Raw genomic sequence first — 56,531 nt, forward strand, 5'->3', positions numbered from 1 at the left:
CAGCCCCCGAGATACTGCCGTTCTCCCGATCCAGTGCCTCGAAGAACCTCGCCTTCAGGACCCCAAAATCCATGATCCCCGCAACTCCCTGAAGATCAGGGTGTTGCGGGGATCGTTAGAACCCGCCGATCTGACGGGGCCTTCCACGCTCGTGGACCGATGCGCGGGTCGCCTCACGGCGAAACGCACAACACGGCTCCAGCCGAACGGTATTCCGTGAAGGCAATGGGTAGGCCCGGGGGACTCCGGACGCACCGGCCACGATCAGTGTAACAAGAGGGGCTCGGGAGTTGTTCCCGGTTCTCCGGGGATCTCAGAGGACCTGCCGTACCTCCATCGCGAACCACTTGGCGTCCGGCCAGCTCGCGGCGATCTCGGTGGCCCGTTCCAGGCTCGCGCAGTCGACGATGAGATATCCGGCGAACTGCTCCTTGGCCTCGATGAAGGGCCCGTCCGTGATCGCCGGCACGCCGTCGCGGACCCGTACGGTCCGGGTGGCCTCCGGGCCTTGGAGCGCGCGGGTGTCGACCATCTCACCGGACTCGGTCAGCTCTTTCATGATCCGGTCGACGTCGCCGAACAGCTCCGTACGCTCGGCCTCGGACAGTTCGTCCACGAACCCGGGACGGTTGTAGATCAGCACCATGTACTTCATCGTGGCTCCTCGTTCGCTCCGGCGGCGGCCCGCCTGTCATCGTTCAGTCGGAGCGGCGGACGGGTCCTCGACATCCTCTGGCCGGCGTTCCGTGCGCCCTAACGTACGGGCCGCGCCGCCCGGGGCCGCGCACGGTCGCCGGCGAGGATCCGCGCGATGTCGAGCGCAGCCCTGCTGCAACCGGGAGCGCCTGCGGGCGTGAGCGTGTGGCGGGGCTCCTCGCCCTCGTCGCCGAACTCGTCGATCTGTTCGGTGTCGTCGTTCTGGCAGCGCACGATCGTATGGAGCCGGGGATGGTGGTGCCCGGCCTTCACGTGCCTCTGCGCGACCGGCTTTGGCGCGACCGGCCTGGGCACCGGGGCGGCGACGGCCGCCCCGGCCGAGCCGGCGACGACCGCCGCGCTGAACCCCACGACCGTCACCAGCCGCGAGATGCCCGTTGTGTCACGCCTGCTCCGCATCGGTCCGCCCCCATTTCCAGGTGTTCCGTCCTGGAACCTGTAACCGGACCCGCCTAGCGCCGAGCCTGCCCCCCGCTAGATCTTCCTTTCCCGGCCGCGCTTCAGAGCGCCTCCGCGCGGATGGCCCCCTCGCGCAGAGCGCGCGATCTCGGCGACGTCGCCGTTGTAGCCGGACTGACGGCGCAGCTCCTTGCGCACGGCGTCGACCTCGACCTCGGACAGAAGGATCGCCGAGAGCGACGTGGGCGCCGTCGCGGCCTTGGCCTTCCACAGGTCGTCCAGCAGCCGCCGCTTCAGGGCCTCCTTGCTGAGATGGAAGAGCCGAGCGGCCTTCTGCCCGAGCGAGTCCTCGCTCAGGAGGTCGGCCTCCATGGCCAGGACCCGCGTCAGCGCCTCCACCCCCGCCTTGCCCGCCAGGTAGACGCCCAGGCCGGGCGTGCCGGTGAGCAGCGCGGTCGAGGACACGTTCACGATGCCTCCTCCCCCGCGCAGCCGCCGCGCGGCCTGCTGCATCCCGTACAGCGAGCCCAGCAGGTTGACCCCGATCAGTTCGGCGATCAAGGCGTCGCCCGAGTCCGCGACCGGCGCGACGCGGCTCGTTCCGGCGTTGTTGACGAGGGCGTCGACCGGGCCGAAGGCCTCCTCCGTACGGTCGAAGAGCGCGGCCACCTCCGTACGGCGGGACACGTCGGCCCGTACGGCGACCGCGCGGCCGCCCGCCGCCGAGATCTCGGTGACGACCTTCTCGGCCCGCTCGCGTCCGGAGCGGTAGCCGACCGCCACGTTCACACCGTCGTCTGCGAGGCGCCGCGCGACGGCACACCCGATTCCCGAGGATCCGCCGGTCACAATGGCTGTGGTTGTCATGACAACCACACTAGTCACGGAGAGGTTGTCGTGACAACTAAGATCTCCCCGTGGAACCGCTCAGCGCCGAAGAGCTCCGGGTCTGGGATGCCTGTAAGACCCTGGGCGACGCCGTGACCAGCCGGATCGGAACCGACCTGGCCGCCGCCGGGATCTCCGGATCGGAGTACGGCGTCCTGTCCCGCCTGAACGAGCTCGGCGACGGCCGGCTCGGACAGCAGGCGCTGGCCGACGAGATGCGCTGGGCCAAGAGCCGCATGTCCCACCAGCTCACCCGGATGGCCGCCCGCGGTCTGATCCGCCGCGACCAGGGCCCGACCGGCGTCCTGGTGGTGCTCACCCCTGCCGGCCGCGACCTGCTCACTCGCGCCCGCCCCGTCCACGCCGCCGCGGTACGCGAGCACGTGATCGACCGGCTGCCGGAACTCGAACGCACAATGCTCGTGCGAATCGCCGCGCGCCTCGCCGAGCCGTCTGCTTAACGACGCGCGGCTTTCCCATCAGGGAAAACAAGAAAACTGCGAGCGGCCGCCGGCATTCGGCTTTTCCTCAGATGATTACCCTCGCTAAGGTCACCACCGTGAAAATCCGTGGAACAGGTACTCGCGCTTTGGTCGGCATGGCCACCGTAAGCGTTCTCATGGGTACTCTCATCGCGCCGGCCCACGCGGCCGGGCACCCCAAGGGCTCTGCGATCGACGTCGCGCACGAGCTTCAGCAGACCATGGACCAACTGCACTTCGAGCAGGTCCTCGACCTCGCCCCACCGACGACGGCGCAGGCCCGCGCCATGGCGGCCCAGTCGGTGGACAAGGACGCGACGACGCCGGAGCAGCGCGCGAACCGGTTCGCCGCCCTCGCCGCGCCCCAGCCGATCGTCCAGCAGCCGCAGATCGACACGACGGTCATCGAACTCGACGCGCACGGCCGAGCCGTTTCGTCGGGCACCGTTTTGATGAGCCCGCAGTATCCGCACGGAGTCGTCGTCCCGGTGGATGGCAATTATCACACTGACGCCGTTCGCTGGCGGCAATGGGACGACGCGGGCTGGTACACCAATCACGCTCAGGGCACGATTGACATCGTTCCGGGCCGCGAGAACGCGCCGCTCGACTTCATGGAGCCCTACCCCGCGTCGGTGCTGAAGCTGATGGTCAACTTCGGCGTCCTCCGCCTCGTCGACCAGGGCGTGATCAGCCTGGACGACACGTACGACTACGCGCCGACCACGCTCAGCTCGCTCTGCGGCGGCGCCTCCAGCGACACGGTCCGCAACTACATCGACGCCTCGATCACCTGGTCCTCGAACGCCGCCTCCTGCGCGCTCGTCAAGCTGCTCTGGGACCACAACGCGGTCGACGGCCTCAACCAGACGTTCCAGGACCTCGGCCTGGAGACGATGCAGCTCAAGGAGACCAACCCGGTCAACGGCGGGCACTGGTCCAACCCGGTCACGATGACCTCGCTCGACACGGCCAAGCTGCTGATGCTGATCAACGGCGGCTCCGGCCGGCTGTGGACCGCGCCGAACGGCACGGCGGTGACCAGCGCGGTGCTGAGCCCGTCCTCCCGCCAGCTCTTCAAGAGCGAGCTCGGCCAGCAGGGCTTCAACGACGTGCTGTCCACCACGAGCTGGTGCGGCGCCGACTATCCGGCTCCCGGAATTCCGCAGGTCACCGCCTCGCGGTGGATCGCCGCCGATGGCACCACGACCGTCGACGGCGACGCGTACGGCCGTGACGTGCGTCCGTGCAACCAGAGCGCCCAGGTGACGTTCGCCCACAAGACCGGCCTCGTGGGCAACTCGGGCTCGGACGCCGGAATCGTACGGTCACTGCCCGGTCAGCGCGGCCGCAGCTACATCATCGCGATGTTCTCCAACCTCGGCGACCAGTACCAGGACCCGAACCGTCCGCCGACGGCCCCCGGCGCCCACCCGGTCGCCTACACCGAGAAGTTCGCCCAGATGGGTCTGATCCTGGACCAGTACGAGGCGGCGCACCACCACTGACAAGGAAGAAACGCGCGGTCCGGCCGGGTGGGGCCGGGCCGCGCGTTTCGGCTTTCAGGTGCCGCTGGCCCACAGAGTGGTGTCGCCCTGACGGATCGTCAGGTTGCCGTCGGACTGCAGGACCAGGACGGCCCCGTCGTGACCGTCGGTGCGCGAGCTCCAGAGCGTCGCGTCGTCACTGGAGTAGAGCACGAAGTTGCCGTCCGCCTGGAAGACCGCGTGGGTGCCCTGGGCGTGCGTCCCGCTCGACCAGACCGCCTTGCCGTCCTGGTCGCTGAGCACCAGGTCGCCGTCGCTCCGCAGGGACAGCCGGATCCGGTTGGTCCCCACGCTCTCGCCGGGATTCAGGACGTACGTTCCGTTGATGATCCGCGTCTGCGCCGGCGCGCGGCTCGCCTGCTCGCTCGCCTGCTCACTCGGCGACTTGCTGGGCGCCGAGTTCGGTGCCGCGAGCGTTTTCTCCACGGCGTTCGTCCGTACGGCCGCGTGATGTTCGGTTGCGTCGGTGTCCTTCTTCGGACTCACGACGAGCTTGCTGATCTCCGGCGCCCTCTCGGGAGCGGACTCCGGCCTCGTGCGGGCCGCGGGCCGGTGGGCGAGCGGCTTGGCCTTGTCCTCGTGCTCCGGCCGGGTGGCCGGCTTCTCGGCACCGCCCGGTTCCGCGGCGTCCTTGGAGGGCGAGAGCTTCACCCGAGGCGGACGGGCCGGCGCCTGCGGCGGGGAGTGCCGCGGCTGCCAGCTCGGTACGGGAGCCGGCACCGGCACGACCGGGTTCTTCCGGGTCTGCCGCCCGGCCTGCTTCTTGGCCTCCGTCTGCGGCCGCTGCGCGGCCGGTGATGACGAGGAGTCGCCGAGGATCTGTACGTGCGGGGACACCACGGCGAACGGCGCCGCCGCGAGTGCCACGACGCCGGTGGCGGTGGCGAGCGCGACGCCCGTACGACGGCGCCTGCGGTTCGTCACGGGGGATGTTCCGGACTCCTCCGCCTTCCGGCTCGCCTCGGCACGTACGCGAGGTCGGTGCCGTACGGGCGGCTCCGCCTCCTCGCCGGGTACGGCGTCCGGGGGGCCGCTCAGGACGGTGACCGGTGAGGCGTCGAGGGCCAAACGCGGAGTGTCCGGTTCAGCGGCCGGTGGGGCGGCCTCGGCACTCCCGGCCTCGACCTGCCCCTGCGGCGAACCGTCACCGGCCGCCGATACGTTGTTCATGCCCTCGCTCCTCCCGCCGCCGTCATTCCAGACGGCGCCCGCCTGCCCGTGGAAAAGTGCTGTACCGGTATCACGGCCCGCGAGGCCCGCCAGGATCAGTGCGAGACGAAACCGCTGGTCAGCGCGTTCGCCAGGTGCGTGGCCGGGGTACGGCCGCTCTGTCGCGGCGTTTCCCGCCGCCCCGGCCGTACGAAGAGGGTGAGGCCGATGGCCGCCACAACCACGCCGCGCTCCGTGTGGTCGGGGGTGCTGATCGGGATCGGCGTCGCGGCGTTCGTCGACGAGACGGTCTTCCATCAGCTCCTGCACTGGCACCACTTCTATGACCGCTCGACGCCGGCGGTCGGCCTGGTCTCCGATGGCCTGTTCCACGCGTTCGGCTGGTTCGCCGTGGTCATCGGCCTGGTGATGGTCGCCGACCTGGTGCGCCGTACGAGCCTGTCCAAGCGCGGGCTGACCGGTGGGATCCTGCTGGGCGCGGGCGGGTTCCAGCTCTACGACGGGACGATCCAGCACAAGATTCTGCGTCTGCACCAGATCAGGTACCACGTCGCCATCGCGCCGTATGACTGGGCGTGGAACATCGTCGCGCTGCTCATCCTGGCCGTGGCCGTCCTGCTGTTGCGGGGAGTCTTCCGGCGGCGGGCGCGGTGACGGCGCTCGCTCCTCTGTTGGCCGCGCTCTACCTGGCGGCGGTCGTACGGCTGCGGCGGCGCGGCGACGCCTGGCCGGGGTGGCGTCCGGCGTCCTTCGTGCTGGGGTGCGCGGCGGCCGTGGTCCCGGCGCCGGGCGGAACGTTCACAGCGCACATGGTCCAGCACGTGGCCCTGGGGATGATCGCACCGCTGCTGCTCGTGACCGCCCGGCCGGTGACGCTGCTCCTGCGCGCCCTGCCCGCCGGGGGTGCCCGCCGTACGTTCGTGACGATGACCCGGTGTGCCGCGGTCCTGGTGTTCCCGCCGGTCGCAGCGGTACTGGACGTCGGCGGCCTGTGGGTGCTCTACCGTACGGACCTGTTCGCCGCAGCCCACCATTCGTGGCTGATGAGCCTGCACGTGTTCACCGCGGGAGTGCTGTTCAGCTCCGCGGTGTGCGGGTTGGATCCCCTGCGGCACCGCGCGTCGTTCACGCTGCGGGCCACGACACTGATCGCCGCGGGCGCCGCGCACGCCGTACTGGCCAAGTCGCTGTGGGCCACCCCGCCGCCGGGCACCGCCTTCTCCCCCGCCGACCTGCACACCGGCGCCGAGGTGATGTACTACGGCGGCGATCTCGCGGAGATCGGCCTGGCGGTAGTGATCGCGACCGGGTGGTACGCCGCGAGCGGCCGCCGGCTCCGCCGCTCCGCCGCTCCGGCCTGAGCCCGGTGGAGCCGCACCCGGGAGTCGAACCCGGTTCCCCTGTTTGGAAGACAGGTGCCTCACCTGGTAGGCCTGTGCGACGTGTTCCCTTCTGGCTGGGAAGAACCGTCGGAACGGCAGGATTCGAACCTGCGATCTCCGCCTCCCGAAGGCGGCGCCGTAACCAAGCTGGGCCACGTTCCGTTTCTTTTGGGGGCCGGTGCCGAGGCAACCCCCGTTGTGCCTCGGTACCGACCTCCAGTGGACCAACCGGGATTCGAACCCAGGAACTCCTCGGTGCGAACGAGGCGTGATTCCGTTGTCACCATCGGCCCAAGTGAAATGAAAAAACCGCCGGGAATTGGTCCCCGGCGGCCTCTGTCTAGGATGGGTTTCTATCCAGAGGTCTCCGCGGACACGCCGGTCCCGTCAACGGGACACGGACCGCCGTACGCCTTGCTGACCAGTGTCTTTGCCACGGTGCGGTCCCCTCCCCCTGTCGCTGTCCGGTATCCAGAATAGAAACTTGCTCTGGAGAATCAACTCATTTATCTCCCCTTAGACGTGACACCGCAGCGCCACGTTCCTTGTTTGTGGAGTCAGATGAGACAATGCCCTGCGCCGAGCGGGCGACGGTGAGGCCCCAGGCGACCAGTGGCGCCTGGAGGGGTAGCCGGGCGTACGCGGCCACGCGGTACGGGAGCGGGCGGCGGCGCCAGTCGTAGGCCATCTTCACGTTGGCCGGGAACACGCCCACGAACAGGCCCGCGGCGGCCAGCGCACCGGCCCGTCGCGTACGGGGCAGCGCGATCGCCGTCGCGCAGGCGAGTTCGAGGACGCCGCTCGCGTACGTCCAGGTCCGTGGCCGGCCCGGCAGCCAGGACGGGATGATCGTGTCGTATGGGCGGGGGCGGGCGAAATGGGTCACACCGGCTCCGGCGAGAAACGCCGCGAGACCGAACGCCGAACGAGGGGACTTCATAGCCGCCCACCGTAATAGTCGCGTACGTGACACGGCCGTCCAGGATGCCGCTGCGATCCTGGACGGCCGTGACGGACGGGAATCAGCTCGGCAGCGTCCACTGCTGGGCGGCGCTCCCGTTGCAGGTGTAGATCTGCAACTGGGTGCCGTCCGTGGTGCTGCTGTTCGGATCGTCCAGGCACTTCCCGGACTGGGGGTTGGTCAGCGACTTGGCGGAGGCGCTGTAGGTCCACTGCTGCGCGCCGGTGCTGTTGCAGTCGTACAGCTGCACCTTCGTGCCGTCCGCCGTACCGCTGTTGGGCACGTCCAGGCACTTGCCGAACGCCGTCAGCGTCCCGTTGCCGGGTACCGTCCACTTCTGCGCGTTGGTGGAGTTACAGGTGTAGATCTGCACGGCCGTGCCGTTGGCCGTGCCGCTGTTCTTCACGTCCACGCACTTCCCGGCGATCCCGGAGGTGATCGGCCCGGAATGCGAGGTCGACCCGGATCCGGCGTACGACGGCGGTGCCGAGGACGCCGCGGTCGCCCAGGAGGTGTTGGCGGCGGTGCCCAGCGTGAAGTTGAGCGTCCCGCCGTTGCTCACCGCGGAGGGCGGCAGGTAGGCGTTGTTCCAGTTCGCGCCGTTCCAGGTCGCGCTCTGCACGTACGGCGCGTTGGTCGCGGCCTGCGGGGCGTTGATCGACAGCGTGTTCCCGGTGCTGAGCGTGATCGCGACCTGGGTGAACTGCGGGCTGCCCAGGGCCAGGTCGGCCGTGCCGGGCGTCTCGGGGAAGATCCCCATCGCCGACCAGACGTACCAGGCGCTCATCGTGCCGAGGTCGTCGTTGCCGACGCCCCAGCCCGTCGGGGAGTCCGGCCACAGCTGGTTCTGCACGTTGCGGATGACCGACTGCGTCTTCCACGGCTGGCCGACATAGTCGTACTCCCAGGGCAGTTCGACGCTCGGCTCGTTGCCGAGGTCGGCGTGGTCGCCGCCGCTTCCGTTGTAGGCCGCGAGCACGTGGTCGAGGTAGGACACCATGCTCGCGTTGCCGCCCTTGGCGTCGGCGAGGCCGCGCACGTTGAACGGCACCATGCCGGTGTACTGCCACGACGTGCCCTCGACCATGTTGTCGCCGCTCGTCGGGCTGAACCCTCCGGTCCACCCGCCGCTGGCCGTACGAGGCTGCATGTAACCGCTGGATGAGTTGAGCAGGTTCTTCCAGTCCTGGGCGCGGTTGACGAACTTCTGCTGGTTCGCCGTGTCGCCGAGCGCGCCCGCGAAGGCGCCCAGAGCGAAGTCGGCCGTGTTGTACTCCAGCGTCGTCGACACCGAGCCGTAGAAGTTGCAGCAGCCGTACGACCCGTCGCTCGGCAGGTAGCCGATGCTGTCGAGGTAGTTCAGGCCGGGGCGGTCGTTGTTGGCGACCGTCGCCTCGTGGATCATCGCGTTCTTGGCCGCGGCGGTGTCGAAGCCCTTGCCGCCGAACGCGTAGATGTCGGCGATGATCGGATCGGCCGGGTCGCCGACCATGACGTACGACTCGCCGTTCGCCTGTGCCCACTTGGGGAGCAGGCCGCTGTGCGTGTAGTCGTTGACCATCGACTGCGCGACGTCACTGGCCTGCGACGGCGCGATCATTCCGATCAGTTGTGCCTGGCTGCGATAGATGTCCCAACCCGAGTAGTTCGCGTACTGCGCGTGGCCCGAGGCGGCCGTGTGCACGGCGTTGTCGAAGCCCATGTACTGCCCGTTGGTGTCGCTGAACACATTCGGGTGCAGCAGCGCGTGGTAGAGCGCGGTGTAGAAGACGTGCTGCTGCGCGGTGGTGCCGCCGGAGGTCTGGATCTTCCCGAGAAGGCCGTTCCAGGCGTTGTGTGCGGCGGTGCGCTTGCCGTCGAAGTCGAAGTTCGGGACCTCGGCGTCACGGTTGGCCTTGGCGTTCGCGTCGGAGGTGAAGGAGATCCCGACACGGGCGTTCACCACGTGGTTCGTCGTCGTGTTGAAGGTCAGGTACGCGCCGTTCGGGTCGGCGAGCGGAGCGGCCTGGGCCTTCTGGGCACCGTGCAGGGTCGGCTTGCCGACCGCCTCGGCGGCGCTCTTGGAGGCCGCCTTGCGGGTGGTGGTCTCCGTGGACTTCGCCGAAGCCGTCTTGGCGCCGGCGGTGACGTTCGAGGCCAGCCAGGTGCCGGTCGTGAACGGCTGGTCGAAGGAGACGGAGAAGTGCAGCGTGTAGGTGTTGCTCGCGCCGCAGAAGTGGCCGCTCGTCACCGAGCCGACGACCTCGGTGTTGCTGACCGCCTGCCAGGAGTTGGCGTAGTCGCCGTTCTGGCTGCCGGTGAGCTTGAACAGCAGGTTCGCCTGAGTCGTGGCCGGAAACGTGAAACGCCCGATCCCGCCGCGCGTGGTGGTGGTCAGCTCGGTCTTCACGCCGTTCCCGAGCGTCACGCCGTAGTAGCCGGGCGAGGCGGACTCGTTGGTGTGCGTGTACGAGGAGCTGGCCGAGCTCGGACTGCTGATCGCGCCGGTGGTCGGCATGATCGGCACGTCGCCGTACGCCCCGCAGCCGGGGCCGGCGATGTGCGTGAGGCTGAATCCGGTGATCGTGGGGCTCGTGTAGGTGTAGCCGCCGCCCTGCGCGCGGGAGGCGGTGTCGGGGCTCCACTGGGTCATGCCGAACGGCACGTCGGCACCGGGGAAGTCGTTCGCCCCGTTCGTGGTGCCGAGGAGCGGGTTGACGAGGGAGGCGGGGTCGGCGACCGCGGCGTGCGACGCCTGGATGGGGACGATCATGGCGGCGAGCAGCGTGCCGGCGGACACGAGCAGGCGGAGGGGACGGGGCAATGCCATGCGATGCGCCCTTTCGCGGAGGGGAGACAGGGCTCATGACAACGTTGTCAGGTAACTCGTACGTCGCCGGAAGGGCGCCGTCAAGGGATCTGTCAGTACCCGGCCACGTGACCGTTTGATGCTGGTTCGGGGGCGCGTAGGCTGACTCGTGAGCCGACGGGACGGAGCACGCGATGGGCATGATGATGGCCGTCAGCTTCACGCGCTACGGGCGCCTCTACTACCTCGACCCTGGCCAGCACACCCCCAAGGTCGGCGACAAAGTACTCGTGCCCACCGATTCCGGGCCCGAGGTGGCCGAGTGCATCTGGGCCCCGCAGTACGTCTCCGAGGACGTCGAGGGCCTGCCCCTGTGCGCGGGCATCGCCGGCGACGAACACCTGGCCCGCGACGAGGCCAACCGCCGCCGACGTGCCGAATCCCGCTCCATCGCCAAGAAACTGATCCGCAAGCACGAGCTGCCGATGAAGGTCATCGGCGTCGACTACCTCGACGCCGACAACGTCTTCCGCGTCTACTTCTCCGCGCCGCACCGCGTCGACTTCCGGGCGCTGGTCCGCGACCTGGCCAGGTCGATGAAGGCCCGGGTCGAGCTGCGCCAGGTCGGCCCGCGCGACGAGGCGAGGCTGCAGGGCGGCATCGGCCCCTGCGGGCGCGACCTGTGCTGCGCGACGTTTCTCAAGGACTTCGAGCCGGTGTCCGTACGCATGGCCAAGGAGCAGGACCTGCCGGTCAACCCGCTGCGCATCGCCGGGGCCTGCGGGCGGCTCATGTGCTGCCTGAAGTACGAGCACCCGCTGTACGTCGAGGCGCACGACCGCATGCCCAAGCTGGGCGAACGCGTCGGTACCCCGGCCGGCAACGGGCAGGTCGTCGGCCGGAACGTCCCCTCGGACACGATCAACGTACGCCTGGACGGCGGCCGAAAGTGCGCCTGCCCGGTCGCGTCGGTCTGCTCGCCCCGCCGCCAGCACGACGAACACTACGCCGACAATCAGGATGACTCGCCGAACGCTGGGTAACGACGTGTTCGCAGGCAGCGAGCGTAGGCTTCCTGCGAATACATCGGCGACAAGAACGGTAACGGCGTGAAAAAGTTCCGTACGGTGACCGGGCTGGCCGTGGCCGCCTTCGTCGCAGCGGCCTGCACGGGCACCCCGAACTCCAAGGCGGCGCCATCGCCGACGGCCCAGGGGATCGCGCGCTACTACGCGCAGCGCGTCTCCTGGAAGGACTGCGGTGGCGGCTTCCAGTGCGGAACGCTCCACATGCCCCTCGACTACGCCCGCCCGGACGGCCCGCGCATCACGATGTCGGTGATCCGCCTGCCCGCCGAGGGCCAGCGCAAGGGCTCCCTGCTGATCAACCCGGGCGGCCCTGGGGGTTCGGGCGTCCAGTTCGTCCGCGACGCGGCCCGGCAGTACGGCGCCGACCTGCGCAAGAGCTTCGATCTCGTCGGCTTCGACCCGCGCGGCGTCAACCAGACCAAACCGGCCGTACGCTGCCTCACGAGCAAGGAGCTCGACCGGTTCTTCGCCACCGACACCTCACCTGACGATCCGGCCGAGGTCAACGACCTGGTCAAGGTCAGCAAGGGCTGGGCGGACGACTGCAGGACCCGCATCCCCTCGATCCTCCCGTACGTCGGCACGATCAGCGCCGCCAAGGACATGGACATCCTCCGCGCCGCCGTCGGCGATCCGGGCATGACCTACTACGGCGCGTCGTACGGCACCTACCTCGGCGCCTACTACGCCGACCTGTTCCCCCGCCGCGTACGCGCGATGGTCCTGGACGGCGCGGTCGACCCGAAGCTGTCCGGCGACGCGATCAACATCGAACAGGCCAAGGGCTTCGACACGGCCGTCCACAGCTTCGCCGCGGACTGCGTGAAGGCCGCCGACTGCCCACTGGGCAACGGCACGACGCACTCGGCGCTCGTACGGCTCCAGAAGCTGTTCGCCCAGACGGACAAGAAGCCGCTGAAGAACAACCTGGGCGACGGCCGCGTGGTCGACGAGTCCCTGGTGGAGCTGGGGGTGGCGTCGGCGTTGTACAACAAGCAGACGTGGCAGATCCTGCGCCTGGCCCTGAAGAGCGCCATCGCCCAGGGCGACGGCACGACCCTGCTGCGCTTGGGCGACCTGCTGGTCGAACGCAACAAAGACGGCTCGTACTCCAACCAGAGCGAGGCCAACATGGCCATCAACTGCGTGGACAAGCCGTACGCCCGCACCCTCGGCCCGTGGAAGGAAGAGGCGGCGAAGGCGAAGAAGGCCGCCCCGATCTTCGGCCAGTTCGTGGTGTGGGGCACCCTGCCGTGCGCGTACTGGCCGGCCCCGAGCCACGAACAACCCCGCGCCTTGCACGCCGACGGCGCAAAGCCGATCGTGGTCGTCGGCACCACCCGCGACCCGGCGACCCCGTACAAATGGGCCCAGAGCCTGGCATCGGAGCTTCACTCGGGCGTACTGCTGAGCCTGGACGGAGACGGTCACACGGCCTATCTCCAGGGCAACCCGTGCATCACGGGCGCCGTGGACCGCTACCTGCTGACGGGCGCGGCCCCGAAGAAGAACAGCCTGTGCCACTGACGGCCTGATGCACGAGGAGTGCGGAGAACCCGGTAGACTCAACGGGCGTCGCACCGCGGTGCGGCAGGCCGCCTTAGCTCAGTCGGCAGAGCGATTCACTCGTAATGAATAGGTCATCGGTTCGATTCCGATAGGCGGCTCCTACGTCGAAGGCCCCCTCCGATACATCGGAGGGGGCCTTCGACAGCTACAACCCGAGTCGACTTGATCATGTCGACAGCGGCCGCTCCGTGAGCGGGCCATGAAGGTCGAGCCCCTCACGAGGTCGAGGCTTTCGACGACAACGTAGACGAACGTTTGCTAGGAGAGCGCAGACCGACCCCTCCTCGACACTCCGCCCCACCTTTACATCGGGCCCACTGGAAATCACAGTGTCATCTCAAGGTAAGGATGTGCCATGAAATCCATGGAAACAACCGAGATCTCCTCCGAGCTCTTACTCTCCATCGAAGAGATCGCAAAGGCTCAAGAGCGGGTTACTCTTCTAGCATCATCAAGTGGAACCAGCTGACTTTGAGACGCCAGGATGTAACCGACGAGTCTCTAACGCTGGACTCTCTAGTAGATCCAATGTCCGGCGACCGGTTCCTCCGCGAATTCTACGGACAGAGGTATGTACATTTACCGGGGAATGAAGCCCGGTTCGCCGACCTCTTCCCGTGGCCTTCCATCAACTCGATCCTCAGATCGCACCGTCTTGAACATCCCAGATTACGAATGATACTTAACGGTACGGTGGTTCCGTTCGAGGATTACATCGAGTTATTTCAGAATCGACGCAAGACCACCATACCTAAGCTCCGGATGGCTTCCTTCAACTCCTTCCTCAGAAAAGGCGCCACACTCGTCCTCGACGATGTCCATGAGCTCCACCCGCCGATCTCTGACCTGGCCTACTCACTTGAGCGGGTCCTACGCGAGGAGGTCGCTGTCAACGCCTACGTCGGGCGAGGCGTGGCACGTGGCTTCGATGTGCACTGGGATCCACACGAGGTGTTCGCCGTCCAGGTGAGCGGTAGCAAGAAATGGCACGTCTATCCGACGTCCCGGCGCTGGCCGCTCTACAAGGACGTCGACCCGAACACGGAACCCCCTGATGTAGAGCCCACTGTGGTGAACCTGACCGCGGGAGACGTGCTCTATCTTCCACGCGGCTGGTGGCACGGCACGGTGCCGACAGGCGAGCCCAGCCTGCACCTCACATTCGGCGTTACCCCTGCGACCGGCATCGACCTCTTGGCCTGGCTCGTGGACGAGATGCGTCACCGCGAAGAGTTCCGCGAAGATCTGCCTCGTTTCCGCCCCGTAGAACTCGAGTCGCACGTCGCCAAGCTCCTAAGAGTCTTCGCGGACCAAACAGGCCGATCCACGGTTGAACGCTTCTTCACGCATCGCGACACGTTCGCGCTGGCGCGGGTACCCAGCGCGATGCCGGGGATCTACAACTCTCAGGCTCTGCCTGACGGCGAAGACTTTGACATTGACTTCTGCTACCCGCGGGCGGTCCTGCGCGTCGGTGCCGACGCGGTCGAGCTCTTCGCCGACGGGCGCCGATGGACCTTCGCACTCACCGCCGCGCCTCTGCTCGAGCAACTGACGGGGCATAGCCGGATCAGCATGAGGGAACTCATCACGCGGCATGCCGATCGGCTGCCGGCCAAGACCATTCGCGGGCTGGTGAGCCTGCTCACGGTAGAGGGACTGGTCACGATTCAGGTTCGACCGTGACGGCGGGCCACCGTATCGTTCTCGGATTACACCGCTCCGCACATCGGCGAGAGATCTTCGAGACCGCGCTGCGGCTTGGCATCAGAGATCTCGACACCAGCTACAGCTACTTCGACTTCGCGTCCCACGTGACCCTCGCCAAGACCATTCCCGACCTGCTCGGTGAGTTCTTCATCAGTACCAAGATCGGGTATTTCCCCGGCAGCGGTGAGCTTGAGCACTCGCTCGATCCGAAGAGGCTTTTTCGGGCGGCGGAGCGTACCGCAACCGACCTGGCCCGGCCACCTGCGCTGCTCATGCTGCACAACCCCGAGCGCGGGATCATATTGGGCGACTCGCGAGAGCACTACCGGGAGTCACTTTCTCTCGCGATCGACGCCATGGCGCGGGCCTCACGATCGGGGCTCTGCGGGGCGTGGGGGATCTCGACATGGCTGCACAGATCCTTTCTCGCGGCACTGGAGAGCACACCCATCGAACAGAAGCCGTCGGTGCTCATGGTTCGGTGTGGTCTAAAGGTCTCTGCCGCAGACCTCGACGCCGCTGACGACTTGTTCGCCTGTCTCGACCTTCCCCCTGAGGGACGCTGGGGTATGTCGCCCTTTGGGGGAGCCCCGCGCCATACCTTCTGGAAGTCAGTGATTTACAAGCCGCTATTGGCGCCCGACGAGGAGGTAACTGTCCACCAAGCGGCGTTCCGTCTCTCTTTCGAACTTCCACGAGTAGACAGGGTGGCCGTCGGTTGTGACTCTCCAGAACATCTCGCCGAGCTCATCCAAACTCGCACGCTGACCGTCCCGGAGGAAGCGATCCACGCGTACCGGAGCGTGCTCCGCGAACTACAAAACTGATCAAGGTCCCGGAGCCGGTGCGTTCACCTGACCGGACCTGATGTTCAGCACATAGTGATATCCGATCTTCGCGTTATCGGTCTCCCAGATGACGACATCGCCCGCTTGTCTGAACCTACGGCTCTGCTCAGTGCTGTCTCTCAGATCTATGACCTCCATCGCGGAAGTCGCGATGACGGTGTTGCTCCCAATGGTCGGGACGCGATGCACCCTCCTGCCCTCCGAGGTCACGGTCACCTTGAGGGAGTCGGTGGAGTACGGGACGTCGACGTAGACCTGGTCCACAGGGTTGGAGAACACGTTCGTCAGTCCGATCGTGATCCGGATCTTGCAGGAGTCACGGCCGCGCTGGAAGTCAACGGGAACACGCAGGAGCCCGTACTCGACGAAGTCCACTCCGCCCCACTGCGTCTTCGCCTCAGGACTGAGCAAGCTACGTCTCTCCTGGAGCGTCATGATGGTCGACGGATCGATGGGGACCTCGTTCACCTCCACAGCGAGTATGCGCGAGGTGGGCTGCGCGCCACTGGACGGCGCATTTGTGTAGTACATGGGGAATGACAGCTCCGAAACGCTGTCATCAGTAGAAACGACGTCTAGGATCCAGTTGACCTTGGTCTCCGTCGCTGACTCGATTGCGATGATGTGCTCATAGCTGCGGAACATCACGATGTCCGGGACAACTCGGGCGGCGACCACATAGGCCGCTAATCGATCCCTCGCCTCACGCACGTCCCTCAGGTAAGCATGAAGGTAGACAAATACGAGAAATCCCAGTGTAGCCGCCGTAAAGAAATATCCGAGGATAATCACATACTTACTATGAGCAGCCCCGGTGGATGCCGCGATCAAGACGCTGAGAAGGGTGACCAACACAGAGATAAGTGAAGCGACCAGCGACCGCGACAGTTCCGACTGATCCAGGTTATCTGTCATGTCTTTCCCGGCCCTTGATAGTCGGTCAGCAGATCGTTGAAATCATCTACTCTGGAGGGCGAAGGGTCCACAGCACATCCAGGGACATCGCACCGCCGCCTAGCACCACCTATAGATCCCACTGGTAAGGCCGACGCGTGAACGGATATCCCGCCCACCGCAGAAATAGCACATTTTCAGCCGCATCACGGACTATTTCCAGCACCTCCCCCCTCTCGCGACCGCTGATCACCCGGAGCAGATTCGTTTCGGTGCGTTCGAACCGTGCCGGCTCGCCAGGTGAGACCGCCTGCACAGCTCGCAGCGTGCCTTCGTTCCACGTGAAAACGAACTCCAGCCCTTCCGACCACCACCGGCCGAGCACACCGGCGAGCTCCGGCGGGCACGGCACTCGGACTCTCGGGGCCGGATCGAGCGAGGGCGACCTCTCGACTGCCGCCGCGACCAACTCGTCGGTCAGACCGATCACGTCGACTCCGGTGCCCGCGTTCAAAAGCGCGGCCGCGACGGTCCCCGAAGATCGGTCGAGGGAGATCGCCGCCGTGAACCCCGGCATGACGCCGTCGTGTCCGGACAGCACCCGCCCGTCCCGATGCCTGAGAGCCAGCCCCAGCCCCCAGGCGGCCGTCCACTCGCGATTGGTCATCGCATGGGGCACATGCATCGCCTCCACAACCGATGGAGAAACGATCTCGCGTCGGAGGCCTGCGAGCGCACCGGCCCAGCGAGCGATGTCCGCCGAGGTGCTCCACAGCTGACCTGCTGCGGAGAGTGCCCGCATGTTGAAAATCTTGTCCGGCATGAATCGTTCGTCGTAAGGATCGCTGTAGTAGCCCAGGGCAAAAGGTTCGCGAGGGGCCCAAGTCGTGTCCCTCAGCCCCAACGGGCGAAACAGCCTTTCTTCGACGAAGTCCTCAAAACTCCCTACGACTCGGCGAACCACTTCCGCGAGTAGCCCGAACCCGAGGTTGGAGTAGTGCCATCGCAGCCCCGGTGAGCTGACTTGGACCACGTCGCGTAATGTCTTCTCGAACTCCCCGGCTCCGGGCGCCTCGAACGTCTCCCACATAGGTGATGGATGCTCTCGCTGGAGCCCCGAGGTATGAGAGAGGATCTGTCTCAGCGTTGCCCTGATGCCTCCAAGCTCGGGTACGTGCTCGTGGATGGGGGAATCGACGTCTAACAGCCCCTCTTCCGCCAGTAGCAGGAGGCATACGGCCGTGAAGGTCTTGGTGATCGAGCCGATCCGGAACTGAGTCGAGGCTGAGGACGGTGTTTCGGGTTCGAGCCGCGCCCATCCTGAATTTTCGTGCCAGAGGACCCGCCCGCCCGAAGCCAGCGTTACGGATCCGCCGACGACGTTTTCGCAGTACCTCGTGAGAATCGAGTGAAAGAGGATGCGATCGGTTTCCATAAGACCTTTTCTGTGCTCGCGTCGGGACCGTGGCCTGGCAGACGTGGACGCTCCCATTATCCTCGGGAAGCGCTATCCGGCATGGCTCGGCCGGTCTCAGTTGTCGTATCTATCGATTCCGATCCCGTCACCAGGGACGAGTCAACGCAACCCGACCAGAGGTCGTCACTCTCCTCGTCGACTCGGCGGACCTACGCGAGCGGACTTGAGAGTGCGGGGGACCGGAACGTCGCCGTCCGGTGCTCTACACGATCAGACGCGAGTTGGGTGCGCGTCTTCCGTTCATCGAGCCCGGTTGACGAACCGCTGCCCGCGACGCTCCGGCGTGGCGTTCGCCGGGTGATTTCACGTCGGTGGTCCCAGGAGGGCTTACTGCCAGGCGATTCGCCCCCTCCACAGCACCAGCAGCGACCGAATCCGCCGTCCGCGCAATCGGGCGACCCCTCGCCGTGGCCGCCTCTGGCACTGCTGGGCCGCCTCCGCCAGCGCCCGGCCCGTCCTGCTTCCAGACGGGCACGGGCACGAGGCGTGAAGTCGCGCGCGATCCGCGACGCGGACGTCGTGATCGACGGTGACGCGGCGCGGATTACCGGGACCGGCGCGGTGGCGCGCATTGGCAACGGCTTGGGCGGGCCAAGGCCGGGTGACGGAACCGATGAGGGCGGGTCGGGCATCACCGCCGCATTCAACGCACCGTTGCTGGGACCACCGCGTTGAACGTCTATCCGATCGAGCCACGCACGGCGACGTCGTCTCGGGGCGGAGCCGGGCGGCCTGACCCCCCTTCTGAGGCCGTCCAGGCGATCTTGTACGTCGTCCCGGCCAGCCGGCGGCGTTGACCTGTGGTCGTGCAAGACTGGCGGCGTCGGTGTACGGGAGGACCGGGATGCCGCTGGAGAACGAGGACCGGCCGTCGGACTCGCCCTACGTTCAGCGGGTGTGGCGTAGCCGGGCGTCCGGGGTCGCGCGGATGACGTCGATCGCCACCTCGAATTGGGAGCTGGTGTTCTGGCGGCACGAGGGTCGCGCGCACGCCGCCGTACGGGGGCCGGAGACCGCGGCCTCAAGCGTCGGCGTGCCCGATGGGTCGGAGTCGTTCGGGATCACGTTCGCGCACGGTACCTCGATGCCGCACATGTCTCCCGCGCGTCTCGTCGACTCTTCGTGGGAGAGCCCGCACGCGACCGCGACGAGGTTCGTGCTGGGCGGTGACGAATGGCTCGTCCCCGGTTTCGAGAGTGCGGAGCAGTTCGTCGCCCGGCTCGTACGGGAGGGGGCCCTCGTACGCGACCCGCTCGTCGACGACGTCGTGTCCGGCGGGATACCGGACGTCGGGACGAGGTCGGTGCAGCGCCGCGTCGCCGCGGCGACCGGGCTCACCCAAGGCGGCATCCGGCAGATCGAACGCGCCCGGCAGGCCGCAGTCGCGCTCAGCGGGGGCATCGGACCACTCGAGGTCGTCAACGCGCTCGGCTACTACGACCAGCCGCACCTCGCCCGCTCGTTGAGTCGCTTCATCGGCCGCACCGCGACCGACCTGTCCAGGCAGGACCCGGCCGGTCAGCCGCTGTCGCTTCTGTACAAGACCGGCGCCGGCGGCGACTCCTAGCCTGACCGCGATGCGGTGCGTATCCCCGCGTCGCCTACCAGGAAGGACAGTGGAGATGACCGAGAACGCCAGCGCGGCCGCCGTGTCCGCCGACGGCACCACGATCGCGTTCACCGCGTGGGGCGAGGGCGAGCCGCTCATCATCGTCGACGGCGCGACCGCCTATCCCGCCATCAACCCGACGAACGAGGAGGTCGGACGGCTGCTGAGCGGGGAGTTCCGGACCTACGCCTACGACCGTCGCGGACGCGGTGGAAGCACCGACACCGGGCCGTACGCCGTGGAGCGCGAGATCGAGGACCTCTTCGCGCTCATCGAGGTCGCGGGCGCACCGGCGACCGTGTTCGGCTGGTCGTCCGGCGCGGTCCTCGCGCTGGACGCCGCGGCGGCCGGTCTGCCGATCAAGCGGCTCGCGCTGTTCGAGCCGCCCTTCGTCGTCGACGACAGCCGCCCGCCGTTGCCGTCCGACTACGTGGAGCGGCTCGACGCCGCCGTGGCCGACGGCCGCCCCGGGGACGCCGCGGAACTGTTCCTGACCGCCGCGGCCGGCCTGCCCGCCGAGGCCGTCGGCGGCATGCGTCAGAGCGAGTTCTGGCCGATCATGGAGTCCGTCGCACCGACGATCGCCTACGACGGCCGGATCATGGGAACCACCATGTCGGGCGCCCCGCTGCCCGGCGATCGCTGGGCGGCCGTCACCGCCCCCACGCTCGTGCTGCACGGCACCGGGACGTACCCGTTCATCATCGCCGGCGCCCAGGCGCTCGCGGAGCTGCTCCCGTCCGCGACCCTTCGCGCCGTCGAGGGCGAGCAGCACAGCGCCCCCGCCGGCGTGCTCGCCGCCGCCCTGCGCGACTTCGCCCACTAGCGAGGTGAAGTCGTGCAGGGGGCCTGCACGCTAGCGGTAGCGGCCGAAGCTCACGGGCTTGGCGTCTGAAGGCATCGAGGTCGGGACGTGGAACGTCGGCTGCTGGGGCCAGCCGTCCGGAGAGTCCTCCCAGTCCTCTTTTCTGCCGAACACCGTCAGGTCGAGGACGCTCGTCACGAAGGTGAGCCGGTCGATGCCGCGCCCGGTCGTGCTGTACGTCCGGTAGACGTCTGTGCCCTCGCGCAGGAAGACGGTCAGCTGGAAGCCGCCGCCCGCCCCGCAGTCCTCGGCGAACGTCGTGCCGCACGAGGACACGAACGGCAGGGTCCAGCCCATCTTCTCCCGGTACGCCTCGATCTGCAGCGGGGGCATGTTCGACACGGTCACCCAGGTGATGCCCTGCTCGGCCAGCAGGGCCGGCGCGGTCGAGGGGACGTTGTCGGTGAACCACGTGCAGCCCGGGCAGTAGTGGTCCGGGCCGTTGTCCATGAACTGGTACGCGACCAGCTGCTCCCGGCCCTCGAACAGGTCGAGCAGGGACCTCGTACCCGACGGTGTCTCGAAGGCGTACCCGGTGTCGAAGGGGACCATGGGAAGGCGGCGGCGGCGTGCGGCGAGTGCGTCCAGGGTGCGCGTCGCCTCCTTCTCGGCCTGGAGCAGTTCGTCGCGGGCCTGTTGCCACTCCTCAGTGGTGACGATCTTCGGCATCTCCTGATCTCCTGTTCAGATGGTCCTTCAGCGCGTCGAGCGGCCCGTCCCAGTCGCGGGCCATCGCGGCCAGGAACTGCTGTGCCACCTGCATCGGCGCCGATCGGAGCCGGTATCGCACCCGGCGTCGTTCGCCCGGTGAGGCCGTCACCAGGCCGGCCTCGGCGAGCAGGGTCAGATGTTTGGCGATCGCCTGCCGTGTGATCGGCAACTGGCCGGCCAGGTCCGTGGCCGTGGCGGGACCGCCCGAGGCCAGCGCGCCCAGGATGGCGCGCCGGCTCGGGTCGGCCAGGGCGACGAAGACCTGTTCGGCGATCGCCTCGTTGTCAGGCGGCATCGAGGTATTCGACCAGTTCGCCCAGCTCGCTCCCCCAGCCGCGCACATTGCCGTCGTACGCCCCCTGGTGCGCCTCGTCCGACAGCTGGGCGAAGCCGCTCTCGACCACCACCACCCGCGTACCCGTGCCGATCGGTTCGAGGGTGAACTCGACGTACGTGCGGCGCGGGTCGTCCTCGGGCAGTCCGTAGACGTGCCAGCTGAAGCCGAACACCGTCGGCTCCTCGACCCGCTCGATCCTCATGTTCGCGGTATGACCGTCGGTCCAGCTCATCCTGGCCGATCCGCCAGGGCGCAGGTCGATCTTCGCCTCGTTGCCGAACCAGCCGCTCAGGCCCTCGGCCGTGGTGAGCGCGGCCCACACGGTGGCCGGCGGCTGGGTGATCTCGACGGCTCGCTCGATGCGGTCGGGGAATGCCATGATGAAGCCTCCAAAGTATCGCAACTGCTTGGTTGCTAAGCTATGGCAACCGATCGATTGCGTCAAGGACGCTTGACGAGGGACCGGACGCGGCGGCATCATCAGGCCCGGCGTGGCCTACGCCCGACCCCCTCCGGCCGTCCCCGAGCGCGGCCTTCATCGGAGGCGAAGGGGCTCTTGTCTCAGGTCGTTGTCGTTTGGTCCGACCGTTTCGTACGTGGTCGCCGGGGGGCCTCGTCCGGAACGCAGGAGACCAGATGACGGCGAACACCAACCTCAAACGCCAGGTGCGGGCCCGTGCCGCCAAGACCGGGCAGTCCTACACCACCGCGCTCCGGCACTTCCGTACGGCGAAGAGGCCACGGCTGGCCGTGGCCCAGACCACCGTCCGCGAAGACCCCCGCGACGGCGACGCCCTGCGCGCGAGCGGCCGCGAACTGCGCCGACTGATGCGCCGGGCCCACGCGGCCGGCGCGCGGGTCGTCCACTTCCCCGAGGGCGCCACCTGCTCTCCCCACAAGCGTGTCATGTCCACCGGCGACGAGGTCGGGCCGGCCGACTGGAGCCGGTTCGCGTGGGACGTCCTACGGCAGGAGCTCACCGCGACCGCGCGCCTGGCCGGCGAACTGCGCCTCTGGACCGTACTCGGCTCGGTCCACCGGCTCACTCCCCCGCATCGCCCGCACAACAGCCTCTACGTGATCTCCGACCACGGAGAGGTCGCCACCCGCTACGACGAACGGCTCCTGTCCAAGACCAAGGTGTCGTACATGTACGCGCCCGGTGAGGTTCCGGTCACCTTCGAGGTCGACGGCGTACGGTTCGGGTGCGCGCTCGGCATCGAGGTCCACTTCCCCGAGGTCTTCGGCGAGTACGAGCGGCTCGACGTCGACTGCGTGCTCTTCTCCACCACCGGTGGCGCCGAGGCCGACGGCCCGATGTTCGCCACCGAGGCGCAGGGCCACGCCGCGGCCAACGGCTACTGGGTCGGCTTCTCCGTACCCGCACGTCACAGCACGACGGCGCCCGCCGGCGTGATCGCCCCCGGCGGGGAGTGGCTTGCCCGCTGCCCGGCGGACGGCGCGCCCGCACTGGTGGTCGTCGACCTCGACGACAGAGCGGCCAGGTCCCAGGCCCGCCCGTGGCGCCGTACTGCGCGCGCGGGCATCTACGACCCGCACTTCGTCAAGGACCCCCGCAGCGACGACCGCGGCACGTTCTGAATCGGCATCCAACGCTCGATCGCGGATGGAACGGGATGGAACGCCCCAGTTCATAACCGGAGCATTCATCTCTAGCGAAGCGAAGCGGAGTGTCAATGAGATCTCGTCTTGCCTCGTGCGTCGTCGCGGTGGGCCTGACGGCCGGTCTGTCGGCCGTCGTCCCGGCCGCGCAGGCGGCACCGCAAACGACCTCGTCTTCCGGGCCGGCCGGGCCGGCCGCGTCATCGGACGCGCAGAAGCTTTCCACGCTCGCCACCGCCCTGAAGCGGCGGCTCGGCGGGCGTAGCGCCGGTTCGTACCTCGACCGTACGACGGGCCGGCTCGTGGTGACCGTCGCCGACCGGTCGGCCGCGCAGAGCGTACGCGCGGCCGGCGCCGTTCCCCGCACGGTCACCCGCAGCGGGACCGCCCTGCGCCGGGTGACCAAGGCCCTCGACCGGTCCGCCCGTATCGCGGGCACCGCGTGGGCCGTCGACCCGGCGGCCGACCAGGTCGTGGTCTCGGTGGACCAGTCCGTGACGGCGGCGAAGCTCGCCAGGCTCCAGTCCGTCGCCCGGCCGTTCGGGGCCGCGGTGAGGGTCCAGCGCGTGCCCGGCGAGTTCAGCACGCGCTCGATCGGCTACACCGCGGGCGGGCAGGCCATCTACACCGGGTTCATCCGGTGCTCGCTGGGGTTCAACGTGCGGAGCGGCGGCGTGTACTACTTCCTCACCGCCGGGCACTGCACGAACGAGGGCTCGTCGTGGTTCGGGGGCGCCAGCCCCGACGGCACCAGCGTCCAGTCCTTCCTGGGAACTCGGACGGGCACCAGCTTCCCCGGCAACGACTACGGCATCGTGCAGTACGCGGGCGCTCCGGGCGACGGCCTGGACTATCCCCCGATCGGCGCCGTGTACCAGTTCCGCACCGGCGCCGACCGTACGCAGGACATCAAAACGGCCGGTGACCCGGTCGTGGGCCAGAGCGTCACGCGAAGCGGGAGCACGTCCGGTGTGCACACCGGCACGGTGACCGCGCTCGGCCAGACGGTGAACTACGCCGAGGGCACCGTCACCGGCATGATCCAGACGAACGTGTGCGCCGAGCCCGGCGACAGCGGAGGCTCGCTGTACTCGGGCACGACCGCACTCGGCCTGACGTCCGGCGGCAGCGGAAACTGCAGTGCCGGCGGGATCACCTTCTTCCAGCCGGTCACCGAGGCGCTCAACGCCTACGGCGTCAGCGTCTTCTGAGGCGAGGCGGGCTCCGGCCACTCCGGCCGCCGGAGCCTGCTTCGACCGGTACGGCCCTAGGCCGCCAGCCGGGCGAAGGCCCAGGGGTCGTGGGCGGAGAAGACGTCGACCTCCTCGCCGTGGTCGCGGACCAGCTCGCGCAGGCGGGACTGGTTGGCCAGGCGCAGGGGGCGGTCGGTTTCGGTGATCTCCTCCAGGGCCTCCCAGAGGGGCATCGTCCAGCGTTCCGGGCCGATCTGGCCGTGGTGGTAGAACGCGTCGCCGGCGTGCAGCAGCCACCGCTCCCCCGCCCGTACGGCGACCGCGCAGTGGCCCGGAGTGTGCCCCGCCAGCGGGATCAGCAGAACGTCGGGTGGCAGGCCCGCCGGCTCGATGGCGTCGAAGCCGAACCACACGTTGCCCTTCTGTGCGGTGTACGTGCTCCAGTGCGGCCGGTGCGCCCAGTGCGCCGGCCGGTAGCGGAGCGTGTGCTCAGGGTGCCCGCCGACGCCCGTCGCCGTACGGAGCTCGGCGTCGTGGACGTGCACGGTGGCGTCGGGGAAGTCCGGCAGGCCGCCGGTGTGGTCGAGGTCGAGGTGGGTGAGGACGATGTGCCGTACGTCGGCGGGCCGGAAGCCCAGGCGCGAGATCTGGCGCACCGCGGTCTCGCCCGGGTCCAAGACCGCCTCCGTACGGTCGAGGAACGTCCGGCCGAGCGTCTCCTCACGGCGCGAGACGTCCGGTGTGCCGAAACCGGTCTCGACCAGCACGAGCCCGGCATCGTCGGTCTCGACGAGCAGGCAGTGGTTGAGCGCCCGCGCCGGCGGAAGGCCGTTGCCGGGGTCGATCTCCCGCATCGTCCCGCAGTTGAGGTGATGGATCACGACACCACTCCTTACGAACGTTCGTGCGTATTTAGCGAACGATCGGTAGGCTAAGCTGATGTCATGAGTCCGCGCAAGTCCGTCACCGAGACGGCCGGCACCCGCGTCCGGATCATCGAGCGCGCCTTCGCGCTGGCCTCCGCCGAAGGGCTGGAGGGCCTGACCATCGGCCGGCTGGCCACCGACCTGGGGATGAGCAAGGCCGGCGTGATCGGCCATTTCGGCACGAAGGAGGCGCTCCAGCTCGCCACCCTCGACGCGGCCGTCGAGCGGTTCCGTCGCCGCGTACCCGCCCAGGTCACCGGCGCCAAACCCGGGCGAGAGCGCCTGACCCGCGCCTTCGGCGAATGGATCGACTACATGAGCGGCGACGAGGCGCACGGGGGTTGCTTCCTGGCCTCGGTCGCCACCGAGTACGACGGCCGCCCCGGACCCGTACGCGACGCCGTCCTCGCGGCGCTGTCGAGCTGGTCCGACTACGTCCGCGGCGAGCTGAGTACGGCCGCCGCGGCCGGTGAGCTTCCCGAGGGTACCGACCTCGACCAGCTCGCCTTCGAGCTGAACGGCGTCATCCTCGCGACCGACCAGGCCATCCAGCTCCACCACGACCCCGCCGCCCCCGCCCGGGGCCGCCACGCCATCGATCGGCTGCTTGGATGAGCGGCGTCGCGGTGGTCACCGGGGCGGGCTCGGGGATCGGACGGCACGTCGCGAGGGCGCTGCTCGGCGCCGGCTACCAGGTGGCACTCGCGGGCCGGCGCGCCGAGGCCCTGCGTGAGACGGCCGAGGACGCGCTCATCGTGCCGACGGACGTCGGGTCGCCGGACTCGGTGGCCCGGCTGTTCGACGAGGTACGCCGCGAATACGGCCGGCTCGACCTGCTCGTCAACAACGCGGGGACCTTCGGCCCGCCCGGCGCGGTCGACGAGATCACGCCCGAGGACTGGCGGCGTACGGTCGACACCAACCTCACCGGCGCCTTCCTGTGCGCGCACCACGCCGTACGGCTGATGAAGGAACAGCGGCCGCGCGGCGGGCGGATCATCAACAACGGCTCGATCTCCGCCCACGTCCCCCGGCCCGCCAGCGTCGCGTACACCGCGACCAAGCACGCCATCACCGGGCTGACCAAGTCGATCTCGCTGGACGGCCGCGCGTACGACATCGCGTGCGGGCAGATCGACATCGGCAACGCCGCCACGGAGATGACGGCCGGCATCGCCGCGGGCGCCCGCCAGGCCGACGGCAGCGTGAGACCGGAACCGACGTTCGACGTCGAGCACGTCGCGCGGGCCGTGCTCTACATGGCGAGCCTGCCGCTCGACGCGAACGTGCAGTTCATGACGATCACCGCGACGACGATGCCGTTCATCGGCCGCGGCTAGCGTCGTACGCCTCCCGCGCCTCGGCGACGTCGCCCACCCTGGTCTCGACCCACCGGGCCAACGCCCACACCTGCTCGGCGGCCGCGCGGCCCATCGGGGTCAGGGAGTAGTCGACGCGCGGCGGGATGACGGGCTTGGCGTCGCGGTGGACGAAACCGTCGCGCTCCAGGGTCTGGAGGGTCTGGGCGAGCATCTTCTCGCTCACCCCGCCGACGTGACGGCGCAGCTCGCCGAAGCGGTAGGAGCGCTCCAGCAGCGCGGCGAGCACGAGGACGCCCCAGCGGCTGGTGACGTGTTCGAGGATCAGCCGCGAGGGGCAGTCGGCGATGTTGACGTCCGGCGGACGCTCCACACTGCTTACGCTCATACCAGTACCTTACTTAAAGGTGGGTACTTTCCCTGGGTTAGTACTCCTCGTAGGGTAAGCCCCCGTACACGCATCCGAGAAGGGGTTCTTCCGCATGAGCATCGTCATCACCGGCGCCACAGGACAGCTCGGCCGTCTCGTCATCGCGGACCTGCTGGCCTCCGGGGTCCCCGCGGACGAGATCACGGCCGTCGCCCGCAGCGAGGAGAAGGCCGCCGACCTGGGCGTACGGTCCCACGTGGGCGACTACGACCGGCCCGAGACGTTCGCGGGAGCGTTCCGTACCGGGGACCGCGTGCTGCTGATCTCCGGCACCGACATCGGCCGGCGCGCCGCCCAGCACGCCGTGGTCATCGACGCGGCCAAGGCGGCGGGGGTGGCCCAGCTCGCCTACACCGGCATCTTCGGCGGCCCCAAGGCCGACTTCCTGCTCGCGGCCGACCACCGCGCGACCGAACAGCTCATCCTCGACTCCGGCCTCCCGTACACCTTCCTGCGCAACAACTGGTACTCCGACGGGCCGTCCTACACCGGTGCTCTCGCCGGCATCGTGGAGCGCGGCGCGATCCTGACCAGCGTCGCCCCCGGGAGCCGCGTCGCGACGGCGCCCCGTACGGACTACGCCGCCGCGGCGGCCGTCACGCTCGTCGGCGACGGGCATCTGAACACGGCCTACGAGCTGGGCGGCGACGTCGCGTGGACGATGGAGGAGTTCGCCGAGGAGGTGTCGCGGCAGACCGGGAAGAAGGTCGTCCACACCGAGGTCAGCCCCGCCGAGCACCTGGCGATCCTCACCGGGGCGGGGCTGCCCGAGACGTTCGCCGAGATCCTCGTGGACGTGGACGCCGCGATCGGCCGCGGCGCCCTGGCGGGTACGCCGGGCGATCTGTCGCGGCTCATCGGCCGGCCGACGACGCCGATCGCCGACTCGATCGCGGCGGCTCTCTAGATACGGCGGGCCGCGGCCAGGGCCTGGTCGCGGTAGCCCGCGCCGAACAGCGCCGCGTGGACGAGCAGCGGATGCAGCTGGTGCAGCGGCAGCCGGTCGCGCCAGCCGTCCGCGAGGGGCGCCACCTCGTCGTACGCGGCGATGATCCGGTCCAGGGCGGGCGCGCCGAACAGCGCGAGCATGGCCAGGTCGGTCTCCCGGTGCCCGCCGTGCGCGGCCGGGTCGACCAGCCAGGCACGTTCGGTTCCCCACAGGACGTTGCCGGACCAGAGGTCGCCGTGGATCCGCGCCGGCGGCTCGCCGGTCGCGGGGATACGGGCGACGGCGCGCTCGATCTCGGCGGCGTCGCTCGCGCTCAGCGCGCCCCGGTCCACGGAGATCCTGACGTACGGCAGGACGCGGCGCTCGGCGTACCACTCCGGCCACGAGGCACCGTCCTCGTTGTCGAGCGGGAGTTCGGCGATGTGGCCGGGCCAGGGCGCGCCGTACCGGTCCGCGCCGGTCGCGTGCAGGGCGGCGAGCTCGCGGCCGAACCGCTCGGCCGTGTCCGGCGTGGGCGCCGCCGTCTCGATCCACGGCAGGACGAGCATCGTGTCGTCGGCGGCGAGCACCTCGGGTACGGGGGCGCCGCCGTCTCCGGCGAGCCAGCGCAGCCCCTCGGCCTCGGCCGCGAACAGCCCGTCGAGCCGCTTCCGCGCCCGCTTGACGAACACCCGGCGCCCGTCGGTGAGGGTCACCCGGTGCAGGCTCCACTCGTGGCTGACACCGAGGTCGGTCTCCTCCGCGACCGCAGTGCCCAGCAGCGCCCTCACGGCTGCTCCTTCACCGCCCGGCGGATGTGGTCGAGGAGGCCGGGGACGGCGGCCTCGATCTGCTCCCGGACCGTCTCGAAGCCGGAGGCGCGCCCGTAGTAGGGATCGGCCACGTCGAGGTCGCCCGCGCGCGGGTCGAACTCCCGCAGCAGCCGGACCTTTCGCCGCGCGGCGTCATCGGGTGCCAGCCGGAGCAGGTCGCCGCGATGCCCTTGGTCCAGCGCGACGATCAGGTCATAGCGGTCGAACCAGGCCGCCTCGAACTGCCGCGCCCGGTGCGCGGACCGGTAGCCGGCCTTCCGCAGCGTCGCCACCGCGCGCTCGTCCGCGGAGTCGCCGACGTGCCAGTGCCCGGTGCCGGAGCTGTCGGCCTCGACGTCGAGGCCGTCCTCCTCGGCGTGCCGGCGGAAGATGTGCTCGGCCATCGGCGAGCGGCAGATGTTCCCGGTACAGACGAAGGTGACGCGGTAGGACATGCGGTCAGCCTAAACCGCTCAGTCGAAGGGCGGCAGCCGGTGCTGGCGCGCGTTGAGGACGGCGCCCATGGTGAACGAGTCGGTGATCTCTCCCTGCTCCTGCATCGTGCCGAGCTCCGCGGCGGTGAGCAGTATCGCCCGTTCGATGCCCTCCTCCTCGGCCTCCTCCAGGTTGGGCGGCGTGTCCACCGCGGCCCAGAACAGGCCCGATCCGCCGGCGGTCAGGCCCGTGTCGACGTGGATCAGGCCGAGCGGGCGGAGGTCGACGGCCGTGACCTTCAGCTCCTCCTCCAGCTCCCGCCGGGCGGTCTCCTCCAGCGACTCGCCGGGCTCGGAGAAGCCGCGCGGGATCTCCCAGTGCCAGCGCCGCGTCGAGTGCCGGAAGTGGCGGACCAGGATGACGCGCCCGTCGTAGACCGGCAGGATCGCCGCGCCTCCGTGGCCGGCCGACGGCACGACGCGGAAGTAGCCGCCGACGGGCCCGTCGAAGAGCCGGACCGGGTCGCGCAGCAAGGTGATGTAGGGGTCGCTGTAGAGGACCCCGTACGGGCCCTCCTCGGAGGGGAACGCCGGCAGGATCTCGATCGGCGCGCCGGGCGGGTTCTCGAAGAGTTCTGGTCTGGACCGGCGGAGGCGCTCGTAGGCGGCCTCGACAGGGTCAGTCATTCGTCCTCGTCGGACATGTCTTGCCCATTTCCTCGCTCGGGGGGCAGTTCCGTCTTGCCGCGCACGTACTCCAGCAGTCTCCTGGCTTCGCGGCTCGGGTTCTCCATTCGGAGCGTGAGGATCTGCGCCGTGTTGTCGATTCGGCGTTCACTGGCACGACCCAGAACTCTACCCACCCCCCATCGGATGGTAACCTTCGCCGCTCTCGAGCTGGCCATTCCCAACGCGTCTCCGATTATCTCGAAGGCGGGTGCGTGGCCGTTCAGGAAGAACGCGTTAATGGTCAGCGATCCAAGATCGATGCCGAGTTGCGTCATCCCGTTGAACCGCTGCCCCCACTCCTCTTCGCGGCGGTTCAGGGAGATCTCCTCGGCCTTCCTCACCATGGTGAGATAGGACTTCGTGATCGCCTCGGCGCCCGTGTCCGGGTCGGCGAGCGTCGCGACCGACGGGCTGTTCACCAGGGCGGAGAAGGTCCTCCGGTAGGCCTCCCACTCCTGCTCCCTGCGCACGTCGTGGACGTCGACCAGCGAGAGCCGGTCCAGGCTGGGCACCGCCTCCAGGAGTTCCTGGACGTTCTCGAACGCCAGGTTCCGCAGCAGCCCGATCAGCTCGTCGGAGTCCGTCCCGTCCAGGTCGCCCCTGCCCCGCAGCGCGGAGAGCCCCTCCTGAAGGGCGGTACGCCGGGGAGAGTCTCCGGGCGTGATGCTGAAGACGTCGACCGAATCGGCGAGATTCGTGGCGTACTTGAGGTCGAGCAGCTGTTTGACCTGTGCCGCGTGGGGCTTCTTCGCGTCATAGCGGTATTCGGTCACCGGCCGGCCGTCCACGACCACGAACTTCTCGTACAGGCGCTGCCGGGTGACGGGCCGGTCGGCGTCGAGTTCGTCGTGCACCCACCGGCTGACCGTGCGCAGGCGTTTGAGCACGCTCTCCGCGTGCGCGTCGTCGTCCAGCGCGAGATCACGCCGCAGCGCCTTGACGTCCAGCTGGGTGAAGTCGAGGACGAAACGGTTGTACTCCCGGCCGATGCCGCGGGAGAGACGGGCGTTCTCCTCCTCGTCCCAGGAAAGGCGAATGCAGGACATCGAGGTGGACTCGGCCACCTCGCGCCACGCCTGGAGCCCTTCCGCGGTCTCGAACTCCGGCGCCGAGGAGGGAACCGGAGAGGGCTCACCGAGCAGCCAGGGCACGATCGCACCCTCCCGGAGCAGGTCGCGGAACGCCTCGCGATCGGCGCCCTTCCGCAGATAGTCCCGATAGACGACCGGGTTGTTGTAGAGATAGGCGCGGTTGACGATTATCTTCTCGGCGGCCAGCAGCGCCCGCAGATATTCGGCGCGCGACCGGCGAGCGCGGCCGGCCGCGACGTCCTCGTCCACCCGGCCGGCCCGGAGCACCCGGTCCAGCAGCCCGCGGTCGAACCACTGGTTGTCGAGCGCCTGCGGCACCGCCGCCACCGTACCGATGAGGTCCGCGGCCTCCATCCTGCCGAAGGAGACGTCACCGTCGTCGATCATGAATACCCCCTGGGACACCCGCACGCGTGGATCGACGGCGGCTTCGCCATAGAGGACCCACGTTTGCGGCAATTATGACGTCATCCCTACACAACCGCCGCTCGATAAATAAAGGGCGCCCCGGATCACCCCGGGGCGCCCTTCACAAAAGCGGATTAGTGCGTTACGGCGCCCAGAGCGTCGATGATGCCGTGACCGTAAAAACCGTTGTGGCTCTTCGAACCCTCACAGGTGTGGGTCGCGGTCACCGTGCTGTACGTGCCGTCGGGGTTGAGGACGTAGCGCGTGTAGGTGAACGCGCGCGGCGTCGGGCAGGCATGCTCGGTGGCGGTGCCCTCAAGGATCGACTCGGCCCGGTCCGGGGACAGGGTCAGGCCGCCGTGGGCGCGGTCACGCTGGCCGTACTTGCTCACGATCAGGGCCACCACGCCCGTCGCGTGCGGGGAGGCCATCGACGTGCCCTGGAGATACTGGTAGTACGCGCACGTCGAGCCCTTGCAGGACTCGACCACGTACGGGACGTTCGGCGTGCCGTCCGGGTTGAGCTCGCCGCGGGCCTGGGCCAGCGACTTCGGGTAGGCGGCCAGGATCGCGTGGGTCACGTCCCGCTTGCCGTCCGCCGTGTCGTAGGTGTCGCCGCCCGGGGCGGACACCGCGACGTAGCCGTTGCCGTAGTCGGAGTAGTAGGACTTGCGGGTGCTGATGCCGAGCGCCGACACCGCGATGACGTTCTGGCCCTCACTCGGCTCGGAGACGCAGGACGGCGGGATGGTCCGCTCGTACGGTGCCTCGCCGGGCACGGACGGGTAGTCCGGGCTGGACGCGTCGATGATCGTCTTGGTGTAGTCGGTGGCGCCGTTGCCGGCCGCCGAGACGAGGGTCACGCCGTGCCGGTGCGCGTACGCGAGCGCCCGCTCCGACGCCTTGATGACCGTACGCTGCTCGGCCTGGTCCTCCGGCGAGTCGGCCGGGTTGTTCGTGCAGTTGAACAGCCACGGGTCCGTGTAGAAGGACATGTTCACCACGTCGATGCCGTGGTCGGCCGAGTAGGTCAGCGCGTTGACCACGGGCTGCAGGAAGAAGTAGCCCGAGTCCTGCCCGGCCCGTACGTTGACCAGCGTCACGTTCGGTGCCACGCCCGCGATGCCCAGGCCGTTCACCGGCGAGGCGATCGTCGAGGCGACGTGCGTGCCGTGCTCGTTGTCGTCCTCGTCCACCGGGTCCACGCAGGACGGGTGCTCACACGGGCCGTCGACCTCGGTGCCGTTCGCGTCGACCGGAATGTCGGTCGTGAAGTTCCGGCTCAGTGAGCGGTCGAAGTTCGGCGCGATGTCCGGGTGCGTGCCGTCGATGCCCGTGTCGATGACGCCCACGAGGACGCGGTGGTCCCCCGGCTCCTTCTTGTACGAGCCGTTCGCCGTCGCGTGGATCTGCTTCATGTCCCACTGGGCGTCCGCCAGCGGCTCGCCGGACGGCTTGTGCGAGGAGGATCCCGCGTGGCCTCCGTCCCGGCCCTCCTTCTCCACCGCCTGGCTCTTGTTCGCCGTGGCGTGGGCGAGCTTCGGAGCCTCGCCGATCACGCGGTTGGGCGCGACGCCGTCGACCGCCGACTGCATACGGGCGTCGGTGAGGAACGCCGTGCTGGTCGAGCGTACGGTCGCCAGGCCGATCGCCGCGTTCTCCTCGACGATGGTGCCGCCGGCCGCCTTGACGGCCGAGTGCGCCTTGTCCAGCGAGACGCCGTCCTTGTACAGGACGACGTACTCAGTCGTCTTCCCCTGCGTATTACTGCTCGGTCCCGCCTGCGCGGGTGCCGCGAGCGCCGCCGTGACGACGGCGCAGGCGGCAAAGATCAGGGCGCGCCGCACTGCACACCTCCAAGGAATAGTAAAAACCAGGCAATGGAGGCATCAGAACGGTCGGCGCGACGAAAGTCCAGTAGTGCGTCTTATGTGAGCCATGGCCGCTTATGGTCAGTAGGCGGGAACGGCGAGGTCAGCCCGTACGCAGGGCCATCGCCATGGCCTCGACCGCGAGCAGGGGGTTCACGTTGGCCTCAAGGCGTTCGCGGCAGGTCATGATGGCCTCGATGCGCTGCAGCGTGGCCTCCGGCGTGCCGCCGGCCGACCTCAGCTCGCGCGTCTGGTCGGCGTTGACGAGCCGTACGTCCGCGCCGAGCTGCACCGCGAGCAGGTCGCGGTAGTAGGAGGCCAGGTCGAGCAGGGACCGGTCGAGGGCGTCGCGCTTCATGCGGGTCGCGCGGGACTTCTGCCGGTCCTCCAGCTCCTTGAGGGCGCCCGCGGTGCCGCGCGGCATCCGCCCCCTGGCGCTCTCCCCCAGCGCCTGCCGGAGCGCGGTCGTCTCCGGCGCGTCCATCTCCGTACCGGCCGCCTTGGCCTCGGCCTCGGCCGCCTTGACCAGCCGCTCGGCCGCCGTGACCGCCGGCCCGACGCCGGTCAGCCGCCCGGGGACCGCGAGGACCTCGGCCCGGCGGCGGCGCGCCTCGTCGTCGGTGGCGAGCCGCCGGGCCCGCCCGATGTGCCCCTGGGCGGCCCGCGCCGCGTCGGCCGCGACGTCGGGGTCGATGCCGTCCCGGCGCACGAGCACGTCCGCGACCGCGTCGGCGGGCGGCGTGCGCAGGGTCACCAGGCGGCACCGGGAACGGATGGTGATCACAAGGTCGTCCGGCGACGGCGCGCAGAGCAGCCAGACCGTACGGGCCGGGGGCTCCTCGATGGCCTTGAGCAGGGCGTTCGCGGCTTGCTCGGTGGAGCGGTCGGCGTCCTCGAACAAGACGATGCGCCACCGGCCGCCGGTCGGCGACGAGGCCGACCGCAGCACCAGCTCACGGGTCTCGCGCACACCGTAGGACAGCCCTGCGGGGCGGACGACCTCGACGTCGGCGTGCGTGCCGGACAGCACCTGGTGGCAGGCGGCGCAGTGGCCGCAGCCCCGGTCGGGGCAGAGCAGCGCGGCGGCGAACGCCCGCGCCGCGACCGAACGCCCGGAGCCGGGCGGGCCGGTGAACAGCCACGCGTGCGTCATGCCCGCGCCGCCATTGCCGGTCAGGACGTCGTCGGCGGCGTCCGCGGCCGTCCGCAGCTGCCCGATCACGGGCCCCTGCCCCACCAAGTCGTCGTAGACCGTCACGCCGACGATGCTATTGCAGCGGCCCGCCTCGTCAGTCCCGGATGGCGGGCATCGTACTGGTCTCGTCTTCGGCGCTGGCGGGGATCGGGTCGGGCAGGATGGCCCGCACCCGGTCGTGGATCAGCCGGGAGATCTCCGGCTGCGACTGCGTGCCGTCGATCACGAGGTAGCGGTGCGGCTCCGCGTCGGCGAGCGCGCGGAACCCGCGGCGTACACGCTCGTGGAACTCCCGCGGCTCGGACTCGATCCGGTCGGCCGGCGAGGCGAACCTCGTGAGCCCCACGTCGGAGGGCACGTCCAAGATGATCGTCAGGTCCGGGGTCAGGTCGCTGGTGGCCCACCGGTTGACCTCGGCGATCTCGCCCACCTTCAGCTCGCGCCCGGCGCCCTGGTAGGCCAGCGACGAGTCGACGTAGCGGTCGGTGACGACGATCGCGCCGCGGTACAGCGCCGGCTGGATGACCTCAGCGACGTGCTGGGCGCGGTCGGCGGCGTACAGCAGCGTCTCGGCCCGCGAGGACAGTCCGGAGCTCTCCTTGTCGAGCAGCAGCGCCCGCAGCCGCATGCCCATCTTGGTCGAGCCCGGCTCGCGCGTCATGACGACGTCGAAGCCCTGGTCGCGCAGCCAGATCGACAGCAGCCGCGCCTGCGTGGTCTTGCCGGCGCCCTCGCCGCCCTCCAGGGCGATGAACACGCCGTGCTCGCGGTGCGCCTCCTCCGCCGCGTAGCGCTCGCCGCGCAGCGCGGCCGCGAAGTCGCGGACCAGCGGGATGCCACGGCGGTCGTCCATGTGCCGGTACGCGATCAGCCCGACGACCACGGCGACGACGGCGGCGATCAGCAGCACGGCGTTGGGGCCGTCGAAGTGGTAGATGTTCTTGCCGGGAAGCTTGAGCCGGTGGTTGCCGACCACACCCGCGATGAACGGCACCGAGGCGACCACGAGCAGCAGCACGACCCGTACGAGCGACTGCAGGAAGGCCCACGTGCGGCCGCGGACGCTGTCCTCGACCTCCAGGCCGATCAAGGTGTAGCCGATCACCCAGGCGATGCCCGCGCCCGCGCCGCACAGCGCGGTCAGCAGCGCGACGATCACCAGGTTGGGGATGACGCCGATCAGCGCCAGCGCGACGCCCGCGCCGATGATGCCCAGGCCGAACAGCCGGCGGCGGCTGAACTCCTGCAGGATGCGCGGCGCGAGGAACATGCCGGCGGCCATGCCGACGAACACCATGCCGAACACCACGCCGTACGCCGCGTCGCCGCCGCCGAGCTGCTTGACGTAGACCTTGGCGATGCCGATCACCGCGCCGCCCGCGGCGAACGCGCCGAGGATGCCGATGGTCAGGCCGCGTACGAGGGGCGTCGAGCCGACGAACTTCCAGCCCGCCACGATCTGCTTGAGGATCGAGGGGACCGACACCTTGCCGCGCTGCTTCGGGATCTCCCGCAGCGAGAAGATCGTCGCCGCGGACACCAGGAACGTGACGGCATTGATGTACAGCGCGAGGTCGGCCTGCTGCTGTTCCTCGGAGAAGAGGATCTTGGAGATCAGCGCCAGCACCGAGAACATCGCCGCGGCGACCGGCGCGGACCCGTACGTCGAGGTCAGGCTGACCTGGTTGGCGCGTTCGAGCTGGGCCTTGGGGACGAGGTTCGGGACCGTGGCCTCTTTGGCCGGGATCCAGAACAGCGTCACGACCTCGATCAGGAACGTCGCGATGTAGAGCCAGTCGAGCCGCCCGACGAGCGGGATCGACAGGAACAGGGCGAACCTCATGATGTCCGCGACGACCATCGTGATCCGCCGGTCGAAGCGGTCCGCGACGGCACCCGCGAGCGGGCCGAAGATCAACGCCGGTAGGAGCTTGACGACGAGCACCCCGCCGATGGCGTAGTTCTCCGCCGTGCCCTTGGTCAGGGAACCGGCCAGCGCGGTGAGCGCGAGAATGCTCAGCCAGTCACCGAAGCTGGACAAAGACAGGGCGATCCACAGCCGCCGGAACGGCTTGATGGAAAGCACGCCCGGAGGGCTGCCCGTTCTGGTCATTGTGTCAGAGTATCGACACAGAGACCTGTCAGGAGCGGGACTTCGCGGGTCGCCGCTTCGTCGTCTTCTTCCCGCCACCTGCGGCGACCTTCTCGCGACGCTCGGCGAGCAGTTCGACCGCACGCTGGATTGTTATCGACTCGACTTCGTCACCCTTGCGCAGGCTGGCGTTGGTCTCGCCGTCGGTAACGTACGGGCCGAAACGCCCCTCCTTGACCACGATATTCGTGCCACTCGCCGGGTCCGCGCCGAGCTCGCGCAGCGGCGGCGCGGCGGCCGCACGGCCCCGCCCGCGCTGCTTGGGCTGAGCGAAGATCTCCTTGGCCTGGCCGAGCGTGACCGTGAACATCTGGTCCTCGGACTCGAGCGAACGGCTGTCGGTGCCCTTCTTGAGGTACGGGCCGAACCTGCCGTTCTGCGCAGTGACCGGCTCGCCGTCGATCTCGCCGAGCACGCGCGGCAGCGACAGCAGCTTGAGCGCGTCGTCGAGCGTGACCGTGTCGAGCGTCATCGACTTCAGCAGCGAACCGGTGCGCGGCTTGGCCGACTTCGGCGCGTCGTCGGGCAGGATCTCGGTGACGTACGGCCCGAAGCGGCCGGTCTTGGCCACGATGAGGTTGCCGCCCTCGGGGTCCGGGCCGAGCTCGCGGTCGCCGCTCGGCTGCGCGAACAGCTCCTCGGCCTTGTCCTTGGTCAGCTCGTCCGGCGCGATGTCCTCGGGGATGTTGACCCGCTGCCCGTCACGGTCGAGGTAGGGCCCGTAGCGCCCGACCCGGATCATGATGTCGCTGCCCGCGATCGGGAACGAGCTGACCTCCTTGGCATCGATGTCGCCCAGGTCGGAGACCAGGTCCTTCAGCCCCGCGTCCTCGTTATCGTTGCCGAAGTAGAAGTGCTGCAGCCAGCGGACCCGCTCGGCCTCGCCGCGGGCGATCTCGTCGAGGACCTCTTCCATGTGCGCGGTGAAGTCGTAGTCGACCAGGTGGCCGAAGTGCTTCTCCAGGAGGTTGACCACGGCGAACGCCAGGAACGAGGGCACCAGCGCGGTGCCCTTCTTGAAGACGTAACCGCGGTCGAGGATGGTGCCGAGGATCGTCGCGTACGTCGACGGGCGCCCGATCTCGCGGTCTTCCAGCTCCTTGACCAGCGTCGCCTCGGTGTAGCGCGCGGGCGGCCGGGTGGAGTGCCCCTCGGGGGCCAGCTCGGTCGCGGTGAGCGGGTCGGCCTCCTCCAGCGTCGGCAGGCGGCGCTCCTGGTCGTCCAGGTCCGAGGCCGGGTCGTCCGAGCCCTCGACGTAGGCCTTGAGGAAGCCGTAGAAGGTGATGGTCTTTCCGGAGGCGCCGAACTCGGCGGTCTCCCCCGCGGTCGACTCGCCGGTCACGCGCACGGAGACGGACTGGCCGGCGGCGTCCTTCATCTGGCTCGCGACGGTGCGCTTCCAGATCAGCTCGTACAGGCGGAACTGGTCACTGGACAGGCCGGTCTCACCGGGCGTACGGAACGTCTCGCCGGACGGGCGGATCGCCTCGTGCGCCTCCTGGGCGTTCTTCACCTTGCTGCGATAGACGCGCGGCTTGTCCGGGATGTAGTCGGCGCCGTACAGGGTCTTCGCCTGGCTCCGGGCCGCGTTGATGGCGGTCTCGGAGAGCTGGATGCTGTCGGTACGCATGTAGGTGATGAAGCCGTTCTCGTACAGCTTCTGCGCGACCTGCATCGTGTACTTGGCCGAGAAGCCCAGTTTGCGGCTGGCCTCCTGCTGCAGCGTGGTCGTACGGAACGGGGCGTACGGGCTGCGCTTGTACGGCTTGCGCTCGACGGACTTGACCTGGAACGGCCGGTTGTCGAGGCGCGCGGCTAGACCGCGGGCGGCCTCCTCGTCGAGATGCAGGATCTCGGCGGACTTGAGCTGCCCCTGGGCGGAGAAGTCACGGCCCTGGGCGACGCGCTTGCCGTCGAGCCCGACGAGCGTCGCCTCGAAGGCGGACGGCTGCTCAGGCTTGCCGGTGTCGAAGGTGGCGGCCAGGTCCCAGTAGCTCGCGGAGACGAAGGCGATGCGCTCGCGCTCCCGCTCGACCACCAGGCGGGTGGCGACGCTCTGCACGCGGCCCGCCGAGAGCTTCGGCATGACCTTCTTCCACAGGACCGGGCTGATCTCGTAGCCGTACAGCCGGTCGAGGATGCGGCGGGTCTCCTGCGCGTCGACGAGCTTGATGTTCAGCTCACGCGGGCTGCTGGCCGCGGCGCGGATGGCGTCCGCGGTGATCTCGTGGAAGACCATGCGGTGCACGGGCACCTTGGGCTTGAGGACCTGCTGGAGATGCCAGGCGATGGCCTCGCCCTCGCGGTCCTCATCCGTCGCGAGGAAGAGCTCGTCGGCGTCCTGCAGGAGTTTCTTGAGCTTGGCGACCTGTTGCCGCTTGTCGGCGTTGACGACGTACAGGGGCTCGAAGTCATGATCGACATTGACTCCGAGTCGGGCCCACGCCTCGCCCTTGAACTTCGGCGGGATATCGGCTGCTCTCTCCGGAAGGTCACGGATATGGCCGATACTGGACTCTACGACGTACCCCTTGCCGAGATAGCCCGCGATGGTCTTGGCCTTCGCGGGTGACTCGACGATCACCAGCCGGACGCCGTCTGGCCTCTTTGTGCCGTTGCTCTCGGGCACGATGCCTGAACCTCGCAAGTCTCGACTCGGGCGGGAGTCGCTCTGTGGTGCCGTCTTGCACCCGGTCAACGTTGAATGACACTAGACCGGTTTCGCGGAAGAGGATCCATGCCCCCCGTAAGGACCCTAGACGGAGCAGAATAAGGGCAATGCTTGAGTACTCCTACCTAGTACTGCGTCTGCCGCGTGGCACCACACGGGATGCCGCCAGGCAAATCCTGGTCGAGCACGCCGAGCGTGGTGGGTGGGAGCTCGTCCGCGTCCGGGTCTACCCCGACGGTAGACGCCGAATCCAACTGCGTCGCAAGGTGATTCGCGCGAAGCGTACGTTCTGATCGCTGCCACCCCTTGTCTCCTACGACGCTACATCAACGTTTCAAGCCCGCCGCCGGGCGATCTTGCCTGACTCTTCCCTTTAATAGGGCTTTGCCTGCCCCGGGCCGTGGCTCCGGGGCAGGCAAAGCGCTCTCGCTTGACAACGCGGAGTCAGGATCCGCGGTGCCCGATTTCTTCGTTCTTAACGACGGCGCAACCTACGCGCCACCGACACGGCCCCGGCCGAGGCCGCGAACATGCCGCCGAGCGCGAGCGCCATCAGGGCGCCGTTCTGCGACGCGGTCGAGGACTCCGCCGCGGCGAGGTTCAGCGGCGGGAGCTGCTTCGGCGGGCCGCCGACCAGCGGGAGGCCGAGGCCGCCCACCGGGTTCGACGCGTCCGCGGACTGCGGCTTGACCGAGTCGCCGAGGCCACCGACGGGCAGCTTCGGCAGTGCGGGCGTCGCGCCCATGGCCACCGGCAGGGCGCCGGTGCCGAGGGACTTGGTGGCCGGAAGCTGCGGGAGACCGCTCATCCGGTTGGACTGAAGGGCCCACGGAGGGCAGTCTTCCGGGGCGCCGGCGTAGCCGCCGGGGTACCCGCCGACGTAGCCACCCGGGTGGCCGCCGCCGTACCCGATGGGGGCGCCGCCGCCGTAGCCGACGCCGGTGCCGACGCCACAGCCGCCGAGCGCCCGCCCGACGATGGCGATGCCGTTACCGCAGATGTCCACCGGAACATTGATCGGCGCGTAGATCTGGTTGCCGCCGCCGATGCTGCCGATACCGGACGTGTGGTTGTGGTGGCCGACGCCGTAGTACGCCGGGGCACCCGGGAGCGCCCCCGCGCAGCCGGAGAGCGCGTGGCCGACGATGGCGGCGGCGTTGCCGCAGACGTCGATCGGCACGTTGATCGGCGCGTGGATCTGGTTGCCGCCCAGGATGCTGAACGCCCCGGAGGTGTGGTTGCCGCGTCCGACGTAACCGGCGGGGTAGCCGCCGTGGACGCCGCCGCCCTGGCAGTCGGCGATCGGGCTGCCGCAGGCGTTACCGACGGGGTGACCGCCCTGGTAAGCGCCGGGGTCGCCGCCGGGGACGAGCCCGCCAGGGACGAACCCGCCGCCCTGGCAGGTGGGGATCGCGCTGCCGCAGGTGTTACCGACGGGGTAGCCGCCCTGGTAACCACCGTGGTAGCCGCCCTGGTAACCACCGTGGTAGCCGCCGTGGTGGCCCCCATGGATGAAGGCGCCGCCCTGGCAGCCGGCGATCGCGTTGCCGATCGCGTTGCCGCAGGCGTTGATCGGTGCGTTGACCGGCAGATGGACCTGGTTGCCACCGGCGACGCTGCCGTGGCCCGACGTGTAGCCGTAGTGGCCGCCGCCGGCGGCTGCACCGTGGACCCCGGCGCCGCCCTTGCAGCCCGCGAGCGCGTCGCCGATCACCGCGGCGGCGTTGCCGCAGATGTTGACCGGCGCGTTGACCGGCGCGTCCACCTGGTTGCCGCCCAGGATGCTGTGCCGGCCGGAGGTGTGGCGGTGACCCGCGCCGGCGTAACCGCCCAGGCCGTGGACCGCGGCGCCGCCCTGGCAGCCCGCCAGTGCCCCGCCGAGGATGGCGGCGGAGTTGCCGCAGGCGTTGATCGGCACGTTGATCGGCGCGTGGATCTGGTTGCCGCCACCGATGCTGTGGCGGCCGGAGGTGTAGTCCGAGCCGCTTCCTCCGCCGCGGCGGAGGCCGCTCACGGACGAGCCACCGGTCGAACCGGCGAGTGCGTGCCCGAGGACGCCGACGGCGTTGCCGCTCACGTTGATCGGCACGGAGATCGGGGCATTGACCTGGTTGCCACCGAGCACACTCTCGTTGCCGTTGGTCACGTCGGCCAGAGCCGGAACGGCCCCGAGCGCGACGAAGCTCGCGGTGAGCAGGGTGGCACCCGCGGCGCCTTTCGCCCACTTACGCATTGATTGCTCCTAATTTGGACAGGATTGACCGAACACTTCTCGGGGTGGTGGGCACGGCCGCTGGACCGCGGACGTACCACAGACCGGTCCGTACGGATCGCGTGACAGACCGGTGGTGGGGTCAGTCGGGGGAGAAGGAGGGCTCGTCCGCCGCAGTGCGGACGGCCGGGGGAACGTTCCCGATGCGCAGGATGGGGATGGCGGGGAGGCTCTGGGCCTTACCCGGCTCGCTCTTGCGACGGACCCCGGCCTGGTGGATGCCGCCGTTGTCGGCGGACGGGGGCAGCGCCTGCCCCTTTTGCGGCAGCGGTCGAGGCCGCCTGGGAATGGACGGTGCCCGATGCGCCCTGTGCTTGGTGACGCGGTGTTCGCCGGTGGAAGCCTTCCCGGACGCCCCCGTTACGGCGTGCGGCCCGATGTGGGTCACCGGTCCGCCGGAGACACCGGCTCGAGAACCGGCATCGCCGTGCCGTCGTGTCCGAGAAGGACCAGCCGAGCCCGCCGGCGTGTGGGGCCGCGGCGCATCGGTCAGCACCGATTTCACCGCGGGTGGCAGGGCGAGGATCGCCGGCGGACGGGCGGGCGCAAGGACCGCTTCGGTTTCGTGTACGGCCGGTTCGACGTGGTGCTCGGCAAGGACGGGATCGATGATCGCGTGCTCGGTCTGCTCCACGACGCTGGGAAGGCGTACTCCCGGAACGGTGTCGGCGTGTGCCTGGTCGGCGTGTGTCCGGCCGGCGACCCCGAGCACCCAGCCCGCGAACGCGACGCCCACCAGTATCAGCAGGCGCCGGATCACCGGCCGGGCGGCGGCTCTCGTCACCGGTGGCATGACGGCGCCCGGACAGCGTGCGACCGCAGAGGCGAACCTCCGCGACCACGAGTGTCCAGGAACCACGCGCCCTCCTTGGCGTTGACCACCGTACGGAACGTGAGGTGTTCCGTACGGTGGGTTACCGTAGCACCACGGAGAGCGATCGTTGTCGCGGATTTAAACGTGATCTAGAAAATGATCGAGAACTCGTACGCCGAACTGGAGTCCGTCGACCGGAACGCGTTCGTCGATCCCGTGGAACATTCCGGAGAAGTCCAGGTCCTTGGGAAGTTTCAGCGGCACAAACCCGTAACAGCGCATACCGAGTGTGGAGAATGATTTCGCGTCCGTACCGGCCGAGAGGCAGTACGGCACCGGCCGGGCCTCGGGGTCGTGGGCCTTCAGGGCCGCCGCCATCGCCTCGGTCAGCGGCCCCTCCCACTCGGTCTCCACGGCGATGTCGTGGTGGACGAACTCCCTGCTCACGTGCTCGCCCAGCAGCTCGTCGACCTTCGCGAAGAATTCCTCCTCGTGGCCGGGCAGGAATCGGCCGTCGACCTGGGCGACCGCACTCTGCGGGATGACGTTCGCCTTGTAGCCGGCCTCCAGCACGGTCGGATTCAGGGTGTTCCGGAGTGTCGCCCCGATCATCCTTTTCATGGGGCCGAGGTGCTCAATCGTCTTTTCGAGGTTCTCCGGATCGAATTCCGTGCCGGTCGCGGCACAGACCTCTTCCAGGAACCTTCGGACGGTCTTCGTCAGCTGGACGGGAAACTCATGGGCGCCGAGCCGTGCCACCGCCGCGGCGAGGGCCGTGACGGCGTTGTCGCGGTGCACCATCGAGCCGTGGCCGGCGGTGCCGTCGGCGGTCAGGCGCATCCATGCGAGGCCCTTCTCGGCCGTCTCGATGAGGTAGAGGCGTTCGTCGTTCGGCAGGGTCAGGCTGAAGCCGCCGACCTCGCCGATCGCCTCCGTACAGCCCTCGAACAACTCCGGGTGGTTGTCGACGAGCCAGTGCGCGCCGTACTTGCCGCCGGCCTCCTCGTCCGCGAGGAAGGCCAGGACTATGTCGCGCCGGGGCCGTCGGTTCTCTCTCAGCCGCTGGCGCATGACGGCCAGGACCATCGCGTCCATGTCCTTCATGTCGACGGCCCCACGCCCCCAGACACAGCCGTCGGCCACCTCACCGCCGAACGGGTCGCGAGTCCAGTCGCTCTTCTGTGCGGGGACGACGTCGAGATGCCCATGAATGAGGAGAGCGTCCCTGCTGGGATCGGTCCCCTCGATCCGCACGACAAGGCTGGCGCGTTTGTCGTGCGACTCGTAGATCTTGGGTTCGAGGCCGACTTCGGCGAGCTTCTCGGCGACGTACTCCGCGGCCTTCCGCTCCCCGGGCCCACTGTGGTCCCCGGGGTTGGTGGTGTCGATGCGAATGAGGTCACTGCACAGCTCAACTACCTCGTCTTCCGCCGAGGAATCACTCACGGGTCCGTCCTCCGTCTTAGCCTTCACGTGGCCCCCCATCCTCCCCCAGCCGCCGCCGGGCCTGCGGTTCGGCCGCCATCGCCGGCCCGTACGGCCTGCGAGACGCGAGGGCGGCGCGGGAGAGGGGGACCGGGAGGCGCGGGGGACGCCAGGGGCGCGGGGAGGCGCCGAGTGCGAGGAGGCGCCGAGACGGCGCGACTTCGCGGCATCACCGGGGATTTGCTATCGTGTGGCAGCCGCTGCGGGAGACCGCACGACGCACCACGTCCGGGTGGCGGAATAGGCAGACGCGCTAGCTTGAGGTGCTAGTGCCCTTTACGGGGCATGGGGGTTCAAGTCCCCCCTCGGACACGACAGTTTGCCCATACGATCCGCGTTGAGAAGCATCTCAGCGCGGACGATGCGTTCCTGGGGCTTGTACGTGAGCTTGAGGCCGAGATCGCGGTAGATCTCGGCCTTTCTCTTTGGGGCGGCGAACCTCAGCCCGCCGACCTGGTCACCCAGGTTGTGGATCATGCTGGAGATCTCCTTCTTGGTCAGGCGGCGAGGGCGTTCGCCGATCGCGGCGAGTTGCGCGTTCGCGGACGCCTGCCGGGTGAGGACCTCGTCGGTCCATTGCTTGACGATCTTCGGGTCGGTGCCCGCTTCGAGGGCGGCCTGGTGGAGTCGGAGCTTGCGCTCACAGTCGGCCAGGATCTGTCGGGCAGCGATCTTGGTTGTGTCCTCGCCTGGGCCCGCGCCCTGCGAGCGCTCCAGGAGTGTGATCGTGTTCTCCAGCCGTGGTGGGCTGAAGACGCTGGCCAGCCAGTCGTCGAGGGCCTCAAGGATGTCGTCTTCGCGGACCTGGACGGACTTGGGGTGGTCGAGCTTGTTCGCGAGCGCGTACTCCTGCGGGTAGCGGCACCGGTAGTAGGGCGCGTCGTTGGTCCAGTTGCCCTGCATCCGGCGACCGCACAGGTCGCAGTGGCACAGGCTGCGCAGGATGTAGGTGTGGCCGCCGGTCCGTGGCCGGCGTACGACGGCACGCTTGCCCTTGGCCGCGAGCAGTGCCTGGGCGCGTTCGAAGTCCTCTGTTCTGATCAATGGTTCGTGAGTGAGCGTGTCGGACCAGATCCACTCGGCGCTGTCGTTCCAGGACATCTTCGTGGTGTGGCCGAGCGCGACGTCATCGATGTCGATCAGGATCTCGTCCTTGCGCTGCTTGTTCCATACCTGCCGACCCGTATAGCGGGGGTTCAGCAAGATGGCGCGGACGGCGCTCTTGGACCACCCGATGCCGCTGCGGTGGCGGTTGCGCTTGCGGTCGTAGGCCGACGGCGAGGGCAGGTTGTCGCGCGTCAGCCCCTCAGCGATGGCGTAGATGCCCTGGCCGTTGAGGAACTCCTCGAAAATCCGCGACACGTTACCCGCGGTGGCGGCGTCGCGAGCGAGCTTGTGCAGCCTGCGCCCTTCCGCCGCCTTGGCAGGGTTGGGGTGAGGTCCCGCGTCGACCAGTCGGTAGCCGTAGGGCGGGCGGCCTCCGAGGAAGCGCCCCTCCATCTGAGCGATCGAGGCCATGGCGGTGCGTACCCGGATCTTGATGCGGTTGCGTTCGCCTTTGCTGAGGCCTCCGAAGACGGACATGATCAGCTCGTGGGCCTCGTTGACCGGATCGATGGCCCCACCCACCTCGGGTACCCATAGCGACACGCCGAAGTGCTTGAACAGCTCGATGGTCAGGCCGTACTGGTTTCCGTAAAAGGCCCGCTGTGGCTCTCCGATGACGACGGCGTCGAATACCCGGTTCGGGTTGCGAAGCTCGGCCAGGAGGTCGTTCGCGCACGGGCGACGCTGCCAGGGAATCGAGCGGGACTGGCCAATGTCGAAGTAGTGCGCGACGATCACGCCACCGGCCGGTTCGACCAGGGAGCTGGCCCGTTTCAGCTGCCATTGCCGGGACGCTTCGGGGTCCTGCTGATCCTCGGTCGAGACCCGTCCGTAGAAGGCGAACCTGAGCCCACCTGAGCGGAATGGCAAGAACTCACCGTCGGGCCGCTTGAGCACCTCGCCTGCTGTCATGTCGATCGGTCGTCCTTTTCCTCGCCGGGGTGGAGCCCGTCGTCTCGCTCGTGCGCCTCTACGAGCGCCCGGAGCAAGGCGCGCGCAGCCCTCGGTGTGAGGGCAGGCGGATCCTCCGGCACTATGACGCGGGTTCTCTGCCTCGGTGCTGCGCGGGGCACGCGGCTGCAACGGTACGGAGACGAGTCCGGCTCGGGAGCCCCTGAGCAGCCCTTTTGTGACCTGGAAGTCATGCGGCACCTCCCGTGCCGCCGACGGCAACGAAGGCCGCTCTCGTTCTCTTCGGCGGCCCGTCGACGTTGCCGCGCGGCAACCATGCCGCCTCCGAGTACCCGATGCGGAAATCGCCCGAGCTTCGTTTCCGGAGTCCTCTGCCGCGCTGGGCTGCCGTTCGATGCCATTCGCCACCCAGACCAGATTTGTCCACAGCCTGTGGACAGTCGAACGGCAGGGTCGGGCGGCAACCGCTTCTGCCGGTTTCCGCCGCAGCATGCGGTGTGCGGAAGTCTTCCGCATCGCTGCCGCAGCGTGTCCGCGCGATCTCCGCTCGTGGGCCGCGGGGAGATCGCACGGGTGTCGTGTGGCACTCGTTTCGGGCTCGTGCGGTCATGATCCACCTCCGGCCGAGTCGCGCGTGTCGGTGGGCCGGCCACCGTCGAGTGCGCGGAAGGCCGCGATGGCCTGCTGCGGGACGACGCCGTTGCCGAGCAGGCGCATCTGCGCTGCGCGGGTCAGGGGCAGGTCGGTGACCCAGCCGGCAGATAGGCCCATCATCCATTCGACGAATCGGGCGCTTAGGCGAGGTTGTCCCCTGGTGCCGGTCTCGGTGGGTTGTGGTGCGGGGCGGCCGAGGATCGTCTCCCATCCGTGGATTGCCGGTGCGTAGGCGCCCCAGGTGACGGCGGCTGCCGGTGCGGCAGGTTGATTGCCGCAGACGGCAGGGTGAGGTCGCCTTTGGAGCCGTGCTGGTTCGGGCTGCCCTTGATCCCATCGGTTGCCCGTGGGGTGGGCAAGAGCCGTACGGCAACACTGAGCGGCATGGCGCGGCTTGGCTGTTGCCGTGCCCGGCGCCCCAGCCAGGACACCACCGTTTCTCCGTCGTTGGCATTGCAGGCCGTCGGCGTCGGCAGCAGCTCGGCACATGCCACATCGCACAGATTGACCTGGCGTCCTTGCCGTCTTCGTTTGGCTGGGCAGGTGCTGCCGCGGGATTCGTGGGCTTGCGGGGTGGGCAGCAGCGATGAACATGCGGTCGCGGCGGTGTGGGGCTCCGACGTCGGCGGCGCGTAGGCACATCCATGCCGTGTGGTACCCGAGCGCGGCCAGGTCCCCCAGAACGGTGGGGAGTCCGCGTGTTCGCAGGGCGGCCACGTTCTCCACGAGCACGAGTCCGGGTCGTAGTAGGCGAAGGGCTTCGGCGATGGTGAGCCACAGTCCACTGCGGGTTCCCCTCTTGATCCCGGCGCCCGGGCCGGCGTAGCTGATGTCTTGGCACGGGAAGCCGGCGGTGACGATGTCCACGGCCGGGACCTGGGTCCAGTCGACGGCGGTCAGGTCACCGACGTTCGGCACGCCGGGGAAGCGGCGATGCAACAGCACGGTCGCGTACGGATCGTTTTCGGCGCACCAGATGAGCTGTCCGCCGTAGAGGGCTTGGGCGGCCAGGTCGAGGCCGCCGTAACCGGTGCACATCGAACCGATCCTGGGACGTCTGTCAGGTGGTGGTGAGGCCATGAGATTCGCGGCTCTGGCCACCGGTCGCTTCAGCTACGAACTGCGATCCATCGCACACCCATTTTCGAGACGACACGCCGGAAGCCGACTCGCGTGATCCTCGCTCGACAGTCGTCCGCCCGCCTTTCACGCCAGACGAGAGTCGCGCGAGTTCCAGACGATTGCCAGGCGAGCACCCGGTGGCTATATGGGCCCGCTCCCGGAACCGGTCCGGGGCGAAAGGAGCCCACCATGCCTGCCAGAAACAAAGCCACTTCCTGCAATCGAAACCGTCCGACGCCGTTGGATCGGGTCGCGCAGGCGTTCGCTGAGATCTGCGCGCGAACCGACACGCCCACCGTCAGCGGCCGTGCGATCGGTCATGGTCTGCCGTCCTGCGCGATGTGCGCACGGGAGCTGGCCGAAATACTCCCTCTGCTGGAGCCTCAGGCTCGCGACGCGGTGTGGCGCGAGCTCATCCGGCTGGCCCGAGACGTCGGTGAACCCTGGCCCACGATCGCCATCGGTATCGCGCTGCCCGGTCTGCGTACGGCGGCGGGCCGGCTCGTCCGTGACTACGACGGCGACCCCGAAGATCTGGACGCCGAGTTGGTCGCCGCGTTCTACGAGGCCATCGCACACGCCGCAGTCGACGGCCCGCTGATCTGCGCACGGTTGCGCTCAGCCGCCTATAACCAGGTCCGCCGGATGCGCTACGGCGCCACGGCCTACGCGACCCGCACCCGCGGCCTGCACGCTCTCCCCCAGGCATGCGCGACGCCCGCACCGTGCGGGCACCCCGACTTGGTTCTGGCCACGTCGGTCCGGGCAGGCGTGATCACCCAGGAGGAAGCCGCCCTGATCGGCGATTCCCGGCTGGAGAAGACCCCACTCAGTTCGGTCGCCAGACGGATCGGCATGCCACCCACCACCGCCTGGTGCCGCCGCAAGGCCGCCGAGACGCGGCTGGCCGCCTGGATCAAAAAAGACGAGAACCAAACGTGATCTTCGAATATCAGCGGCCTGCCATTCGCAGTTCGTAAAGCGAGCAAGCCGCAGCCGGCGCCATCGGGAGGGCGGGAAGAAGGCCACCGGCCGCTTCACCGGAACCCGTTCAAGAACATCGAAAGGGGATCGGCTCCATTCTCTCCCCCGATGGCGACCGAAGTGATCCCGCGCGGAAAGGAGGCACCCAGATGGCTTCACACAACGGCATTACACGCATCGCGGTCATGGCCATCGCGATCGGCACAAGTGTCGTATTCACCGCAACGGCGGTCCACGCCTCACAAAAAGGGGTGGCCGCTCCCTCCGACTTGAAGACGGTGATCAACAACCTGCGGACCTGGATCATCGGCATGCTGGTCGCCCTCGCGACGCTCCTCCTCACCGTCGGAGGGCTCCGCATGCTGCTGGCGGCGGGCGACCCCGGCGAGGTCAGCAAGGCCAAGGAAGCCCTGAAGTACGCCGCAATCGGCTACGGCATCGCGGCCCTGGCCCCAGTCCTGGTCGAGATCCTCAAACGAATCGTCGGGGCGTGACCATGCCACGACGACATGTTCGCCTCACTGCCGCGGTGCTCGTGACCGCCGCCGTACTGATGATCGTCGGCACCGGCCGGGCACACGCCGCCGCGCCCGCACCCAAGCCGAGTCCGGCCACCTCCTCCACACCACCGACGCGTCCGCAGCCGACCCCGTCGCGCCTCTGCCCCAGCGTGCAGATATATCCCGGTGAACCGATCCCCCACTGCGCAGGCCCCGGCGCGACGCCCACACCGGTCGTCACCCCGCCACCACCGCCGAACGGGTGCCCACCGTACGAAGTGAGTTGCCAGGTCGGCCAGGCGATCGACACCTGGTTCACCGGCCTGGCCAAACTCGCGATCCCGCCGGTCATGGACTTCTTCGGCAAGACCCTGCTGACCACACCCGAACTCGACAGCCCCGCGATGGCACGCGCCAGCTCCCTGTGGTCGGCCAGTGAGGCCATCGCCAACACCTGCTTCGTCATCATGGTCGTCCTCGGCGGCATCCTGCTCATGGCCGGCCACACCATCGCCCCCGGTACGGCCACTAAAGACATCGCCATGCGCCTGCTTCTGGCGTTCCTCGCGGCGAACTGCAGCAGGCTCGTAATCGAACAAGCGATCATTTTCGCGAACGGCCTGGCTCAGGCCTTCATCCACTACGGCGCGGCCAACGCCGACCCGCACGGCGCCGCCCAGGTGATGAAGGGCTGGCTCATCGGCAACATCGCCAGCCTCGGCATGCTCTCCGGGCTGATCGCGCTCGTCGCGGTCGTGCTCGCGCTCATGGTGGCCGGCGGCTACATCATGCGGGTCGCCGTGACCATGCTGCTGGTCATCGCGGCGCCCCTGGCACTGATCTGTCACGCGCTGCCACAGACCGACGGTCTGGCCCGCCTGTGGTGGCGCGCCACCACAGGGATGCTCGCCATCCAGGTCGCTCAGTCGATCGTCTTCGCCACCGCCGTCGTCATCCTCACCGCCAAGGATGGCGACACCGTGCCCTTGATCGGCATCTCCGGCCAGAAGGGCATCGTCGACCTGCTCCTGGTCGTCTGCCTGCTCTACATCCTGGCCCGCGTCCCCTCCTGGGTCTCCAAGACCGTCTGGCGGGGCGCGCTCGGCCGGAACCCGATCAGCACCGCGGCCCGGTTCTTGTTCTCGGTCCTCGTGCTGCGGCGGGCCACCGGCGCCCTGACCGGCGCTGGAAGCGGCGGACGACCGACACCACCACCGCGCCCACCAAGCCCTCGGCCGATGCCGCCGCCTGGGCCCCGGCCGCCGACCCACCCTGCGATCGGGACTCGGCCCTCGCCCCCTTCCCCGGGATCGCCGCCGTACGGCCGACAGCTGGACCTCCCGAACATGCCGCCGCCGAGCCCGGCTCCGAGCCGCGGCCCCCAACCGCCCCTGCCACCGCATCCCCGGCCCACGGCGCCCCGCCGCTGGCGCCAAGACGAACTGCCGTTCGAGGCACGACCACGACCGCCATCGCGCGGCTCCGCACCCGGCGAACGCCGTCAACCACCATCGCCACGAGACCCGAGAGGAGACCACCGATGAACCGCGACGCCCCCGGCACCTCGTACACGACCCGGATTCCCGCCGACGTCGACCGCGAGGACCGCGTCCTGGCGAACCTGACCGCCCGCCAGGTCGCCATCCTCGCCAGCACCGGCGTCGTGCTCTGGGCGGTCTTCATGGCCACCCGCCACCTTGTCCCGCCGCTGGTGTTCATCGCCTGCGCCGTGCCGATCGCCTCGGTGGCCGTGGCGTTCGCGCTCGTACGCCGCGATGGCCTCAGCCTGGACCGGCTCGCCCTCGCGGCCATCAGGCAACGACTCGCGCCCCGCCAGTACGTGTCCGGCGAGGTGCCCGCCACACCGAGCTACCTCACACCGCTCGCCACGAACCCGCCCGCGTCGCTCCCGCTACCGGTCAGCGCCATCCGTACGGACGGGCTCATCGAACTCACCGACCACGGCTGCGCCGCGTTGGTGTCCTGCTCCACCGTCAGCTTCGCACTGGCCACCATCGGCGAACAGGAAGCCATGGTCGCCGGGTTCGCCCGCTGCCTGCACGGCCTGTCCTCACCCGTCCAGATCCTCGTACGTGCCGAACGTATGAACCTGGCCCCCATGGCCGCCCGCGTGCTCGACGGCGCACCCGGTCTGCCCGACCCCCAGCTTGAGGCCGCCGCGCGCGAACACGCCGAGTTCCTCGCCGAACTCGCCGCCCGATCCGAACTGCTCTGGCGCCAGGTCCTGCTCGTCGTACGGGACCCCGAAGCCACGTCGGACGCCGACACGTCACCGGTGCTACGCCAGGCCGAAAACGTCGCCGCGGCACTGACGTCCGCCGGCGTCGACTCCCGTGTCCTCGACGGCTCCGCCAGTGCGGCGGTCCTGGCCGCCGCCTGCGACCCCAACAACCCGGCGCCCTGCTCCATCAAGAGCGCCGAGGAGGTGACCACAGGCCGATGAGACGAACCCGAACCCGCCGTACGGCACCGGCCGTCCTGCCGCTCGGCCCCGACGCCGCCGAGGTCGGCGCCCGCAACCTCGTCCTGGGCGACGGCGTCTGCGCCACCTTCGCGATCACCGGCTACCCGGCCGAGGTCGGCCCCGGCTGGCTCGAACCCCTGCTGTCCGATCCAGGCAGAACCGACGTCGCGCTGCACGTCGAGCCCATTCCGAACCAGGTCGCGGCCGATCGCCTCCGCAAGCAGCTCGCCCGCCTCGAATCGTCCGCCCGATCGGACGCCGAACGGGGCCGGCTGGTCGACTTCGAAGCCGATGCCGCCGCAGACGACGCGCACGCGCTGGCCGCCGGCCTGGCGCGCGGGCACGCCAAGCTCTTCCACGTCGCCCTTTACATCACCGTCCACGCTGGCAACGAAAGCGAACTGGCCAGAGAAGTACGCCGGGTCCGTACGCTCGCAGCGTCGTTGCTGCTCGACGCACGCCCCGCGACCTTCCGTACGTTGCAGGGCTGGACTTCCACCCTCCCGCTCGGCCTCGACGCCCTCAGCACGCGGCGGACGATGGACACCCACGCGCTCGCCGCCGCGTTCCCCTTCACCTCACCCGACCTGGCCTGCCCGCTGTCGGACACCTCCGTGCTCTACGGGGCGAACGTCTCCTCACCATCGCTGGTGACCTGGGACCGGTGGACGCTCGACAACCACAACGCGGTGATCATCGCCCGGTCCGGGGCCGGGAAGTCCTACTTCGCCAAGCTGGAGGCACTGCGGTCGATGTACGCGGGCATCCAGATCGCGATCATCGACCCCGAAGACGAATACGCCCGCCTCGCCGAGGCCGCCGGCGGCTCCCGCATCGCCCTCGGCTCGCCCGGCGTCCGCCTCAACCCGTTCGACCTGCCGTCCGGCGCCGACAAGACCACCGACGCCCTCACCCGGCGGGCGCTCTTCCTGCACACCCTGACCGCGGTCCTACTCGGCGAGCCCCTGGACCCCGCCACGCGAGCGGCGCTGGATCGTGCCGTCTTCGCCACGTACAACACCGCCGGCATCACCGAAGACCCCCGCACCTTCGGCCGACCGGCACCGCTGCTCCGCGACCTGTCGGCAACGCTCGACGCGAGCGAAGACCCCAAGGCCCGAGAACTCGCCGCACGCCTCGCCCCCTACGTCTCCGGCAGCTTCCGCGACCTGTTCGCCGGGCCCACGACGACCAAGCCCGACGGCCACCTGGTCGTCTTTTCCCTCCGGGAGGTCCCCGAGGAGCTGAAGACCGTCGCCACCCTGCTCACCCTCGACGCGATCTGGCGAACGGTCAGCGACCCGCGCGCTCTCAGGCGGCGGTTCGTCATCGTCGACGAGGCCTGGCTCCTCCTTCGCGACGGCGAGGGCGCGAAGTTCCTCTACCGCCTCGCCAAATCCGCACGGAAGCACTGGACCGGCCTCACCGTCGTCACCCAGGACGCGGCCGACGTCCTGGCCTCCGACCTCGGACGAGCCGTAGTCAGCAACAGCGCCACCCAGATCCTGTTGCGGCAGGCACCCCAAGCGATCGACCAGGTTTGCGAGGCCTTCCGCCTCTCCGACGGCGAACGGGCCTTCCTGCTCACCGCGGACCGCGGCGAAGCACTGCTCAGCTGCGGATCCCAGCGGGTGGCCCTGCGCAGCCTCGCCTCGCCCGTCGAGCACGCCATCTGCACGACCGACCCGGCCGAGCTGGTCGATCTCGACAACGACGGAGCCGCGCTGTGAGATCGATCGACCCGCGGCCGTTCCCTCCCGTCGAGCGGTTCCTCGACGACCCGATGACGAGCATGCGTCACGGCTGGGACCACCTCACGGGGCTGATCACTGCGTACTTCCTCCCGGTCTTCTGCGTCGCGCTCACAGCGACCGTCGCGACCGTCCTGGCACGTAGCGGGCTCCTCCGGTGGCGGCACGCGCGGTTGAACGCGCACGCCCGCGTGGTCGAGATCATGCCGCCTCCGTCGGTGGACATGGCGGGCGCCGAGGCGTTGTGGACGCATCTGCTCGGGCTGTTGCGCCCCCGCTGGTTGCGTCCTGTCACCGGAGTGCCGCACGTCGCCTGGGAGTATGAGTTCACCGCCGCCGGAATGCTCATCCGGTTGTGGGTTCCGGGAGTGGTCCCGCCCGGGTTGGTGGAGCGAGCCGTCGAAGGAGCGTGGCCGGGAGCCCGGATCGTACGGGCAACGGACCGAATCGCTGGAAACCAGCTCGATGCCGGCGGGCGACTCCGGCTGGCCCGTCCCGACCACTATCCGCTGCGTTCCGACTTCGAGACCGATCCGCTGCGCGGCCTGCTGGCCGCCGCCGACGCCCTGACCGACGCCGAGACCGTGGTCGTGCAGGTCCTCGTGCGGCCGGTGACCGGCCGCAGACTACGGCGAGCAGGACGGTACGCCACCGGACTACGCACGCCCGGCGCCGCGACGAGCGCTAAGGCCGGTCTGTTCGACATGCTCCCCATCGGCGCTTCCCACACGGCCCGACCGACCGCCTCTCGCCCGGCCGAGGTGCCAGCGGAGGTCCGCGCCATCCTGGCCAAGGCTGCCCGGCCACGCCTGGAGACCGTCGTGCAGTACGCGGTCAGCACCGACGACACCAGCGAGCACGGACAGGCCTGGCTTCGTGGTCGCGCGCACGCCATCGCCTCGTCGTACGCCACCTACACCGGCTTCAACCACCTGCGGCGGCAGAAGCTCCGCCACGGCGCGGAGATCCTGCGAGCACGCCGGATGGGACACGGGGATCTGTTGTCCGTGCCCGAGCTGGCCGCCATCTGCCACATCCCGACCGACGAGACGGTGCCCGGCCTGAACCGCGCAGGAGCCAGACCGACCCCGCCGCCCCCGGCCCTGCCATCGGGCGGCCCCGGGGTACGTGTGCTCGGACGAACCGAGGCCGGTCCGCCGCGCACCATCGGCATCCGGATCGCCGACGCCCGGCACCACACCCACATGATCGGCGAAACCGGCACCGGCAAGACCACCGGACTGCTGTCCATGCAACTCGACGACGCGATGGCCGGCCGCGGACTCGTCTCCATCGAACCCAAGGGTGACTCGACGCTCATCCTGTCCCGGCTCCCCGAGTCCCTGATCGGCAAGGTCGCACTGATCGACCCCGACGACCACGCCCCGCCACCGTGCCTCAACATCCTCGACGGCGGCACCAGTGAACTGACCGCGGACGTCGTCGTGGGAATCTTCCGCCGCATCTACGCCGACTCCTGGGGGCCCCGCACCGACGACATCCTCCGCTCGGCGATCCTGACCGCCGCGACCAACCCGGACGCGACCCTGGCCGACGTCCCCCGGCTGCTGGACAACGACACTTACCGCGCCAAGGCCATGGCCGGAGTGCGGAACCCGTTCCTGGCCGACTTCTGGAGCTGGTACGACCGGCTGTCCGCCGCCCAGCGCGCCAACGTGACCGGCCCGGTGATGAACAAGCTCCGAGCGGTCCTGCTGCGCGGCTTCGCCCGCGACGTTCTCGCCGCCGGACGAAGCAGCGTCGACATCGGCGAGCTGCTCGACACCGGCGGACTGCTCGTCGCGCGCCTCCCCAAGGGCGTGCTCGGCGAGGACACCGCCCGCCTCCTCGGATCACTCATCCTCGCCAAGACCTGGCAGGCCATCCAGGCACGCGCACGGCGCCCCGATGCCGAACGGCCGGACTGCGCCGTCTACATCGACGAGTGCCAGAACTTCCTCACGCTCCCGCACGGCCTGGACGACATGCTCGCCGAGGCCCGCTCCTACCGCGCCGGGCTCATACTCGCCCACCAGAACCTCACCCAGCTCCCGCAAGAACTGCGTGAGTCCCTCGCCGCCAACGCCCGCAACAAAATCGTCTTCACCATCTCCCCGAACGACGCCCGCCACATCGAACGCCACATGGCACCACAGCTGAGCGCGCACGACCTCGCCAACCTCAGCGCCTTCCAGGCTGCGGCTCGGCTTCTCGACAACGGCGCTCTGACCAGCGCCTTCACGCTGCGGACCCGGCCCCTGCCGCCACCCGTACGAGGCCGGGAGAAGGCCATCAGAGAGGCCTCACGAGCCCGCTACGTCCGCCGGCGACCCGACAACATCGTGTCCGGCCCGCTGCCCGGAGACCCGCGCTAGAGCCATCCGCGACCACCACACAGGGGGAACGACCATGACCACCACAGGACCCAGGCGCGGAACGACGGACCTGCTCGGCCTGCTCGCGACGCGACTGACCGCACGAGACCGCTGGCTGCTGCGCATGCTCTTCGAACACAAGGTCTTCACCACCGCGCACATCGCCGACCTCGGATTCGCCGGCAACCGAGATACCGCCGACCACCGGCTTCTCGTGCTGTACCGGCTCGGCATCTTGCAGAGAATCCGCCCGCTGCGCCCCGGTGGCGGGTCCGCGCCCTGCCACTGGCTCCTGGGCACCGCCGGCGCCGAGGTGCTCGCCGCCGAGCGCGGGATCGCGCTCAAGGAACTCGGCTGGCGACGTGACCGGGCCAATGCCGTCATGCTGTCCGCCAAGCTCGGCCATCTGCTCGGCGTCAACGGCTTCTTCTCCCGCCTCGCCGTACCGTGGGGCCACGCGCGACTCACCGAGTGGTGGCCCGAGGCACGGTGCGCGGCCACGTGGAAAAAGTTCGTCCAGCCCGATGGGTACGGCCGGTGGGGCACCGCTGAACGAGAGCTCGGATTCTTCCTCGAGTTCGACAACGGCACCGAGCCTCTCGCCCGCGTCACCGCGAAGGTCGACGCCTACACACGGCTCGCTCAGGCAACCGGGATCAGCACACCGCTGCTGTTTCACTTGCCCTCTGGCCGCAGAGAACAGAACTTCCGCGACGCCTGCCGGGCGGTGACGTTCCCGGTACTGACCACCTCAAGCGGACCGGCGAACCACCACCTGGCCGCCCCGGTCTGGGCGGCTCTCCACAGCGACGCCCGCCGCTCGCTAGAGAACTTCACCCGGCCACC

50 protein-coding genes and 5 tRNA genes (1 of these 55 running past the window's edge) are annotated in these 56,531 nt (G+C 69.0%); 26 read left to right on the forward strand and 29 right to left on the reverse strand.

Going from position 1 to position 56,531, the window contains the following annotated elements; all coding sequences use genetic code 11:
* Positions 1–313 precede the first annotated feature (313 nt).
* The 3 genes from QWU11_RS42085 to QWU11_RS42095 form a co-directional block, all read right to left on the reverse strand.
* Positions 314–655: a YciI family protein gene (locus QWU11_RS42085; protein WP_290120186.1), complete on the reverse strand. Its 342-nt coding sequence runs from the start codon at positions 653–655 to the stop codon at positions 314–316.
* A gap of 98 nt (positions 656–753) precedes the next feature.
* Complete coding sequence (locus QWU11_RS42090) at positions 754–1,116, reverse strand: hypothetical protein (RefSeq protein ID WP_290120187.1); 363 nt, start codon at positions 1,114–1,116, stop codon at positions 754–756.
* Between the two features lie 75 nt (positions 1,117–1,191).
* Positions 1,192–1,983, reverse strand: coding sequence for an SDR family NAD(P)-dependent oxidoreductase (locus tag QWU11_RS42095; protein ID WP_290120188.1), 792 nt, complete (start codon positions 1,981–1,983; stop codon positions 1,192–1,194).
* 50 nt (positions 1,984–2,033) lie between these two features.
* On the opposite strand from QWU11_RS42095, the gene QWU11_RS42100 reads away from it, so the two are divergent.
* Both QWU11_RS42100 and QWU11_RS42105 read left to right on the forward strand, forming a co-directional pair.
* Positions 2,034–2,465, forward strand: a complete 432-nt coding sequence (locus QWU11_RS42100; protein ID WP_290120189.1) for a MarR family transcriptional regulator — start codon at positions 2,034–2,036, stop codon at positions 2,463–2,465.
* Between the two features lie 158 nt (positions 2,466–2,623).
* Entirely contained in the window at positions 2,624–3,994 is a 1,371-nt protein-coding gene (locus QWU11_RS42105; RefSeq protein WP_290120190.1) for a serine hydrolase, read from the forward strand.
* A 54-nt stretch (positions 3,995–4,048) separates the two neighbouring features.
* Here QWU11_RS42105 and QWU11_RS42110 read toward each other — a convergent pair whose 3' ends face one another.
* Positions 4,049–5,203 (reverse strand): hypothetical protein, encoded by a 1,155-nt coding sequence (locus tag QWU11_RS42110; RefSeq protein ID WP_290120191.1) that lies wholly within the window; start codon positions 5,201–5,203, stop codon positions 4,049–4,051.
* A gap of 207 nt (positions 5,204–5,410) precedes the next feature.
* On the opposite strand from QWU11_RS42110, the gene QWU11_RS42115 reads away from it, so the two are divergent.
* Both QWU11_RS42115 and QWU11_RS42120 read left to right on the forward strand, forming a co-directional pair.
* Entirely contained in the window at positions 5,411–5,857 is a 447-nt protein-coding gene (locus tag QWU11_RS42115) for a DUF2243 domain-containing protein (protein WP_290120192.1), read from the forward strand.
* 17 nt (positions 5,858–5,874) lie between these two features.
* Positions 5,875–6,564, forward strand: coding sequence for a cytochrome c oxidase assembly protein (locus QWU11_RS42120; protein WP_290120193.1), 690 nt, complete (start codon positions 5,875–5,877; stop codon positions 6,562–6,564).
* A gap of 6 nt (positions 6,565–6,570) precedes the next feature.
* Here the strand turns inward: QWU11_RS42120 and QWU11_RS42125 are convergent.
* The 5 genes from QWU11_RS42125 to QWU11_RS42145 form a co-directional block, all read right to left on the reverse strand.
* Positions 6,571–6,645, reverse strand: a tRNA-Gly gene (locus QWU11_RS42125).
* A 27-nt stretch (positions 6,646–6,672) separates the two neighbouring features.
* A tRNA-Pro gene (locus QWU11_RS42130) sits at positions 6,673–6,747 on the reverse strand.
* Between the two features lie 58 nt (positions 6,748–6,805).
* Positions 6,806–6,878: transfer RNA gene (locus QWU11_RS42135), tRNA-Ala, on the reverse strand.
* Positions 6,879–7,087: 209 nt separating this feature from the next.
* Positions 7,088–7,525 carry a DoxX family protein gene (locus QWU11_RS42140; RefSeq protein ID WP_290120194.1) on the reverse strand — a complete coding sequence of 146 codons (438 nt, stop codon included), beginning with the start codon at positions 7,523–7,525 and terminating at the stop codon, positions 7,088–7,090.
* Positions 7,526–7,607: 82 nt separating this feature from the next.
* Positions 7,608–10,355, reverse strand: a complete 2,748-nt coding sequence (locus QWU11_RS42145; RefSeq protein ID WP_290120195.1) for a lectin — start codon at positions 10,353–10,355, stop codon at positions 7,608–7,610.
* Between the two features lie 173 nt (positions 10,356–10,528).
* Between QWU11_RS42145 and ricT the strand changes: the two genes are divergently transcribed.
* The 5 genes from ricT to QWU11_RS42170 all read left to right on the forward strand — a co-directional run bounded on the left by ricT (position 10,529) and on the right by QWU11_RS42170 (position 15,528).
* Positions 10,529–11,377 (forward strand): regulatory iron-sulfur-containing complex subunit RicT, encoded by an 849-nt coding sequence (ricT, locus tag QWU11_RS42150; RefSeq protein ID WP_290120196.1) that lies wholly within the window; start codon positions 10,529–10,531, stop codon positions 11,375–11,377.
* Positions 11,378–11,443: 66 nt separating this feature from the next.
* Positions 11,444–12,949, forward strand: coding sequence for an alpha/beta hydrolase (locus QWU11_RS42155; protein WP_290120197.1), 1,506 nt, complete (start codon positions 11,444–11,446; stop codon positions 12,947–12,949).
* 67 nt (positions 12,950–13,016) lie between these two features.
* Positions 13,017–13,089, forward strand: a tRNA-Thr gene (locus tag QWU11_RS42160).
* Between the two features lie 430 nt (positions 13,090–13,519).
* Positions 13,520–14,677, forward strand: a complete 1,158-nt coding sequence (locus QWU11_RS42165; RefSeq protein WP_290120198.1) for a cupin domain-containing protein — start codon at positions 13,520–13,522, stop codon at positions 14,675–14,677.
* Positions 14,674–15,528, forward strand: a complete 855-nt coding sequence (locus tag QWU11_RS42170; RefSeq protein WP_290120199.1) for an aldo/keto reductase — start codon at positions 14,674–14,676, stop codon at positions 15,526–15,528. The genes QWU11_RS42165 and QWU11_RS42170 overlap by 4 nt, the downstream gene beginning before the upstream one ends.
* Here QWU11_RS42170 and QWU11_RS42175 read toward each other — a convergent pair whose 3' ends face one another.
* Together QWU11_RS42175 and QWU11_RS42180 are read right to left on the reverse strand one after the other, a co-directional pair.
* Positions 15,529–16,464 (reverse strand): hypothetical protein, encoded by a 936-nt coding sequence (locus QWU11_RS42175; protein ID WP_290120200.1) that lies wholly within the window; start codon positions 16,462–16,464, stop codon positions 15,529–15,531. It abuts the gene before it with no gap.
* Positions 16,465–16,573: 109 nt separating this feature from the next.
* A complete protein-coding gene (locus QWU11_RS42180) occupies positions 16,574–17,878 on the reverse strand; it encodes a serine hydrolase domain-containing protein (RefSeq protein ID WP_290120201.1) in 1,305 nt (434 codons plus the stop codon).
* Between the two features lie 528 nt (positions 17,879–18,406).
* Between QWU11_RS42180 and QWU11_RS42185 the strand changes: the two genes are divergently transcribed.
* The 3 genes from QWU11_RS42185 (at position 18,407) to QWU11_RS42195 (ending at position 20,355) form a co-directional block, all read left to right on the forward strand.
* The gene (locus QWU11_RS42185; protein WP_290120202.1) at positions 18,407–18,595 is read left to right on the forward strand and encodes a hypothetical protein; all 189 of its coding nucleotides are present in this window, start codon (positions 18,407–18,409) and stop codon (positions 18,593–18,595) included.
* 169 nt (positions 18,596–18,764) lie between these two features.
* Positions 18,765–19,487, forward strand: a complete 723-nt coding sequence (locus tag QWU11_RS42190; protein WP_290120203.1) for a hypothetical protein — start codon at positions 18,765–18,767, stop codon at positions 19,485–19,487.
* A 55-nt stretch (positions 19,488–19,542) separates the two neighbouring features.
* Positions 19,543–20,355: an alpha/beta hydrolase gene (locus QWU11_RS42195; protein WP_290120204.1), complete on the forward strand. Its 813-nt coding sequence runs from the start codon at positions 19,543–19,545 to the stop codon at positions 20,353–20,355.
* Positions 20,356–20,385: 30 nt separating this feature from the next.
* On the opposite strand, the gene QWU11_RS42200 is transcribed toward QWU11_RS42195, so the two are convergent.
* From QWU11_RS42200 to QWU11_RS42210, 3 genes are read right to left on the reverse strand one after another with little or no spacing between them, the layout of a single operon-like run.
* A complete protein-coding gene (locus QWU11_RS42200) occupies positions 20,386–21,063 on the reverse strand; it encodes a DUF899 family protein (RefSeq protein WP_290120205.1) in 678 nt (225 codons plus the stop codon).
* Entirely contained in the window at positions 21,041–21,400 is a 360-nt protein-coding gene (locus tag QWU11_RS42205) for a helix-turn-helix domain-containing protein (RefSeq protein WP_290120206.1), read from the reverse strand. The genes QWU11_RS42200 and QWU11_RS42205 overlap by 23 nt, the downstream gene beginning before the upstream one ends.
* A complete protein-coding gene (locus QWU11_RS42210; RefSeq protein ID WP_290120207.1) occupies positions 21,390–21,821 on the reverse strand; it encodes an SRPBCC domain-containing protein in 432 nt (143 codons plus the stop codon). Before QWU11_RS42210 ends, QWU11_RS42205 begins: the two co-directional genes overlap by 11 nt.
* Before the next feature lie 257 nt (positions 21,822–22,078).
* Between QWU11_RS42210 and QWU11_RS42215 the strand changes: the two genes are divergently transcribed.
* Both QWU11_RS42215 and QWU11_RS42220 read left to right on the forward strand, forming a co-directional pair.
* Positions 22,079–23,044: a carbon-nitrogen hydrolase family protein gene (locus QWU11_RS42215; RefSeq protein ID WP_290120208.1), complete on the forward strand. Its 966-nt coding sequence runs from the start codon at positions 22,079–22,081 to the stop codon at positions 23,042–23,044.
* Between the two features lie 95 nt (positions 23,045–23,139).
* Positions 23,140–24,276: a S1 family peptidase gene (locus tag QWU11_RS42220; protein ID WP_290120209.1), complete on the forward strand. Its 1,137-nt coding sequence runs from the start codon at positions 23,140–23,142 to the stop codon at positions 24,274–24,276.
* Positions 24,277–24,332: 56 nt separating this feature from the next.
* On the opposite strand, the gene QWU11_RS42225 is transcribed toward QWU11_RS42220, so the two are convergent.
* On the reverse strand, positions 24,333–25,139 hold the full coding sequence (locus tag QWU11_RS42225; protein WP_290120210.1) for an MBL fold metallo-hydrolase: 807 nt from the start codon (positions 25,137–25,139) through the stop codon (positions 24,333–24,335).
* A 63-nt stretch (positions 25,140–25,202) separates the two neighbouring features.
* Between QWU11_RS42225 and QWU11_RS42230 the strand changes: the two genes are divergently transcribed.
* Positions 25,203–25,799 (forward strand): TetR/AcrR family transcriptional regulator, encoded by a 597-nt coding sequence (locus QWU11_RS42230; protein WP_290120211.1) that lies wholly within the window; start codon positions 25,203–25,205, stop codon positions 25,797–25,799.
* Entirely contained in the window at positions 25,796–26,524 is a 729-nt protein-coding gene (locus QWU11_RS42235) for an SDR family oxidoreductase (protein WP_290120212.1), read from the forward strand. Before QWU11_RS42230 ends, QWU11_RS42235 begins: the two co-directional genes overlap by 4 nt.
* On the opposite strand, the gene QWU11_RS42240 is transcribed toward QWU11_RS42235, so the two are convergent.
* Positions 26,508–26,891, reverse strand: a complete 384-nt coding sequence (locus QWU11_RS42240; RefSeq protein WP_290120213.1) for a helix-turn-helix domain-containing protein — start codon at positions 26,889–26,891, stop codon at positions 26,508–26,510. The two genes, QWU11_RS42235 and QWU11_RS42240, sit on opposite strands and share 17 nt — an antisense overlap.
* 94 nt (positions 26,892–26,985) lie before the next feature.
* On the opposite strand from QWU11_RS42240, the gene QWU11_RS42245 reads away from it, so the two are divergent.
* On the forward strand, positions 26,986–27,840 hold the full coding sequence (locus QWU11_RS42245) for an SDR family oxidoreductase (protein WP_290120214.1): 855 nt from the start codon (positions 26,986–26,988) through the stop codon (positions 27,838–27,840).
* Here the strand turns inward: QWU11_RS42245 and QWU11_RS42250 are convergent.
* From QWU11_RS42250 to topA, 8 genes are all read right to left on the reverse strand, one after another.
* Positions 27,837–28,652: a fructosamine kinase family protein gene (locus QWU11_RS42250; protein ID WP_290120215.1), complete on the reverse strand. Its 816-nt coding sequence runs from the start codon at positions 28,650–28,652 to the stop codon at positions 27,837–27,839. The genes QWU11_RS42245 and QWU11_RS42250 overlap by 4 nt on opposite strands.
* The gene (locus QWU11_RS42255) at positions 28,649–29,128 is read right to left on the reverse strand and encodes a low molecular weight protein-tyrosine-phosphatase (RefSeq protein WP_290120216.1); all 480 of its coding nucleotides are present in this window, start codon (positions 29,126–29,128) and stop codon (positions 28,649–28,651) included. The genes QWU11_RS42250 and QWU11_RS42255 overlap by 4 nt, the downstream gene beginning before the upstream one ends.
* Before the next feature lie 18 nt (positions 29,129–29,146).
* The gene (locus QWU11_RS42260; protein WP_290120217.1) at positions 29,147–29,794 is read right to left on the reverse strand and encodes an NUDIX domain-containing protein; all 648 of its coding nucleotides are present in this window, start codon (positions 29,792–29,794) and stop codon (positions 29,147–29,149) included.
* Complete coding sequence (locus QWU11_RS42265) at positions 29,791–31,314, reverse strand: hypothetical protein (protein ID WP_290120218.1); 1,524 nt, start codon at positions 31,312–31,314, stop codon at positions 29,791–29,793. The genes QWU11_RS42260 and QWU11_RS42265 overlap by 4 nt, the downstream gene beginning before the upstream one ends.
* 155 nt (positions 31,315–31,469) lie before the next feature.
* Positions 31,470–33,182 (reverse strand): S8 family serine peptidase, encoded by a 1,713-nt coding sequence (locus QWU11_RS42270; protein ID WP_290120219.1) that lies wholly within the window; start codon positions 33,180–33,182, stop codon positions 31,470–31,472.
* Positions 33,183–33,309: 127 nt separating this feature from the next.
* A complete protein-coding gene (locus tag QWU11_RS42275; protein WP_290120220.1) occupies positions 33,310–34,464 on the reverse strand; it encodes a DNA polymerase III subunit delta' in 1,155 nt (384 codons plus the stop codon).
* Positions 34,465–34,495: 31 nt separating this feature from the next.
* Positions 34,496–36,514, reverse strand: a complete 2,019-nt coding sequence (gene tmk / locus QWU11_RS42280; RefSeq protein ID WP_290120221.1) for a dTMP kinase — start codon at positions 36,512–36,514, stop codon at positions 34,496–34,498.
* A gap of 28 nt (positions 36,515–36,542) precedes the next feature.
* Positions 36,543–39,182 carry a type I DNA topoisomerase gene (topA, locus tag QWU11_RS42285; protein WP_290120222.1) on the reverse strand — a complete coding sequence of 880 codons (2,640 nt, stop codon included), beginning with the start codon at positions 39,180–39,182 and terminating at the stop codon, positions 36,543–36,545.
* Positions 39,183–39,331: 149 nt separating this feature from the next.
* On the opposite strand from topA, the gene QWU11_RS42290 reads away from it, so the two are divergent.
* Positions 39,332–39,517 carry a DUF5703 family protein gene (locus QWU11_RS42290; RefSeq protein WP_141955775.1) on the forward strand — a complete coding sequence of 62 codons (186 nt, stop codon included), beginning with the start codon at positions 39,332–39,334 and terminating at the stop codon, positions 39,515–39,517.
* A 182-nt stretch (positions 39,518–39,699) separates the two neighbouring features.
* On the opposite strand, the gene QWU11_RS42295 is transcribed toward QWU11_RS42290, so the two are convergent.
* The 3 genes from QWU11_RS42295 to QWU11_RS42305 form a co-directional block, all read right to left on the reverse strand.
* A complete protein-coding gene (locus tag QWU11_RS42295) occupies positions 39,700–41,457 on the reverse strand; it encodes a chaplin family protein (RefSeq protein ID WP_290120223.1) in 1,758 nt (585 codons plus the stop codon).
* A gap of 121 nt (positions 41,458–41,578) precedes the next feature.
* Positions 41,579–42,256, reverse strand: a complete 678-nt coding sequence (locus tag QWU11_RS42300; protein WP_290120224.1) for a hypothetical protein — start codon at positions 42,254–42,256, stop codon at positions 41,579–41,581.
* A gap of 192 nt (positions 42,257–42,448) precedes the next feature.
* Positions 42,449–43,795, reverse strand: coding sequence for a M20/M25/M40 family metallo-hydrolase (locus QWU11_RS42305; protein WP_290120225.1), 1,347 nt, complete (start codon positions 43,793–43,795; stop codon positions 42,449–42,451).
* 226 nt (positions 43,796–44,021) lie between these two features.
* Between QWU11_RS42305 and QWU11_RS42310 the strand changes: the two genes are divergently transcribed.
* Positions 44,022–44,107, forward strand: a tRNA-Leu gene (locus QWU11_RS42310).
* Here the strand turns inward: QWU11_RS42310 and QWU11_RS42315 are convergent.
* On the reverse strand, positions 44,072–45,814 hold the full coding sequence (locus QWU11_RS42315) for a recombinase family protein (protein WP_290120226.1): 1,743 nt from the start codon (positions 45,812–45,814) through the stop codon (positions 44,072–44,074). The two genes, QWU11_RS42310 and QWU11_RS42315, sit on opposite strands and share 36 nt — an antisense overlap.
* 606 nt (positions 45,815–46,420) lie before the next feature.
* Positions 46,421–47,506, reverse strand: a complete 1,086-nt coding sequence (locus QWU11_RS42320) for a DNA cytosine methyltransferase (RefSeq protein ID WP_290120227.1) — start codon at positions 47,504–47,506, stop codon at positions 46,421–46,423.
* Between the two features lie 273 nt (positions 47,507–47,779).
* Between QWU11_RS42320 and QWU11_RS42325 the strand changes: the two genes are divergently transcribed.
* The 7 genes from QWU11_RS42325 to QWU11_RS42355 all read left to right on the forward strand — a co-directional run.
* The gene (locus QWU11_RS42325; RefSeq protein WP_290120228.1) at positions 47,780–48,532 is read left to right on the forward strand and encodes a hypothetical protein; all 753 of its coding nucleotides are present in this window, start codon (positions 47,780–47,782) and stop codon (positions 48,530–48,532) included.
* 191 nt (positions 48,533–48,723) lie between these two features.
* Positions 48,724–49,068, forward strand: coding sequence for a pilin (locus QWU11_RS42330; protein ID WP_290120229.1), 345 nt, complete (start codon positions 48,724–48,726; stop codon positions 49,066–49,068).
* Between the two features lie 284 nt (positions 49,069–49,352).
* Positions 49,353–50,618, forward strand: a complete 1,266-nt coding sequence (locus QWU11_RS42335) for a hypothetical protein (protein WP_290120230.1) — start codon at positions 49,353–49,355, stop codon at positions 50,616–50,618.
* On the forward strand, positions 50,615–51,538 hold the full coding sequence (locus QWU11_RS42340) for a PrgI family protein (protein WP_290120231.1): 924 nt from the start codon (positions 50,615–50,617) through the stop codon (positions 51,536–51,538). The genes QWU11_RS42335 and QWU11_RS42340 overlap by 4 nt, the downstream gene beginning before the upstream one ends.
* Positions 51,535–53,289: a DUF87 domain-containing protein gene (locus QWU11_RS42345; RefSeq protein WP_290120232.1), complete on the forward strand. Its 1,755-nt coding sequence runs from the start codon at positions 51,535–51,537 to the stop codon at positions 53,287–53,289. The genes QWU11_RS42340 and QWU11_RS42345 overlap by 4 nt, the downstream gene beginning before the upstream one ends.
* Positions 53,286–55,685, forward strand: coding sequence for a type IV secretory system conjugative DNA transfer family protein (locus QWU11_RS42350; RefSeq protein ID WP_290120233.1), 2,400 nt, complete (start codon positions 53,286–53,288; stop codon positions 55,683–55,685). The genes QWU11_RS42345 and QWU11_RS42350 overlap by 4 nt, the downstream gene beginning before the upstream one ends.
* A 34-nt stretch (positions 55,686–55,719) precedes the next feature.
* Positions 55,720–56,531, forward strand: the 5' portion of a protein-coding gene (locus QWU11_RS42355) for a replication-relaxation family protein (protein WP_290120234.1). Its footprint extends 103 nt past the window's final position; 812 of the gene's 915 nt are visible here — the first part of the coding sequence; its start codon is at positions 55,720–55,722; its stop codon lies off the right edge, out of view.

This window comes from Actinomadura sp. DC4, from assembly GCF_030406325.1.
Taxonomy (GTDB): Bacteria; Actinomycetota; Actinomycetes; order Streptosporangiales; family Streptosporangiaceae; genus Actinoallomurus.

Excerpts from the sequence above, each read along its gene's own strand:
- QWU11_RS42085 (WP_290120186.1), bottom strand. The coding sequence starts at position 655 with ATGAAGTACATGGTGCTGATCTACAACCGTCCCGGGTTCGTGGACGAA.
- QWU11_RS42090 (WP_290120187.1), bottom strand. The coding sequence starts at position 1,116 with ATGCGGAGCAGGCGTGACACAACGGGCATCTCGCGGCTGGTGACGGTC.
- QWU11_RS42095 (WP_290120188.1), bottom strand. The coding sequence starts at position 1,983 with ATGACAACCACAGCCATTGTGACCGGCGGATCCTCGGGAATCGGGTGT.
- QWU11_RS42105 (WP_290120190.1), top strand. The coding sequence starts at position 2,624 with ATGGGTACTCTCATCGCGCCGGCCCACGCGGCCGGGCACCCCAAGGGC.
- QWU11_RS42110 (WP_290120191.1), bottom strand. The coding sequence starts at position 5,203 with ATGAACAACGTATCGGCGGCCGGTGACGGTTCGCCGCAGGGGCAGGTC.
- QWU11_RS42115 (WP_290120192.1), top strand. The coding sequence starts at position 5,411 with ATGGCCGCCACAACCACGCCGCGCTCCGTGTGGTCGGGGGTGCTGATC.
- QWU11_RS42140 (WP_290120194.1), bottom strand. The coding sequence starts at position 7,525 with ATGAAGTCCCCTCGTTCGGCGTTCGGTCTCGCGGCGTTTCTCGCCGGA.
- QWU11_RS42145 (WP_290120195.1), bottom strand. The coding sequence starts at position 10,355 with ATGGCATTGCCCCGTCCCCTCCGCCTGCTCGTGTCCGCCGGCACGCTG.
- ricT (WP_290120196.1), top strand. The coding sequence starts at position 10,529 with ATGGGCATGATGATGGCCGTCAGCTTCACGCGCTACGGGCGCCTCTAC.
- QWU11_RS42165 (WP_290120198.1), top strand. The coding sequence starts at position 13,520 with ATGTCCGGCGACCGGTTCCTCCGCGAATTCTACGGACAGAGGTATGTA.
- QWU11_RS42175 (WP_290120200.1), bottom strand. The coding sequence starts at position 16,464 with ATGACAGATAACCTGGATCAGTCGGAACTGTCGCGGTCGCTGGTCGCT.
- QWU11_RS42180 (WP_290120201.1), bottom strand. The coding sequence starts at position 17,878 with ATGGAAACCGATCGCATCCTCTTTCACTCGATTCTCACGAGGTACTGC.
- QWU11_RS42190 (WP_290120203.1), top strand. The coding sequence starts at position 18,765 with ATGCCGCTGGAGAACGAGGACCGGCCGTCGGACTCGCCCTACGTTCAG.
- QWU11_RS42195 (WP_290120204.1), top strand. The coding sequence starts at position 19,543 with ATGACCGAGAACGCCAGCGCGGCCGCCGTGTCCGCCGACGGCACCACG.
- QWU11_RS42200 (WP_290120205.1), bottom strand. The coding sequence starts at position 21,063 with ATGCCGAAGATCGTCACCACTGAGGAGTGGCAACAGGCCCGCGACGAA.
- QWU11_RS42205 (WP_290120206.1), bottom strand. The coding sequence starts at position 21,400 with ATGCCGCCTGACAACGAGGCGATCGCCGAACAGGTCTTCGTCGCCCTG.
- QWU11_RS42210 (WP_290120207.1), bottom strand. The coding sequence starts at position 21,821 with ATGGCATTCCCCGACCGCATCGAGCGAGCCGTCGAGATCACCCAGCCG.
- QWU11_RS42215 (WP_290120208.1), top strand. The coding sequence starts at position 22,079 with ATGACGGCGAACACCAACCTCAAACGCCAGGTGCGGGCCCGTGCCGCC.
- QWU11_RS42220 (WP_290120209.1), top strand. The coding sequence starts at position 23,140 with ATGAGATCTCGTCTTGCCTCGTGCGTCGTCGCGGTGGGCCTGACGGCC.
- QWU11_RS42230 (WP_290120211.1), top strand. The coding sequence starts at position 25,203 with ATGAGTCCGCGCAAGTCCGTCACCGAGACGGCCGGCACCCGCGTCCGG.
- QWU11_RS42235 (WP_290120212.1), top strand. The coding sequence starts at position 25,796 with ATGAGCGGCGTCGCGGTGGTCACCGGGGCGGGCTCGGGGATCGGACGG.
- QWU11_RS42240 (WP_290120213.1), bottom strand. The coding sequence starts at position 26,891 with ATGAGCGTAAGCAGTGTGGAGCGTCCGCCGGACGTCAACATCGCCGAC.
- QWU11_RS42245 (WP_290120214.1), top strand. The coding sequence starts at position 26,986 with ATGAGCATCGTCATCACCGGCGCCACAGGACAGCTCGGCCGTCTCGTC.
- QWU11_RS42255 (WP_290120216.1), bottom strand. The coding sequence starts at position 29,128 with ATGTCCTACCGCGTCACCTTCGTCTGTACCGGGAACATCTGCCGCTCG.
- QWU11_RS42260 (WP_290120217.1), bottom strand. The coding sequence starts at position 29,794 with ATGACTGACCCTGTCGAGGCCGCCTACGAGCGCCTCCGCCGGTCCAGA.
- QWU11_RS42265 (WP_290120218.1), bottom strand. The coding sequence starts at position 31,314 with ATGATCGACGACGGTGACGTCTCCTTCGGCAGGATGGAGGCCGCGGAC.
- tmk (WP_290120221.1), bottom strand. The coding sequence starts at position 36,514 with ATGACCAGAACGGGCAGCCCTCCGGGCGTGCTTTCCATCAAGCCGTTC.
- QWU11_RS42290 (WP_141955775.1), top strand. The coding sequence starts at position 39,332 with ATGCTTGAGTACTCCTACCTAGTACTGCGTCTGCCGCGTGGCACCACA.
- QWU11_RS42295 (WP_290120223.1), bottom strand. The coding sequence starts at position 41,457 with ATGCGTAAGTGGGCGAAAGGCGCCGCGGGTGCCACCCTGCTCACCGCG.
- QWU11_RS42305 (WP_290120225.1), bottom strand. The coding sequence starts at position 43,795 with ATGGGGGGCCACGTGAAGGCTAAGACGGAGGACGGACCCGTGAGTGAT.
- QWU11_RS42315 (WP_290120226.1), bottom strand. The coding sequence starts at position 45,814 with ATGACAGCAGGCGAGGTGCTCAAGCGGCCCGACGGTGAGTTCTTGCCA.
- QWU11_RS42320 (WP_290120227.1), bottom strand. The coding sequence starts at position 47,506 with ATGTGCACCGGTTACGGCGGCCTCGACCTGGCCGCCCAAGCCCTCTAC.
- QWU11_RS42325 (WP_290120228.1), top strand. The coding sequence starts at position 47,780 with ATGCCTGCCAGAAACAAAGCCACTTCCTGCAATCGAAACCGTCCGACG.
- QWU11_RS42330 (WP_290120229.1), top strand. The coding sequence starts at position 48,724 with ATGGCTTCACACAACGGCATTACACGCATCGCGGTCATGGCCATCGCG.
- QWU11_RS42340 (WP_290120231.1), top strand. The coding sequence starts at position 50,615 with ATGAACCGCGACGCCCCCGGCACCTCGTACACGACCCGGATTCCCGCC.
- QWU11_RS42345 (WP_290120232.1), top strand. The coding sequence starts at position 51,535 with ATGAGACGAACCCGAACCCGCCGTACGGCACCGGCCGTCCTGCCGCTC.